This window comes from Psychrobacter sp. UBA3480 (genome assembly GCF_002377945.1).
In the GTDB taxonomy this organism is placed as follows: Bacteria; Pseudomonadota; Gammaproteobacteria; order Pseudomonadales; family Moraxellaceae; genus Psychrobacter.
Map to the genome: position 1 here is coordinate 7486 of NZ_DFQV01000028.1, position 57671 is coordinate 65156.

Genomic DNA, 57671 nt, shown 5'->3' on the forward strand with positions numbered 1-57671 from the left:
CTATCGACACGAGCATTAACAGCCTTGTCATTGGCAGCAACCGTATTGCTCAGCGCAGTATCACGCTCAATTGAAGACTGGTTGTTTGCAGCAATAACCGTATCTTGACGAGCCTGGTCAGTAGCAACTGCAGCATCTTGCGCTTGATTGGCGGCATCCAAACGACCCACTTCGGTAGTTATGGTTTCGTTGGTGCTATCGACACGAGCATTAACAGCCTTGTCATTGGCAGCAACCGTATTACTCAGCGCAGTATCACGCTCAATTGAAGACTGGTTGTTAGATGCCACAACTAAGTCTTGATTCGCATCTACGACAGATTGCTCAGCCTTGTTAGTAGCGATTACTTGGTTGGTATCATCAACACGCGCATTAACCGCTGTGTCATTGGCAGCAATAACCGCATCTTGACGAGCTTGATCAGTAGCCATTGCAGCATCTTGTGCTTGGTTAGTTGCATCCAAACGGCCCACTTCCGTAGCCATAGTTTCGTTGGCTTGGTTAATCTTGCTATCAGCATCTGCTTTATTTTGCGCAATAATCGTATCTTGATTCGCATCTACGACAGATTGCTCAGCCTTGTTAGTAGCGATTACTTGGTTGGTATCATCAACACGCGCATTAACCGCCGTGTCGTTGGCAGCAACCGTATTACTCAATGCATTATCACGGTCAATTGAAGACTGGTCATTTGCGGCGATAATCGCATCTTGGCGGGCTTGATCAGCAGCAACTGCCTGGTCTTGCGCAGTGTTGGCATCTTCAAGACGACTTACTTCTGCTGCAACATTTTGATTGGTTTGGTCAATCTTGCTATCAGCATCTGCTTTATTCTGCGCAATTACTGCATCTTGCGCAGTGTTAGCAGTATCTAAGCGACCCGTTTCAGTCGTGATACGGTCATTAGTCGCATCAAACTTAGCATCAGCGTCAGCTTTGTTTTCAGTAATAACCGTGTTTTGGTCTGCATCCGTTGCAGCTTGAGCTACTAGGTTGTCAGCAATGGCCTGATTGGTTGCATCAAGCGCACTTTGATCCGCTTTAGAGGCGATTACTGTGTTTTGTGCAGCGTTATCAGCATCTAAACGGGCAGTTTCATCCGTGATACGGTCGTTGGTTGCATCAAACTTAGCATCAGCATCTGCTTTATTGGCAGAAACTGTAGCATTGGTCTCATCTAAAGCGCTTTGGTCGGCTTTAGATGCAATGACTGCGTTCTGATTGGCATCGGTTTCCGCTTGAGCTACTAGGTTGTCAGCGATAGCCTGATTGGTTGCATCAAGCGCACTTTGGTCGGCTTTAGAGGCAATAACCGCATCCTGATTGGCATCAGTTGCCGCTTGAGCTACTAAGTTGTCAGCAATCGCCTGATTGGTTGCATCAAGCGCACTTTGATCCGCTTTAGAAGCAATAGCTGTGTTCTGATTGGCATCAATGGCCGCCTGTGTCGCCAAGCTTTCAGTAATAGCCTGATTGGTCGCATCAAGCGCACTCTGGTCTGCTTTAGAAGCAATGGCTGTGTTCTGATTGGCATCGGTTGCCGCTTGTGCTACTAAGTTGTCAGCAATGGCTTGGTCTGTATTATCAATACGAGTACCAAGCGCACTATCACGGTCAATTGAAGACTGGTCATTTGCAGCGATAATCGCATCTTGGCGGGCTTGATCGGCAGCAACTGCCTGGTCTTGCGCGGTGTTAGCAGCATCTAAACGGCCAGATTCATCTGTGATACGGTCATTAGTCGCCACGTTCTTAGCGTCAGCATCCGCTTTGTTCTGTGCAATCACATCATCTTGCGCAGTGTTAGCAGCATCTAAACGGCCAGTTTCAGTCGTGATACGGTCATTAGTCGCCACGTTCTTAGCATCAGCATCCGCTTTGTTAGCAGAAACCGTCGTATTGGTCTCATCTAAAGCGCTTTGGTCTGCTTTAGAAGCAATGGCTGCGTTCTGATTGGCATCAGTTTCCGCTTGAGCTACTAGATTATCAGCGATATCTTGATTGGTTTGATCAACACGGTCGTTAATGGCAGCGTCATTGGCGGCAATCACATCATCTTGCGCAGTATTAGCAGTATCTAAACGGCCAGTTTCAGTCGTGATACGGTCATTGGTTGCCACGTTCTTAGCATCAGCATCGGCTTTGTTGGTAGAAACCGTCGTATTGGTCTCATCTAAAGCGCTTTGGTCTGCTTTAGATGCAATGACTGCGTTCTGATTAGCATCAGTTTCCGCTTGAGCTACTAGGTTGTCAGCGATATCTTGATTGGTTTGGTCAACACGGTCATTAATAGCAGCGTCATTAGCGGCAATCACATCATCTTGCGCAGTATTAGCAGTATCTAAACGGCCAGCTTCATCTGTGATACGGTCATTAGTCGCCACGTTTTTAGCGTCAGCATCGGCTTTATTTTGAGCGGTTACAGTGTCTTGGTTAGCATCAGTTGTTGCTTGTTCAGATTTATTATTAGCAACCGTCTGATTGGTTGTATCTAAAGCGCTTTGGTCAGCTTTAGAGGCAATAACCGTGTCTTGATTTGCATCAGTTGTCGCTTGAGCTGTTTGGTTGTCAGCGACATCTTGATTGGTTTGGTCAACACGGTCATTAATAGCAGCATCATTGGCAGCAATCGTTGAATCTTGGTTAGAGTCAGTAGTGGCTTGAGCAGCTTTGTTAGTAGCAACTCTATCATTGGTTACATCTAAATCGCTTTGATTGGCTTTAGTAGCGATTTCAGCATCTTGATTCGCATCAATAGTGGCTTGTGCAGATTTATTATCAGAGACAGTCTGATTGGTTGTATCTAAAGCGCTTTGATCGGCTTTAGAGGCGATAACCGTGTCTTGGTCAGCGTCAGTCGCCGCTTGAGCTATTTGGTTGTCAACGATATTTTGATTGGTTGTATCTAAAGCAGTTTGGTCGGCTTTAGAAGCAATGGCGGTATCTTGATTAGAGTCAGTCGTCGCTTGTGCTGATACATTATCATTAATAACTTGGTTGGTATCGTCAATACGAGCATTCACAGCATCGTTATTGGTTGTAACGGTATTGCTTAAAGTGTTATCACGCGCAATAGAATTGGTGTTGGTTTGGCTGATAGCTGCGTCTTGACGGGCTTGGTCAGCATTAATAGCTTGGTTTTGCGCAATATTTGCATTGTCCAAACGCAAAACTTCACGGCTGATTGTCTCGTTTGTTGAGTCCAAATCAACTTGATTAGCCTTGGTGTTTAACTGTGATACGTTAACCGCGTCATAGTCCTGTACGCCATTGTCAACGTTAATGATTTGGCGTCGAAGGGTAGAGCTACCAATAGATACAGAATTACCTCTATCTGCAACAGAACCATTACCTATGGCGATACCGCCATCTACCACAGATCTGGCATTAGAGCCAAATACCAACGAATTTGGTGCGCTTGCAAATACTGTTGAGTTATTACCCATAACAAACGAGCCATCTGCACCAGCTTCGATAAGGTTGTCATTACCAAAGGCATAAGAATCGTTAGCATTAACAACATTAGGATCACCGAAAGTACCGCTGTTATCACCAGACACAGTATGACCTGCGCCAAACGCAATTGAGTTGGTGCCAGTGATTGTTACATCGCTACCAATAGCTACTGAGTCATCAGAAGTTACGCTGGTTCTACTACCCAACACCACTGCTTCTTTACCGCTTGCAGTGTTGCCAGTACCAAGGGTAACAGCGTTAACACCTGATGCGGTGCTATCAGCACCTAAAGCAATAGTATTCGTATTGGTTGCTTTGTTATTCTGACCGCCTGATATTGATGATGTACCTGATGAGCGGTTATCTATTCCACCAATAACGCTTGCATTTATACCCTGCTCATTGCCATCAGCATCCAATAAAGCATTGCCAGATGCATCGCGTATGCCGGCGTAGTTATTAGTACCGCCTGCAATAGTAGCGTTCTCACTGACAACTGTATTGCCAGTACCACCACCGATAACCGATCTAATACCAGTGGCTTTGTTGCCACTACCACCAGACACAACAGATATCTCACCCTCAGCAGTATTATTAGTACCACCAGAGACAACCGAAAATTTGGAAGCAGCCGTGTTGCTCAATCCACCTGTAACTACGGCACCTATAGACTCTGCTTTATTAGACTCCCCACCGCCGACAAAAGAATTCATACCATTAGCAGCGTTAAAAATACCACCGCCAATAGTAGAGCCTGAGCCAGTGGTTAAATTGTCAGATCCACCAGCGATGGTTGATATATTCCCAGTGGCCGTATTCCCAGTTAAACTATAACCAGATACACCACCACCACCACCGCCAATAGTAGAGCCTGTTCCAGTGGCGGTGTTGTAGTGACCACCACCGATAGTAGCCCCAACGCTCAAGTTTTGATCGTCAGGATTACCAACAATATTATTACTACCACCACCAATAGCAGAATCACCAGCATTAGCTTGGTTGCTTGACCCACCTGATACTGTAGAGTTTTGTCCTCTAGCGTAGTTGCTGCCACCACCAGATATAGTAGACGAGCCACCATATGCTCTATTACTTATACCGCCACCAACAGAACTATAATAACCACCACCAAAAGTAGTATTGGAATAACCACCAGAAATAGTTGAACCATCACCAGCGGCATTATTATATCTACCACCACCAACAGAAGCATCGGTACTAGTAGCGGTGTTTAAATAACCACCTAGTATATTAGCGTTTTCAGCGTTCGCGGTATTAGAGTAACCACCACCAATCGTTGAATATAATCCCGAAGCGGTATTATATTCACCACCAGATATTGTGCTATCACGAGCGGTAGCGTTGTTACCAGTACCGCCACCAACTGAGGCATTGGCGGTAGCAGGGTCGTTCAATGTGCCAGCAGTGTTGGATAGACCGCCATTAACTGTAGAATTTTTACTGTAAGCTCTATTAGAACCACCACCACCAACAGTAGATTGCTCTCCTATTGCGCTGTTGGTGTTGCCACCTGAGACGGTTGAACTATCTCCTGACGCAGTATTCATAGCATCTCTTGAGAAAGTCATGGAGGCATCTTGATATATTATACCGCCGCCACCTGCAACAACGGAGTTGGCACCTGATGCGACATTACCGTCACCACCACCCACAGTAGAGTTCAGACCTGATGCTAGTGCATCAATGCCGCCCGAAACTGTTGAGTTATCGCCTGATGCAGTATTTAGACTGCCACCTGAGACTGTCGATTTGCTCCCTGACGCTGTGTTTTGAGTGCCGCCTACAACAACAGAAAAGTCGCTTTCGGCTTTGTTATTGAATCCACCACCGACAAAAGCACCTTCGTTAGATGCCGTGTTTGCTGTACCACCATTAATAGAAGAGTAGTCTCCTGATGCGATATTATAAGAACCACCTGAAACCGTGGTTTCTACCCCTGATGCTTGGTTATAAGTACCACCACCAACCGTAGATAAGCTACCCGTTACCTTATTACGAATACCGCCACCAATAATAGAGCCGTAACCTTCTGCGCTGTTCTCAAATCCGCCTGCAACAGTGGCATATTTACCATCAGTAATAGGCACGCCGTTATTCAGCAAATCACCATTAACGTCACGGACCGCCTGACCTGTTGTATTGCCTTCACCACCACCAATTGTTGAACCAACTGAGTTGGCGTTATTTTTAACACCACCAGAGACAACAGTGCTTTCACCATTGGCGCGGTTTTTTTCTCCACCAGATACAACTGATGCTTCACCATAAGTACGGTTTTCTATGCCACCACCAATAGATGAGTCAGCACCTTCTGCTAAGTTAAATTGCCCGCCAAGTATAGATGTATGATCGCCAAGGGCGAAGCTCTGCTGTCCACCTGCAACAACAGAGTTACCACCGGCGGCGGTATTAGTATTGCCGCCACCAATAGTTGATCTAGAACCAGAGGCTGTATTGTCAGCTCCGCCAGAAACATTTGAGTATATACCAGTAGCATCGTTGTTGTTGCCGCCTGAGACGGTTGAATATATTGCGGTTGCAGTGTTTGAGTCCCCACTCAAAACTTCCCCAGCCTGAGCAGCTGTCACTCCCATTGCTGAGATCAATGATAGGGCGATTAGATTTTTGGTAAGACCTTTGCCTTTACCTTGAGATTTTCCGAGTTCTGATACGGCTTTAAAAACGCCCGTAGATTGACAGCGCACAACTTTATAGACTTGGTTCATTGTCTGACCTTTAGAATAAGTGGCTAAAATTATTGGGTACTGCATTTGTTGTGAAACAAACACAACTACTTTCTTAACATTAATCGTACATTATACACAGCTAATTATTTATTTATAGCAAATCTCTTAAATATCAAAATATATTTCATTTTATTTGTAATAGCATCTCCTAAAAGTCAGCTTTAGCAGGTAAGCAGGTAACTGGTTGAAATAAAAGAATTATGAAAACCTTAAGAACAAAGTCTAGCGCAGTCTTATCTTTTTTATTAAAATAAATAGCAAATAATCCTTGTAACTGTACGAATTATTAGTTAAAATAATCAATGTAGAAGACATCTACAGCCTACCTAGAGGCGACACTAGGCTGAGAAAGGAATTTATTATGAGAAAGTTAAGTATCGAAGATTTTAAATCGATAATGCTGGCGGGTGCATGGTCACATGAAGTAAATGTCGAAACAGTAGACACCCAGCATCGCGAAGAACATATCTATACAGCTGATGGTGAAATCGCAGAGACACGCCATAGTGAATACGTGCATGGTTACGCCAATGCCGTATCTAGCTGTGAAGATATTACTGTGACCTATGAAGAGCAATGGAGCTTCATTAAGTACGATGAAGACTCTTTTGATGCAGATGATGGTCACTGGTCACTTGATGGTGCAGTCATTATTGACGAAGACGGCGATGAAGTGGCTATTGACTGGGTGATAGAAGATATAGACGATCTTGATTCTGATTTTACCGAAATTGACTATAGCGGGCTTGAGCTCACAGAAACCAAAGATATTGATGTTCAAGCGTCGGACGTTGATCGCACCATGACAATCGAATGCAATAGCGGTCCAAACATTCGTTTTACTGGTGACAGAATCGCGGCAGCGGCTAGCTCAGACAACAATGCAAGTGGCTCAAGTTATAGTGGCAGTACTGGACTGTGGACTGAGCTTTCGTTATATAAAACAGACAAGGGCCATTACATCTGCCATAAAGTTGAATGCACTCGCTGGCAGGGCAGTGAAGATTACAGCTCATTAGAAACCTGTGACTCATTAGAGGCAGTAATGCAATTCTTTGGGCATGACTGGCTAGCAAAAGATTTGTATGAAAATGGCGAAATCGAAGCAATTACTTATGTTGATGATGAAGAGGTTACTATGAGCGATAACACGATTACTTTAAAAGTAGATAACCAACCTGACCTACGTTTTGATGGTGAGTGCATTGGCACCGCGTCAAGTTCAGACAACAACGCAAGTGGTTCAAGTTATAGTGGCAGTGCTGGACGATGGACCGAGCTTAAGCTTTATAAAACAAAAGGTGGTCGCTACGTCTGTCATCAAATTGGTTATACAAGATGGCAAGGTGAGCGCGATCTTTATAAGGCAAAGGTTTGCGAAACCACAGAAGAAGTTATTAAGTTCTTTGGTCATCGCTGGCTTGCCAAAGAGTTATATGAGAATGCGGGTATAGAAGACGTGACTCAGATCGACTAACAACAGGGTTTTTAAGTAAACAACAGGATGGGTTTGCAGGGGCTATAGAAGAGCTGGCAAGCCCATTTTTTCACCTAATAAATAAGAACATGGACAGGTTAATCCGTCTATATACAGTAACAACGTCGAAGGATATCAGCATGGCCACTAAAGCTAAAACAGCAAAACAATTAAATGCGGTTATTGATGAACAAGTAGAACTTATTAGCAACTACTCTCAGCATATTAAGAAGATGAATAAAGAAATGTTTTCTTATTACCTCTATCACTACATGGAAGAGATGAATATACCGCCATTATCGTTGGCTTTTATATTTAATGATCGATTTGGCACAGAAGTCACAGATTATAGAGAAATTGTTTCATATTCAAAGTCATACGATGCTCAGGTCAATGGGGATAGTAACGACAAAGAAGTTTATGCCGCGATACCGGTCGTCTTTTATATTTATATGGAAAATTTTTGGCGTGAAGCCATGTTAAAATTAAAGAGCGAATGGCAGGTTGATAACCTTGATCTGGCAGTTATGCTTGTTGAGTCACAGATTGCTAATGGTTATGCAAACGGTTGGGCTTACCATCTAATATCAGCCTTTTGTAAAGGCTCTATGGAACCAAAAGAGATTAAAACTATCATGTCGGATGCACGCTCGATTGTTGAGGACGGGGATAGTGTTAAGCAGCCTAAAGAATTTCATTGGTTATTGGCCATTAACATGGGCTCTTTTCTTAATACAAAACGTATGAGTAACATGCTAAACCAAAAGGTATTCAATGCATACGAAGGTTTGTACGACGTTCATAAGTCTAGCGCTAACAAGAAAATTAAAAAAGGGATCAAAGAATTGGACAGCAACAAAAACAAAGAAGACGTAATATCTATTGTTTTTACAGCAAATGAGCTTAAGGCATTACAGGCGACAAGCGCCTTTGAATATGCCACAGAAAATAGTAAAGCGACTATTGACAAAATAGGAGGGTAGCTATGAAAAAAAACTGCTCGAACACAATGCCAATACTTAACGACTATCTAGAGGCCACCTACGCTTTAGGATGGACTGAGCCATTAGTACTCGACGTGATAGAGCGGGCAGGCGGTTTTGAGCAAGTAGTTTGTGATGCTTTAGAGGTGCAGGAACTTATTTTTACCAACAGTCTAGCTTCACGGCCAGACCTTGAGGAAAACGAACCTACGACTATTGACGCCTCTTCCATACTAGAAAACACGCTATACATGAAAGAAATGCGGGCAAATGATCTTAATGCATTTATGGAAAAACATAAAAATGCGATTAAGACCGCATTAAAAACCCATCTTGCCACCATCAGCGACAACATTATTAATGAGTTTTTTCACCTCAATTACAATCTAGAGTATGAAGACATTAAGGTTTTTCTAAATGAAGATCGCGATATTGTTATTGATTCAGAATACGTGCTGGCAGGTGTTTACTACATGATTTTGATGATCATGTGCAGAATGAGCGGCGGTATGAGCGCGCTAAAGCTAAAGCATATTGATTTCTCTAAGGTTAAGGAAGTAGAGTGCCGCGACGTTAACATCTCAATCAATGGCAATGCTAAGAAAGGTCAGAACGGGATTTTTAATGAAGATCATTACTTACAAGGCATTCTTGAAAACAATTACATTGATATTATTTACGGTTCAGATTGGGCGATAAACAGAGCGCCTATCGCGGTAAGTTTTACAGCAAAGAAGCACTCTTATCACGCCACACCTATAAAGCTATCATGCGACACCATAAATATGCTGACCGTGACGGGTGATGCGGCGGTTACTGCTGATATTACTAATAAGAAGGATGAGGTTAGATTGTTTTGTGAAGATCATTCTAATGCCGATATTCGTATTGATGCACCAAGCGGGTTTTGGCTAGATGTTCAGAACTACGCCAGAGTGGTACTTAGCGGCACAGGTAACTGTTTAGACATGTCAACGAGCGATGAATCTATGTTGTTTGCCGCAAGATTTGTATCCGACAATATACCTGTCAGATGCGATGATAAGAGTTTTGTGATGGCCAACTCTGAAAACTTTTATGATACAGCTAATATCAATGATATGGAGGCTACGGTCATCAACACACAAGTTCGTAGCAATCCAAGCTATGAAGCCTGGCGTCAAAGACTGCGCGATGAAGGGGTTGATGATGGAAAGCCTGACTATGTATTCTATAGTAAGGAAACCAGAGCGGGCTAATGGCGCTATTGGTTACTGCAGGAACAGGCAATCAGACCGGCTATTTAGTCGGTTTTTTTGTGCGTGCAATACCGCGATGAAAACCACTAAAATCATTTAAAATAAATAGCAAATAATTTGAAATGTTACGGTAAATTATATATAATATAAGTTGTTTTTGCTGGTTATTTTCTTTGTAATTATAGTTATCATTTAGAATAAATGGACTGCTTATGAGCGTTGCAAGGCTAAGAAAAATACTGGCTAATATTGACGCTGGCAAGCCCATTAATTTGAGTTCTTTTTTGAATTCTATTGAGTCTTTGAACCTTAAAGAGAGAATCAAATCTGATGATGTAAAATTCTCTAAAGTAAAAGGCGACAAATATAGGGTGACTTACATCAAACCCTCTTTAATGAGCTCACTTAGAGCCTATACGGGTGATGAGCAGGCAAGTAGAATTACTGCAGCGGCGCAAAACCAAAGTCATAGCCAAAAGGTCATCGGCTCGTACCTAAATATTTTACTCTCAGCACATAATAGCGACAAATCCTATCCAGTATTTATTAGTTTCGACACCGATGGGCGTGTCACTTACCCGCCAAACACACCACTCACAAAAACCGGCTCTTGCGATCTACTGATTATTGAGAATGTGCAGTTGTTTCTCTTCTGGCACCGGACTGTCTCATTTTTAAGAGCGCGCTGCGGATTTGATAGCACTAGCTTCGATATTGCTTTAGGGCGGGGCAATGAAATCAGCAACACCTATCACAAGAAATTCTTATCGAAGTACCAAACCATCTACCTGTGCTTAGACATCGATTTGGGCGGTTTGATGATTGCTAAAAACCTGATTAATCTGGTCCCCGGTACTCCGTATCAATTCTTAATGCCTGACAATATCGATAACTACTTGAGTAGAGTAGTCGAACAAATAGACCTAAAAACCCTTAATGATATCCGCGCTATTGGCCTGCAGCATCCAGGGTTATTTAATGCGTCACGCGCCATTAGCAAACATATTAAAACTATAGAACAGGAGAGTTTTTTGCATGACTAATACACTAGAGGGATTTACCCTAGACTACCAATTAAAACGGGTGGCATTTGTTAATTCCGCCAGCCATTATTACTCAGAGATTATGCTGGACAATCACTTAGCGCTATTTGGTGATAATAACGCGGGTAAAACCGCCTCTTTGGCGGCACTCAAGCTAATGCTTTACCCTGAAACAGATTTCACTGAGTGCTTTAAAAAGTTTAAGTTTCAAGGCAAAACAGGCAAGTACAGCACTGAGGACTCTTACAACTTTTACTTTCCTTGTGATAAATCATTTCTGATCATGGAGATTGAGAGTAACAACGAGGCGTCATGTATCGTCTTATATCGAGCTAAGGGCTACAAGTACAACAGATGGTTCATACCAGCAGGCTATGACGAGGTTCGCCCTTTGTTCTTTGACGAGCAAAGTAAAGAGCTGTCAGAGGACTTAAGCGTGGCCAAACTGAGTGCTTTTGCCAAGCAATACAAGCAAAGCATTGAGGTGACAGAATCTAAGAAATTGGTTGAGCTTATGTACGGCAACGTGGGCCGTGAAGACAGCCGCTACTGTATTGTGCCACTGATGGAAAACAATAAGAATGCGGTCAATGCATTTCGAAATATCTTCCAGATGGCTTTTGACTCAGGTAGCGAGGCGGGCGAATCATTAGCCGAGGCGATTGCAACACTCGTTGAGATGAAGCATAGTCGCCGCGAAGAAAAGCTTAGTGCCGATCTACCTCAACTGGCACAAGAATATCAAGAACTGGTTCAGCGCGGGGAAGAGCTGGTTGTGCTCTCCAACAACCATGACGCTTACAATAACTTGTCGAAATCAATGGCAGCACTTGACGAGCTTGAAACAGCGATCAGTAATGAATACGCAGTTTTAAACAAGCACTTTATCACTCAGAGCGAGAGCTATAGCGGTAATTATGCTCAAATCAATCAAGAATGGTTAATGGCTAACAAGCAGGTTAAAGACCATCAAGAAAAGTCGCGAGTTCTAGATAGTGAGCGAAGCGTAATTTTAGGTGCCATCTCAACAATTCAGGCGGGCATTGAGGACAACCAGCGATTCATCAATATCGCAGAACAGGTGATGTCAGAGCATGACAAGACAGATGCTCACAGCCTTCAAATAGAGTTATCTAAGAAGCTAGCAGCTCTTAAAGAAGAACTAACAGCGCTGGACAACGAGCAAGCAACGGCAGGAATGCTAGAGAGTCTGATTAAAGAACAAAACATCAAAAAGAACGACTTACGGCGCGCTAGTGGTAAATCTGACAACATAGACAGCCTGACGCTTGGTCAATTCTCACAGAATACCTCTGCAGTGCTGGCGAGTATCAACAAAGATTTTACCGACCTTAGTGCCGAATTATCTGACGATGAGATGCAAGTACTGATGGATTTTGCCGATTTGTTTGAGACAAAGGACGGTATGTTAGCCATTGGCGGGGAAGTGCTTGCCAATACCCCATCGCTTAGCTACAGCTTGAGTGAGCAAAAAGCCAAAATTGACGGGGATATTAAAAATCTTACTGAGCAGCTGACAGCATTAGATGCTCGTATTAAAGCCATTAACGTCACTCTACGAGACACCAGTGGAGAATCTAGACGTGAGCGCATCATTGAGGTCAGCAATCAAATAGAGACCCTAAAAACGCAGATTGAAGCGCTTAAGCGCCACGATATTGCGCTTATGGACATCAAATCAAGCACTGTTAAGCTTGAGGAAAAACAAGCCATAGCACAAGAACGTTCAGACAGCATTGAAGCCATCAAGCATGACTTGGTTGCATTGGAGCAATCGGCGCGTGCGATTGGCGCAAAAAGAAATGAGATCCAAAACCAAAATGAGCAGTTTGAGTACTACGAAACTGAGCTTAAGCGTATAAGAAACACGCTTGAGGTGAAAGAGGTGGATGTGGACGCACTCATTGAGTCCGGGTTTAATCCAACCTTAAATGCCGCCACACTCAGAGCACTTGGCGGGAAACTAAACAAGCTTATTGAGGTCAAAGCAGAGTTCATACCTCGCGCAAGATTGTTTATTGAAGCGGTTCCTAATGAGCGTATTGATAGGTTTAAAGAGTTGCACCGCTTATCAGAGGTTAAGGCCGCTATCAGCTCTTACAGCACCAGTTTTAGCACACTGCAGCTGCAGAAGAACAGACAAGCCATCGACATATCTAGCCATAACAGAATCGTTGGTAGCCAGTTAAAAGAGATCTCTGACGCGCATCGTATTTTAGAAACCAGCGTACGAGATATTAATAATGAGCTGAATGGTCACAAGATATCAAACCTTGAGAAAGTCAGCTTGCGCTTACATCTTCACTCTGACTTTGAGCACGTCTACAAACTGAGTCAAAACTACGACCTAAGCCAAGACAAGCTAATGGGTAGTGATTTCTATCAGTCATTGCTTAGCTATGTCCAAAAGCATGGCAACAAACGCACCGGCCTACTCAAAATGAAGGATATTATTAAAAACATTACTTTTGAGTACTTAGATGCTACCGGTGCCGTCACAGACAAGCCACAATCAGGCGGGACAACCAGTACCATCACGGCATCAATCATATCGATACTGCTTAAGCGCATCTTTATGGTCAATACCACGTTCAAAATGCCGATTGTTATTGATGAGGTGGCTGCGCTAGATGGCACCAATACCTCTATGATTGTAGATTGCATCAACGAGCATGGTTTCTCAGCCTTTTGTGCAACGCCGCTCAGAAGTGCGGTTGTCTGTGAGGCAGTTGGGCGTTGGGTAACAGTCGATTATAACTATGTTGATACTGGTGTGACATTAACGTGGCCTGGATGCGTGCTAAACATATTGCCAAGCTCAATCAGTGTGTGGGGCGTTAAACCAGACGATGCTAGTGACTACTCTAATGAAGAGTCACAAAAAATAAATGAGGATGAGGAAAGAGACGGTCTAATAAACCTAGCAAATCGTCTTAACGCTCTCCGAGAAGAAGAGTATAAGTACAAGCCAACGCCCAATCGCTATGTAAGCCTTCTCCCACAGGACCTTGTAGAAGAGCATTATTCTTCTCATACAAATAATTCAGAGGAATAAGACATGCTATATAGCCGTGTTGAGCTGATAGAGAGCGTACTAAAATACAAAAAGCATTTCTTGTTATTTGTTGATCAGATTAACGAGCAAAAAAATGGTCTTGGCTTTCCTGCGATTAACTATGCCATTTTTCATAGAGAGATCAGTAAAGACAAGGATATGAGTTGGTATATCAAACGGCTTGAATTACCCTCTATGATAGATGGTGGTTTATTCCTAGATCCTGATAAATCAGATGGTACTTTGATTATGACCGCAGTGTTGTATGAGCTGCTGGTCTTTATTGATACATCGAGGAATAAGCAACTCAGTCTTGCCAAGTTTGAGTCGTTACGCTCACAAACCGTCCAAGTTAAAAACAATATTGTGATAAGCGAGGCAGGTTCCGATGATAGAACAGAGCATCTGCAGGTGTTTTGGGAGCTTATCAACGAGATATTAACCACGTTTAAAGAGAATATCTTGGTGCTTAATATCAAGGTGGACGAAATCGCAAGCCTCTACAAGCAGCTTGATGTAGGAGAGGTGTCTGTAAATATAGATGAGTTGTACCAGGTCACTCAAAAGCTTTATGAGCGTCACATGCAGCCAAGCTTAGAATTTATTGATGAGCGCACACTGATCATTGGTAGTGAGAATTTTGTGCAGGCGATTGATGCCCTTTATCAGTTCTTTATCAATGAAGATGATGTGCCAACGGCAATGGCTATTCTCTATAAATCGAAATCAATCAGCTCTTACTACAAAGATATCAAAGCGGTGTCTGACAGACTGGTAACTTATTTACACAACCTATCTGAGCACAGAGCTTTATTCATGGCGGTTGAGCACAACTACAAGAAGATGATGGATGCGCTTAATGAGGTCAGAGAAGGCAAAGGGCGTGCTTTGTATATCAAAGAAGATGCAGAGTCGATTGACCACCTAAGAAGTCTCGATGGCTTAAGCGCTCACAGTCAAGGTTATAGCGCAAAACTTGAGCGTGAGCCTGTTGGGTTTATGGCGCAATTTAAGAGTCATTACGAATTAACCCTCAATAAGCCTATCAAGAGTAAAGGCAGTATCAGTAAGAAGCGCTTACAGCGCGACAATTCAACGAAAAAGCGTGGCGAGTACATTATGTACCTAATGTTCGAATTAAGCCGTGACGAGGCGATTACCGACATTCACGCCTATGTAAATGACCACCTCACCAATAATCTTGCAAATTTCACTCTAATAGACACGCTTTATGGATTAGATTCGTTTTTGCCGTTACTGGATAAGAAGCGCGTCAGACAGCAACATCATCGAGCACGATTAGAAGACGACACCCATTATTTTGAATACATAACACTGAATTACATCAAAGGAGATCAGCTGTGATTGATTACCATAAGAGTGCAGAGATATTTAACCATCTAATGAATGGTCGGGTTATTAACCGGGAGGTAATGGGCAGTCATGGCGCGTTTGAAAACAACCATCTATTCTCCGAGATTATGGATCATCGAGAAGATTACAGTCATCAGTACAAGATGTCAGGGTTCCATTTGGTAGAGAATGTTGATTATTTTTATATCATCAAAGGCCAAGAGTTCGATATTGCAAAAACACAGATCGCAATGAAGGCGTATTTCCTATTAACCATCCTAAGTAAGTACGCAACCAGTAACAACATCTCAATAAGTAAGTTATGGTCTGCAGATGGCGGTATTAGCCAAGCAGAGCTTGTGAAGATTGAAGAACTTAGGGATACCAAAGAAATTCTTGAGAGATGCAATTTGGATGATAGCTTATTCAAAAACATCAAGGTGATCATGGTAGATAGAGACATCGCATACATCCATCCAGTGTCTCAAAATATTGTATTGGCCAATGCTGGCAGGCAATTTTTTGAGGACATAAAGAATGATTTTGAGTTCCATAATCAACAAGAACAAGATGAGCTGAAAACTTAATATAAAGAAACAGGCGATGTAATGAGCAATAAGTATATTAGTAAGTTTTTTGAAGTAACTGGATACCTAAACCCTTATCGGAACAAAAACGGGCATATAGAGTACTCCAGATTTGTAGCCGTTATCATGTTGGAGGCTGTGGCCGCCGTTCTATACTTATTCAAAGTAATGCCTGATTTCCTAACAATGGGGAAACCATACAACTTAGTGGCTTATTTTTATAAATACGCGCTGGTCTGGCCACTAGAGCAAGCAAAGGTTGTATGGGGTGCGTTAAAGGAGATAACACTAACTGGCAATGGTCAGGTAGACCAAATAATCTCTATTGGTGGCATGGCAGGGTATATCGTATTGCTTATGTCAGCATATATGGCGGTTTACACTGTAATTTTACGATGGACTGATGATGATTTTTCAATAGGTGACTTTCTAGGGGCGTGGTGTGTGCCATTATTCTTAGGTGGTTTGTGGTATTTCGGAGTAATGGCTATTGAGTATGTAGTAGCATTGAAGGCGTCTCTACAGTAGACGCCTTCAATGGTTTTAGTGGCGGTTAACGGCTTTCAAAGTAGTTTTTATTTGCCATCAGATTTGTCATGGTCATTTCTTTTTGCTTAGTCTTAACCCCAAGTTCAATATCGCTATAAATACTTTTTATCTCAAGAAACACGTTGTTAAGCGCAGCATCAGGATCTTGACTTGAGCGTTGATCTGTTATTAACAGCGCCTCATTTGGTGCTGGCGCGTAATACTTGAGCTTTGCAGCAGTGTAATCACGCCAAACCTGGTCAAGCCTTTCATTGACAATCTTATCCAAACGAAACTTATCTTCTGAGATGTCAAAACTGGCATCATTCTTTATCTTATCGAGTAGAAGTAGGCCTTCTTTACGAAGATGCTCCAACTCATCTTGCTGCTGAAACGTATCAGAGATTTTAATCTTATCAAACTCTACATTCATAGCATCTTGATAGCTTTCAATGATTTCTGACAGCGCTTTAATTGCATCAGATAGCTTACCAGATGCATTAGAGATACTGTTTTCAGCGACAGGGGCCACTTTATGAATAGAGCGAAGTGTATCTATCGTTTTCTCAGCAGTGGCTTTCAAACCATCGGCGCGATGCTTTAGCATTAAACTCATATCTGAATTCTTGATACGAGAGTGCAAGTTTACAACTCGTGAATAAGAAAGCTTGATATCCGGGTACTCAATTAAGAAAGCATATTTACTTGGAAAAGCAGTACTTCGATCTGTTGAGGCTACAGCATTACCAACTTCATCTTCGACTTCTTCCTCAACTCGCATTGGCGGCGGCGCTAGTTTTGATGCGCGGCTTTGATTTTTATCGAATGCTCTTTGATTTATGGATGTAGCTACAGGCATGCTTTCAGAGGCAGAAGCGAGAGTTTTTGCAGGTTTTCCTTTATAAACATAATGGACGATATGTATAAGTGCGAGGGCAATAAACAATGGAGCAAGGGCAATAGCAACGTGCAGAACTACGTTTAAGAAGCCCATAAAACCCATGAGATCAGTGGCGTAAACAGTGCTCAAACTAGACGCTATTGGTGATGCCGATAGCGCTGATAGCATCACTGCAGCCTTTATTGTGTTGTTTTTCATTAGCACTCACCAAACATTAATATATATTATATTTTATAGCAATAAGCCATTTTTATCAATATTAATTTTAAAATGAATAGTGAATAAAGAGTTATTATCCTTAGTAATCTACACTATCTACACTTAGTAGAAATTGATTAGGTCGTTAGACGCACTAATATGAATGAGGGAACCACTATGGTATCTACACTTAGTAGAAATTGATTAGGTCGTTAGACGCAAGAGTCCTCGAAGAGCGCAGTTACGAATCTACACTTAGTAGAAATTGATTAGGTCGTTAGACCGCAGATAAAGCACGCGTGAACGCATGGATCTACACTTAGTAGAAATTGATTAGGTCGTTAGACAGTTTCTAAAACGCAAAAAACCCGCTTAATCTACACTTAGTAGAAATTGATTAGGTCGTTAGACCACGTATGGACGTATCTGAGTAAGACATCTACACTTAGTAGAAAATAATTAGGTCGTTAGACACAATTTTAAATCAACTTAAAGTATTTATCTACACTTAGTAGAAATTGATTAGGTTGTTAGACCTAATCGACTTGATAGTGAGCTTGACAGATCTACACTTAGTAGAAATTGATTAGGTCGTTAGACCCCAGGAATATCGATAACGAATTCACCCTATCTACACTTAGTAGAAGTTGGTCAGGCCGTTAGACTCCGCCTGTATTGCTATAATAGACTCATATCTACGCTTAGTAGAAATTGGTTAGGTCGTCAGACTTATTCGGATCTATCTCGCAATAATTATCATCTACACTTAGTAGAAATTGATTAGGTCGTTAGACCCTCATGGCTGTCATGCAACGGCTCGTATCTACACTTAGTAGAAATTGATTAGGTCGTTAGACCTGCTATCTGCATCTGAGCGTTCATTTCATATCTACACTTAGTAGAAATCGATTAGGTCGTTAGACATGATAATGACGCATGGTTCGACGAGTTATCTACACTTAGTAGAAATTGATTAGGTCGTTAGACCCCAACAGCTAATCATCGCACTAGGACGATCTACACTTAGTAGAAATTGATTAGGTCGTTAGACTTGCTTTAATCGCCTTCTCATCTTTCACATCTACACTTAGTAGAAATTGATTAGGTCATTAGACGTGCAGATAATACATAATCGCTTTAATATCTACACTTAGTAGAAATTGATTAGGTCATTAGACCATGGGGTGAGACCGGCAACAGACACATATCTACACTTAGTAGAAATTGATTAGGTCATTAGACCTATTTGTAGTCCAAAATCGCTCTTAATATCTACACTTAGTAGAAATTGATTAGGTCATTAGACCGAGTTTAGCAGCTTAGATGGGCTCAAATCTACACTTAGTAGAAATTGATTAGGTCGTTAGACCGACAGAAAAGCCGTCGCCCATGAACTATCTACACTTAGTAGAAATTGATTAGGTCGTTAGACCTGCTTTATGCTGTGCTGTCGCAGTCTATCTACACTTAGTAGAAATTGATTAGGTCGTTAGACCCAGTGATGGGCTTTTTGTCGTCTAATATCTACACTTAGTAGAAATTGATTAGGTCGTTAGACTGCATCAGTGATTGCTGAATCACCAAATCTACACTTAGTAGAAATTGATTAGGTCGTTAGACCGTCAAGTCAGTGCCAATGATTTTCATCTACACTTAGTAGAAATTGATTAGGTCGTTAGACTACTCAATATCATAACTAACGGTCGGATATCTACACTTAGTAGAAATTGATTAGGTCGTTAGACTGAGCCGCTTACTGACCCCGACGCGCATCTACACTTAGTAGAAATTGATTAGGTCGTTAGACACAAGTATAAGGATTACAAAAATGGCTGAAATCTACACTTAGCAGAAGTTGATCAGGCCGTTAGACGTGACACCGTGTATAACATACAACTAGATCTACACTTAGTAGAAATTGATTAGGTCGTTAGACCTTCCGATTGCTGCTTGGCAAATTCTTATCTACACTTAGTAGAAATTTATTAGGTCGTTAGACTTAAAAATCAACGTCTGGTAAACAGACAATCTACACTTAGTAGAAATTGATTAGGTCGTTAGACCCATACAGACTGTTCCGCAAGGTATTATCATCTACACTTAGTAGAAATTGATTAGGTCGTTAGACGAAAGAGCCGACGAGATCAGCAAAGCTGAATCTACACTTAGTAGAAATTGATTAGGTCATTAGACAATACTACTATTAATAATAATAGTAAGAAATCTACACTTAGTAAAAATTGATTAGGTCGTTAGACCGCCAAATTCACCCCTATTTGTAGTCTATCTACACTTAGTAGAAATTGATTAGGTCGTTAGACTCAACAAGCCGCCTTGTTGATCTCACAATCTACACTTAGTAGAAATTGATTAGGTCGTTAGACACTATATGATGGCGATGAATTCAACACATCTACACTTAGTAGAAATTAATTAGGTCGTTAGACACAATGCGGTGCTTAAAGGCGCTAACGCATCTACACTTAGTAGAAATTGATTAGGTCGTTAGACCAAATAATCGGCCATCAAAACCTCGTTATCTACGCTTAGTAGAAATTGATTAGGTCTTTAGAATAATACAGATATGATATTATATCTATATATCTACACTTAGTAGAAATTGATTAGGTCGTTAGACCTAGCGCATTGAGCGCCATTTTCGTTTGTCATCTACACTTAGTAGAAATTGATTAGGTCGTTAGACCAATCAAAGGAATTATATCATGATTATATCTACACTTAGTAGAAATTGATTAGGTCGTTAGACCAAATAATCGGCCATCAAAACCTCATTATCTACACTTAGTAGAAATTGATTAGGTCGTTAGACAAATTGTTATAATGATTACATCAGGTCAGATCTACGCTTAGTAGAAATTGGTTAGGTCGTTAGACGCAGTGCTATGCGTCAAGAAATGTTCGAATCTACACTTAGTAGAAATTGATTAGGTCGTTAGACCCGTTTTGCGAAATATTGATTAAAAAACGAACAAAAAAAAGAGGTTTTTTGCATAATAATTGAACAAATTTCGATAAAATAGAGCAAATTTCGACAGGAAGACAGGGGTTTGCATTCTTTATGCTCCGCTTAATCACCTAGTATCAATAAATCTTTTTCTCTGTGTTGAGCGTTACCAAAACGTAAAACCTCGCGTTCAATGAACTACCCACTACCTTAGAGGTAGGGTTTCTTAGGTAATGCCCATACTTGATACGATGTTTTGTATCAGCGGTTAGACAAATTTACTAAGCTAACCCTGTCGCACCGACAGTTTTTGATTGTTTAGCCAGTAGCAATCCTTGATTTAAGATATTGATACTAGCGTTAAGGTCGCGGTCATTTTCTTGCAAACAACTTGGACAATTCCAAGATCGCACCGACAACGGCCATTCAGCTTTCGTCAGCAAGTGACCGCACCCTGAGCAGGTTTTAGATGATGGAAACCATCGGTCTATTTTGACAAGTGTTTTACCATACCATTCCGATTTATAGGCCAGCATAGTGGTGAATGACGACCATGAGCTGTCACTGATTGCCTTTGCAAGTTTGCGGTTCTTAACCATGCCTTTGACATTCAAGTCCTCAATCGCAATAACATCGTGGTTTTTGATGAGACTGAATGAGAGTTTGTGCAGAAAGTCTTTGCGAGCATTGGTTATTTTTTCATAGACCTTGGCAACCTTAAGTTTTTGCTTTTGGTAGTTTTTACTGTCGCTTAATTTGCGTTGATCAGTTTTGGCAACCTCTCTGCGCTTGGCTAAAATCTTTTGTTCTCGCGACAGTTTGTCTTGCAGCTTTGAGAGAAACTTAGGATTGGCAACTCTGGTGCCGTCTGATAAGACGATAAAGTCTGTCAATCCTAAATCAATGCCGATATTAGAATGAGTCTTTGATAGAGGCTCAATTACTGTTTCAACCAATAGACTGACGTAGTATCTACCTGATGGTTTACGGCTGATGGTGGCGCTCTTAATCAAGCCATTTATTTTATCGGGGAGCTTGGCATTGATGTGGCCTATTTTTGGCAGTTTAACGGTGTTTTTAGTGATCGCCACAGTGCCCTTTTGATTGTTGGTGGTATAGCTGTCGCGTTGGCCTTTTTTCTTGAACTTGGGGAAGCCTGAGCCTTGCTTAAAAAACTTACTATAAGCTGCTCTTAGGTTTTGCTGCACATTAGCCAGTGCCAGGCTATCCACTTCTTTTAGCCATTCAAACTCTTTTTTGTACTGAGCCGGGGTGTTGTTTAGGGTGGTCTTTGTGGCCTTGTAGTGGTCTATTTTATCGGCAAGCATCTTATTCCAAATAAAACGACTGCAACCAAACGACTTAGCAAAGAATACTTGCTGTTCAGCGTTCGGGTATAGTCTAATTTTATAGGCTTTAAGAATTTGCGTGGGCATACAGAAGGTGCTTATATTTCGTGGTGTATTTATTATTAATTATACCACAATCGCTAAGAGTGGTGACTAATAACGCATTCATCCCACTACTTTAGAAGTAGGGGACTTCTGCGCTAAGGTGTTAAATATTTTAAGTTTGTACTTAACGATAGCAGACATAAGCACAGCATTGTAATCACTAATATGCTTTGCTTTCAATGAATAACGGGCGTTTGATAATGTGAAATACTTAACATCAAACTGCGCGAGTCTAAAGGATTTGACGACTTGTTTATCCACAATACAGCGAAAAGGCTCCACAAAATCACATATTAGCGACTTACGGCGAAACCAGAGTTGATGCAACACACCAACGTAAACATCAAAACCGAAAAGCCTAACAATACATTCTACAAAATTAAATAGTAGTGTATAGCCAATGCCTAGAGTCACATTAATAGGATCAATCTTTAGCCGTGGCTTTCGGCCTTTCCACGTAGCAGACTTCATGTCCACAAAGTATTGCTGAAAATACAGCTTTGCAGCATTGCCTTCCACCCCCATTAGATAGTCTAGTGCAGGGCTTTTCATTTGCGGTACGTCGTGATATTGATGATCATCAATAGCATCATAAATATTGTGCAAATAAATAGAGTAGGGGCAGAACAAGAAATCATTTAGGTGACTTATCCTAATAGCATTATCCATTGCTAAACCTCAGACATAAAAAAACACCCTAATATAATATCAGGGTGTCTTCTTACACGGCGATCACTTTTGATAAGGCTTTGTTTGCACAAACTCCAACCAGTTTTTGTTCGTGATTTTTAAATCAAGACCTTTGTAATCATCTCCAGTATGGCTTTGGATCTGACGCATAACCCATAAACCTTTTAGAGCGATATGATAAGCGCCATTAGCGTCAGCATCCTTTGGCAACACAGTTGATGTTTCAGACGAGCTATCTGCGTCCATACCATCATAATCTCTTGTGTCAAAGAACACGCCAGCATCATTACTAACAGGCGATAGAATAAAATCCTCGACCTTAGAGCCGTTGGTTTTACTGTATCGCATCGCTAGCAAAGTTTTTAATAAAAAGATGATACTGCTATACATGGACTTATCACCTTTGGACTTAATCATGGGACGTAGATCACGACCAGCCAGCTCTCCGTGATAGTCGATATCATAAGAAGAGAACAAAGCCTTTAGCTCGGTATTTACATCAATCTGCTTTTGGCCGCCTTTATTATTGTTGGCGTTTTTATCATAAACATAACGCTTAGTACCATGAGAGCAGATAGTCCAGTCTGTACGGGTATCTTGCGCCCGAGTACCAAAATTACTGTAATCAAACTCGAACTCAAAAAAATCTTTTTCTTTGTTGTACCGAATGCTATCGAAGCGATCAATAAAGTCTTTGGCTTGCTCGACGTTCTCATATTTAGGTTTTAGCAGATCAACAAATCCTGTTACGGGATCTATTTTACTTGTATTCCATGCTGGCACATAGAACAAGAACCCTGTTTGTTTACCCAAGTCCTTAAACGCGGTAAAAGCACTTGTTAACTGCAGAGCCTTACGCGCGCCGCCGAGTGCATCTGACTCAAACTCCTTAAAGACTAAATAGTTCAACTTGTCGATTAAAGCCTTCTCAAATGCTTGATACACCTGCTTCTCGACCTTAAAACGCCCGCGCTTAAATCCAAAGTTCAAGTCCTCAAGAACAACCACCGCATTGTACTCATAAATAAGTTTAGCAAGCTTATGTACGACTTGGCTTAAGTAACCCTTCTTTAGATCCTTAATGTTCTCAATCACACCCCAATTTTTTCTAGCGTCATCCCGTTCTTTTTCACGGGTATCAAGCAGCGTATGATATGGGGTTACGGTCTTATTGCTTGATACAACATCATTCAGACTCTCTTGATGAATAATGAGGCCATCCTGATTGATAACTGTGAGGTAGAGTAGGTGCCTCTCGCCGCGATCAATACCGATTAGGTGCATATCTTTGTTCTGATCATCACGAATAGTGTCCTTAACCAAGTTGTTAAACTGACCAGGACCAATACCATCGGCTTTAAAGTTCATCGTTACTGGCAAATGCAATAAGAACTTATCGGCAGTATATCGCTTGTCTTTAACAATCTCATAATCAAGTACTCGACTAGCATCAGGCGTGAGTGGGTTTTTCGAATATACACGCTCACCTTTTTTGTGCTTAATGGTATTTTCGGGATCTATCGACGCTTTTCTGTAGAATAGCTCTCCCTCGCCGTTAAGTTTGTAAACGGCGTCTTTAAGGTTTTCATCATCAAACAACGCTTTAAAGTAGATTGTATGCAAGTTAGGCTTGCCCCGTGAGTTTACAGAGAAGTCTTTGTTATAAATCTCAAACAAATACAACTGACCGTTTTCAACAAGGGTGTCGATATAATCAGCATCTACGTCCTCAAACGTAACCTTATAGCCCTGCTTACTCACCTCGTTATAGAACTCACTGATATCTTTATATGTACTGGTGTCAGAGAATTTAAAGCCAAACTCATGCCAATCTTTGTGCTTGGCCACGCTTTGCTTAAAGAAGTCAATCAACTGATGGCAATGCTCAATATTGAAATCATCCCCTTTTTTATGAGTGCCTTTTTCATAATTCTCAAGCAACTGTTGTGAAGGGGCAAAATAATCGATGTTACCTTTAGCAAAGAACACTTTAGGGAACATCTTATTCGGCCCAGGTAGCAGCTTATAGCGCATTTTTTGATAAGGGCTATTACTGTTTTCTGATCCAGGTGTAATCTCAGGGGCCTGCTCAAACACCTTCTTATGAGACTTATCCATAAGCGCTAAGTAGTAACGACCGTCTCTTTGAAGCAAGACACTTAAGCGAGACTTTTCTTTATTGACATCCCAACCTTCCAACAAGTTAGCATTTTCAAAGTTTAGTTTGAATTGCTCGTTGCTATACGGTTTTTGGCTAATGTAGTTACGTACTTTATTATAAAGCGGGAAGAACAGCTTTAGCTCTTCATACAAGGGTAAGAAGTCATTATAGAAACGCGCATCGATATCAAGAAGGCTGTCTTCTTCAATAACAGAACCTAGAGGCTTCACAAAATGTATTAGGTTCATGACGGCATCTAAAAAATGCTTGATATTTGCAACCTCTGCACCTTTTTGCAGCAGCTGGCGTGTACCTTCTTCGATTTCAGAATTCAGCACGCCTTTGATAGTGGTGTACTTGTTATCAATATCCCGTAGTAAGTCCACAGCAGCCTTACCGTCCTCTTTAGGCTCATTGACAAAGTACCTTGTAAAGTAATCTTGCACAGGGTTTATGATGCCAGACTTGCGTAAGCCGTTGTCTGAGTCAGTGCTGGCAAGATAAGCCTGATAAGCCGCCTCTATTGTGGCCACACTATGATAACCCTTAGTAAAGGCGTCTTTCTTTTTGTAAAGATCACTGGTTTTTTTCTGTGATTTGGCAGCGGCGAGTTGGTCAAGATGGTCTGGATTGATATGGTGATCATAATAATAACCAAGCGCTATAGGTAGTACCGAATAATCACCAAACAGACGATTTGATATTGAAGAAATCGCCTTATCGTTTTTGAGGTAAATCTTTGTTAGATCGAAAGAGGGTAGGGACGCAACAAGGTGTTTTAATGAATCAAGTAGGGTGTGCTCACTACTGTCGTTTGGCACCATAAGCAAATGCGATAGGTAGTAGTCATTAATGGCATCATACAGCTCACGATCATCGGCAAACTTCTCAGGCAGGAATGACAAAGAGCCTCTATCACTTAGTATTTGCTTGTATAACGGTCTTATTTTAGGTGCTTTACGGTTGCCACTACTTCTTGGTGATTGTTGGTTATATTCGTTGATAAGCTCGTTTAACCCTTGCGTTTTTTTGGCACCACTTTGAGTAGACACGCCGCCTATAAGCTGATTAAACCGGTCAATACCTTGCTGGCTTAGCAGCTCGTTATAAAATGAAATATTTAATACATCATCAAGAACAAAGCCTGCAGAGAATATCGATGATAGCTCAGTGGAAACCTGATTCTGGAGCGACTCATACAAAGCAGGGTAGTCATCTTTAATGAGTTGTAGGCTATTCATATTCTCAATGAATTTAGGCAGGTTCTCATGGATGATACGGAAGGCTAAAGCAGTATGCTTAGCATCAGCGCTATAAATATTTTTGCGGTTTTCATGAAACCCTATGAAGTAGGTCGCAAAATTCTTAAAGTCATCTACAAAGAACAAGTCGGCATCATTCTTCTTATTGTATTCCAATACGAATGACTCTAGGTTCTTAGTAAGCAATTCCTTCTTAAAAAGCTCACTAAACTCAGTCTTGAATTCAGCGGCTGTAAATGCGCTGGTAATCTGTTTGCGTAGATTATCTTGAATACGAACCAATTGCTTTTTTGTCTTATCGTCAGGATTTTTCTTATTATCTTCATAGGAGGCAAGAAACTCATCCAAATTGCTTATAGATAACTGGCTAAGCGCTCTGGATATGAAGTCCTTATGATACACATCGATGGTCTTTTTTATGCGCTTGTAATTAGTAGCAAGCTTCTCATCAGTTTCTACAAAGCCTTTTTTCTGAACATGCTCTAAGGTTTTACCCATAGGCCTCAATTCAAACTTCAAGGTTTTAGTGACGCTGTACTGGTTGGTAAATCTGTCTAACATAACGACCTCTTGTTGGTTGGGTGGTGTAAAAAATAGTGGCTGATTGCCTACTTATTGCGAATGAAGTAAATATCAGCTCACAAGGGAGCTGATATGCGTAGGGAAACGGCGGCCTGGTATTTTAGATCTGATAAATACTTACAGCTTAGGCATGACTTTTTATCAATTCATGCGCTTCATCTAATCGCACAAGGTTTTTAACGAACGTGGACAACTGTGATTCCAGCACTAAAGCGTCATCAGTTTTGTTCTCAATGACGTGTAATGGCTTTGATGTTGCAGGCGGGTTGTAACCTGTCACTTCATTATGAGCATCCCAATTGGCCAATTTCCAATTATCTCGCGCCTCATTTCGGGAAACCAGACGAGTTTTTGCCAAATCGGCATCAGTGCTCATCCACACGAGTACTAAAATAGCGTCAAATGGCTTAATTATCTCTTCTAGACGATCCAACCAGGCGTCATCTAAAAACTGCTCCATAAACGGGGCGTTGCAAATCACATCTGTTGTACGCAAAGATATGTTATCGACTGCAAGCGCCTCTAGTGTTGCATATTCAAGCGGAGCCACCTTGTCTTGATAGACATCACTCTCGCGATCGGTACTAGCTTGACCTAAAATCGATAAGATTTTTGGGCTAAAAGCATGGCTCATCGTGTCCTTATCTAAAAAGACTGCACCTAGCGATTCTGCTAAATCTTCACTGAAACGGGATTTGCCACTACCGGCGGGGCCGCCAACCAATATCAACTTTCTCATAAACATTCCTATAATTTAAGTAAGTGCTCTAACCAAGTGTATCTATTAATCGTTAACCACAACACCTAGATTTGCATCAAAAACAGTTTTGCCTCGACGGATAGAAGGGGCGAGGGGTCCTGTATCGTGTAATAAAGAATAAGCAGGCTCTCTTCTAACACCTTCATGGTATGACTTAAAGTATCCTGCCCGATACAAGCTATATAAATACGATTGAGCATAAGTATAACTAACATCTATGTCGTAATGCTCTTTTATATACTCTAACACCGTCTCAATTTCGAACACTATATCGTTACTAGTATTTATAACTCTAATAGCTTCCCAAACGTAGTTTCTATGCTCGGATTCTTGATATATTCCCTTTAGATCAATCTGAGGTGGCATTTTAGATGCTTTAATAACGCTAAAGACAAATCGTTTACCACCAGTAGGACTTTTACCTAGCGGCTCTTTGGCGATATATCCAGCTTTCGCCCAAGCATCAAGCCATGACTTTACTTGTTCATAGCTGAGTTTAGTAAGCTCGACTAACTCAAGGGTTTGCACAGGTTCTGACAAACCAACAAGAGCATTCCATAGGGTTATTTTCGTGAAGTCACCACGAACAAACACTGGATTCCCCGGCATTTTCCCTTCAAGCACAGGGTTAGGATGGGCATTTTCCATACGAGACCTTTAGCGATAATTTGAATAAATTGTAATAATTATTTATTGTAACCATAATTTATACTAAAATACACTATATTTCCCTCTAACAATATATTCAATACGTTCGACTACCTCTTAAGCAGTATTATTGAGGTTTGATCTCTGCTTGACCCAAAATAATTTTAGCAAAAGGCATGAAACATGAATAACCTATTAGCCGGTATGGTTCTAGTAGTAGGTCTTATCTGGTCGGTGAGCTGTCTATTTTTTCAAGATACAGAATCGGAAATTAAGACTAAAACCGAGATAGTGGAAACAGGGCAGAAGAGCAGCAATGCCTTTGCTCAACATCAAGCCATAGCAGCACAAAAAGATTTGATGGAGATCCAGCAAGACCAAGCAGAAGAAGGTTTGGATCAGACGAGTGAGTCGTTAGGGGAGTCTGTTAGGTAATAATTACGGGTTATAATCGTACAAGGCCGCCGACTAAGGCGGTTTTTTTGTGGGCAAAATTAGCATGATTAGAATATACCGCAGCACCACCAGAACCTTTAATTTACTTTATATTGTTTTAATTTTCTTTAAATGCCTTTAATTATTATATAAAATCTTGCAATAGTACGAATTATTGGTTATAATTACAAGCAAGAGATAGGCAGTCAGCCACCTCAAAATTCAATAAGGACACAACATGCAAACTGTACTAGATAAAACCGAAGCACAAACTATTGAAACGCTGTTCAAAGACATCTTTAAAGTGACGGATGCTGAGTCAGCAACCTTTGAATTACAAAGTATCTTAGGCTGCACTAACTACCACACCAATATCTCCAATGGCGTAAAAACCATCGGCAAGTCAGTATTCGTTGAAAATAACGTGAAAGTACGCTTATCTACGAGTCTCGCAGAAGTTGATATGTTGGTATGTTTGGTTCTAGGGACCAATGAAGAAGTTAATAAACCAGAAGATATCTATACGCTAGACGATAGCCTTGTTTTTAGCTCGATCAAAACGGTGTCACCTGCAATCTATCATGAATACATCTATAACGAAGACCCTAAAATCCGAATTGAGCCGCCATTAGCTTTTGATATGTCGTTTAGTTTGATGTATGCAATAGATTTGGTAGAGGAATTGATAATAGATAAGGCGGATGGTTTTATTCCAATGTTAGATATCGCCACCACCCTACTTAATGAAAATCCCATACAAAACGTTGTTGATGAAAATGTCATTAGCAAATTGATTGAAGATGTTAAAGCACAAGCGTTATCATTCATCAGCTAGCTCAAAAACAGCCAATCAGAAACCAATAAAAAAGCCGATTGTCATCAATCGGCTTTTTTATTAAAATAAATAGCGACCAATAATTGATAGTGTACGAAATAATGGCTATAATATATTAATGATTAGGCAATAGTGCCACTCTATGACAGAATAAAAACAGAGGTTAGAATATGGAGCAGGTTATCGACATTAGCAATGTGTCCAAAACGGATCTTTTACAAATGACAGAAACAGAGGTTTTTGATTTTATTATCGATACTGCAGAGGGTGATGCAGGTGACGAGCTACTGGCTCAGCTCGACACATTAACAGAGACTCAAGCCACGCGCTTAAGATACAACACGGTTAAAAGATTTCAAGAGTGCCATAAAAAACCTACTAAACGCCACGGTATCTACACCTTAAGAGATTACTTTTCAGATTTCGATGGCATGGTTTTTGGTCTAAACACTCCGGTAGCCAGTAGCTTATCTATCGTTGATATGTACTTATTTAAAGGGACCAGCACAAAGGTATTTGAGTCAGAGTGGGCAAATGAAGGCAGTGCTAAAAACCACGTTGTTAAAAAATGGTCGAGCTTAATTAGAAACAAGATCGCGCAAGACGCGCTGGCCAATAAAAATCGTCGGGAAGAAGAGGCTGAAATGCTGCAATGGGTAAGCGTAGGCTCTATTTTTGCTGTGTTGACGGTGATGGCGGATCAAACACCTGGATCGGCCCACGCACCGCGTGAGTTCTATCAGGTAGTAGAAATCAAGAGTATCTACACGGTCATTATTAAGAAGCTAGAAACCATCGTGCCAATTGGCGATGTGGCTAAACCTGTACTTGACTCATTCGTCGGCAAGCCAATAGAAAAGCGCCTAGCAACAGGTACATTCTTTGGAGTGGGCGGTATGGATGGCTATCGATATCTACGCTTTGAAGCAGGGCACCGCGACACTCATGCATACTTGGTGAAAAAGTCTACAACAGATGATCAGTACCGCCCAATTAAGAAGTTGATTGAGTCACAACCTACACATTAACCAGTATTGCGCTCAATGTTTAGTACGAAACATCTACAACCATGATGAATAATAATACGAACTGCCTACTACATTAGAAGTAGAGACAGTTCGTTTTTTTTGGCTAAAAACTACCAATATCGTATTTTTCGCTTACAGCATCCGCCTTTCTGTTCGTATCCCTTCTATCAGCCCATTTCAACATGGTTCCCGGTCTGCGATCTTCACTTGAGTCTTCATTAGACACCTCTTCCAAATCAGGACTGGCAGACTCCATCTCGCCAGCATCTACAGACTTTTCATCCAACTTAACCTCACCTGAATTACCAACGCCTTGTAGAGCCATCTGATAGATAGATGCAAGGTTGCCTTCGTGGTAGTAAAGCCATTTAGCGACTGGTTTATATTCAGAGTTTTTGAATGCAGCATACTCATCACCACCCTTAACAAGTGGCCAGAAGATAAACCAAACCAATGCCACCGCTAAAAAAGCTTTGTCTGCGAGAGGATGCCAACCGAACCTATCGCCCAATCGGGCAACAATTGACGTTAGTGCTAACACAAGGTTTAGTATCAAAAAGAACGCTGATAGCCCTAATGCGATGATCGGCATCATGATTGACTTGTATGCTTGAACGCCAATCTCTATTCTTTGATATTTTGTAATCCCTTCATACTTGCCAGCAGCGACACGGGCTTTTTTCATATAGCTTGGCGTAGGATCTTTGTAGCCCGCATCATTCATGTATGACCCACCTAAAACCAAACCAGGCAAGCCTTTCTCAATAAGTGCGCGGCCATCCTCTCTAAAGTCATCATCTCCAGGATACGCTTCTGTAATACCTGTTTTCTCAGCATACAAACGTCTTGTATCCGCATGATCAAGAAAATAAGATTGAGTGTTCGGCTTAATGCTTGTTTTAAAGCCATAGACTCTATTCATCACCTCACGCCACTCTTTGTTAGCATTGCTAGGCTTTCGAATGCTGTACTTTTGATGATGGATAACGTTTGGCAGATAATACTTATCAAAAAGCTCATCAAGCTTTTCTATTTGGTTGATGTTCCCTTTACTACGTGAATCAAAGTACTGGTCATCGTTATACGCGCACACATAATGATCCTTAATAGCCTGTTTATACAAATCCTCATCAAACCCCGTTAACAAAGCTTTGTAGGGGAAGAAGGCTTTTTCTAAACGACTCTCAAAACCCAGCTGCTTTGCTGACTTATCTGCACACCAGCCTCTTACTGCCACTTCAAGTTTCCGGTTCTGCTGGTACTTAGTACGGTAGTCTGTACTAAACCGACTAAATGGGTATACAAGCTTACCAAAGGCACCAGGTTCGTAAGTTTCTTTGAGGCCTTCAAATCTATATACAGGTACTAAGGTGTTATGTGCGGCATTAATCAAGACGGCTTTATTAAAGTCTTGCGTATCAGCGTTTTTTAAAACGTGAACAATCAACTTGTCTTGTATAACAAAGCTCAACGGGATAGAGACCACACTGGCCCAAAAGAAGGCTAAATAAGTATCCTTGTTGCTACTCCAGTAACCATCTGCAAAACGAGTTGATATCCATACTCGCGTAGCGATTAAGGCCAAACCTAGTCCTGCAATGACTTTACCCCAAAGTTCCATACTTGAGGTGACAAGCGCATCATTTGAGTAGCTAAGCATGCCATAGACAGTCGTGTTTAGTATCAGCTCGATAGCAAAATAACTTAGTGTCAAGACAATCAATGCCGAACCAAGCTTGGTTTTATTTGCTGCCATTTAAAATATTCCTTTTTACTTTGTTACCCAAGCAGCGGTAGGGAGCACCGGCACCATTCAATAACCAATATAGTAAGATATATTAAAATAAATAGCAATTAGAATTGACTAGGTACGAAATATTGGTTATTATATATTGGTGATTTGGAGAGATTAAATTGTAATAGACATTATGATGCGACTGTACCTTTACGAGCTTTTAGCCTCTTAATAACAAATTCACAAACCTGATCGGTTGATAGATGTTCTTGAATCAACTCCCTTAATACACGTTTGGTCATAGAGGTTTTGACCATAATGTCATGCAGCCTGGAAAGCTCGATTAACTCTTCTTTCCAAAGCATCGTTGCAAGATCATAAGTGTTTTGGGCGGGGTTGGGGCTACTTGTTCGCACTATGGCAATAGAGCCTAAGTCATCAATCAACAATATACCGATATGTTTTGGTGTGGTACTCAAAGCGCCAACAAGGTGTTTACTATGCGTGCATAGCCAAACTTTATTAAATACGTTGGAGTAGGCGATGGACTGAGAAGGCCATCTTTTCAAACTGTCTTTCTCAGACTTCACCTCAAAACCAATAAGTTTATCGGAGGCTAAGACAACATCAGCACGAAAAGCCTTATTAACTTGTGACTCAGGATCTTTGTTGTAGAATCCCAGTTCATTTATTAAGGCGGTATCATCTTTGAACAGGTAGTTGGTTTCAATCCAAGCATGTAGCAACTGGTTAATGTGCTGCACGCTAAGAGGGTCTTGATTAGGCAATGCCATAATTTTCCCTTTTTAGTCGTACTAATATAAATAACTGTTTTAACAAAATTATTTTACAGCAATCAGATTGATAAGGCTTGGTTTTTAAAGGCGCAAGCGAGATATCGCTATATCTAGAGCATATTTCCGCAGATTCGGCAATCTAGTATTTCACACTAATAACGGCTATATTGTGCTTAGTTTCAAGTAATGGCGCTATATATAGTTATTGGTTCTTTATCCAAAAGCGGCTTTTTTCCTACATTCGTTCTCTAGGTAGTTTAGCTGCTGCTATTTATTGTTCTATTTTTGGAACGATACTTGTCTGGCGCAAGCCAGCATGATAATCCTAGCGAATGACAACGAGGTCAACATGACACATATTGATAATATCAAAGTAACCAAAAGAGACGGACGGCTTGAGCCAATCAATCTTGATAAGATTCACAAGGTAATTGCTTGGGCAGCAGAGGGATTAGAAAACGTTTCTGTCTCGGAAGTAGAGCTCAAATCTCACATTCAGTTTTATGACGAAATCAAAACACGCGATATCCATGAAACGATCATCAAGGCCGCAGCTGACCTCATTACAGAACATACGCCTGACTACCAATATCTTGCCGCACGTTTGGCTGTATTTCATTTGCGTAAAATCGCATACGGTCGTTTCACCCCGCCTCATTTGTTAAAACAAGTACAGACTCAAACTGCCGCTAAGCGTTATGACGCTCATATCCTAGAAGATTATAGTGAAGCTGAATTTGATGAGCTTAATGACTATATCAACCATTGGCGCGATATGAATCTTGCTTATGCGGCTGTTGAGCAGATGATGGGTAAGTACTTGGTCCAAGACCGTGTGACCAAAACTGTTTATGAAAGCCCTCAATTCTTATATATGTTAGTTGGTATGTGCTTATTTGCATCTTACAAGAAAGATGAGCGCATGGACTATGTTAAACGCTTCTATGACACCGTATCTCAATTCAAAATCTCTTTACCGACGCCTATCATGGCAGGTGTGCGTACGCCATCACGTCAGTTCAGCTCATGTGTTCTGATTGAGTGTGACGACAGCCTGGACTCTATCAACGCAACAACGAGCGGTATTGTACGTTACGTCTCTCAACGTGCAGGTATCGGCGTGAACGCTGGCCGTATTCGTGGTCTTGGTAGCCCTATTCGCGGTGGCGAAGCGCAGCATACTGGTTGTATCCCGTTCTATAAGCTATTCCAAACAGCGGTTAAATGCTGCTCACAGGGCGGGGTTCGTGGCGGTGCCGCAACTTTATTCTATCCTTTATGGCATTTAGAAGCTGAGTCGTTATTGGTGCTTAAGAACAACCGCGGCGTCGAAGACAACCGTGTTCGTCACATGGATTATGGTATCCAGATCAACAAAACCTTATATACGCGTCTGATCAAAGGCCAAAATATCACCTTGTTCTCTCCAAGCGACGTACCAGGTCTTTATGACGCGTTCTTTGAAGACCAAGATGAGTTCGAACGACTCTACACCATGTATGAGCAAGATGAATCAATCATGCATCATACCGTGGCGGCGCAGGACTTGTTCAGCACGCTAATGCAAGAACGTGCCAGCACAGGTCGTATCTATATTCAAAATGTCGATCATTGCAACACACACAGCCCGTTTGATCCAACGGTGGCACCTATCCGCCAGTCAAACCTATGTATGGAAATTGCATTACCGACTAAGCCGCTTGATAACATCAATGATGAAGAAGGCGAGATTGCGCTTTGTACGCTATCTGCAGTTAACTTGGGTATGATTAGCGATGTGAAAGACATCGAAGAGCCAGCTGAATTGATTGTACGTGCGCTTGATGCATTGCTTGATTATCAAGACTACCCTGTAGCAGCTGCTAAGAACGCAAGTATGCGTCGTCGTACGCTAGGTGTAGGCGTTATTAACTATGCCTACTATCTTGCTAAGAACGGGGTTAAGTACTCAGATGGTAGTGGTAACGCACTGACGCACCAGACCTTTGAAGCACTGCAGTACTATCTTTTGAAGGCCTCTAACAAACTGGCTAATGAGTTTGGTGCTTGCCCTGCATTCAATGAGACCACGTACTCTCAAGGTATCCTACCTATCGATACTTATAAGAAAGACCTTGATAACGTGTGCAATGAGCCTTTGGCGTTTGATTGGGAAACGCTGCGCGCAGATATCGTTGCAAGCGGTCTTAGAAACTCAACATTGACAGCGCTTATGCCATCTGAGACATCAAGCCAGATAGCAAATGCTACCAATGGTATTGAGCCGCCGCGTGGACTGGTTTCTGTTAAGTCATCAAAAGACGGTATCTTAAAGCAAGTTGTACCTGAAATTGAGCGCTTACGTGGTAACTACGAGCTATTATGGTCCATGCCTAACAACGATGGTTATCTGAACCTGGTGGCGATCATGCAGAAGTTTGTGGATCAAAGCATCTCTGCTAATACCAACTACGACCCATCGCTGTACGAAGGCGGGCGAGTACCGATGAAAACGCTCCTTAAAGACCTTCTGAAAGCTTACAAGCTTGGCGTTAAGACTTTGTACTACCATAACACTCGTGACGGTGCTAACGACGCTCAGGACGACATGGAAGACGATTGTGCAGGCGGTGCTTGCAAGATCTAATAACAGTGGTAATTAATACAGAAAAGGGCGGGCTTTAATTATAAAGCCCGCCCTTTTCTTGTAAAGGTGATCTAAAAAATAATTGGAAAGCGCAACCCTCTATTTTTTAAACAGACTAGTTTAAGCATACTTAGTATGCTATAATAAGTCGTACAAGAAGCAGGCATAATGTTTGCTGACTGCCAAGCTAAGCAGCGACCAATTAGCTTAACGGAGTAAAACCATGAAATACATTGAAACTAAGCTATCTTATGATGAGTTTATCACCCTCTTAAAGTCTCATACTGATTATTCAGAAGGGTATGATTCTGTGGGCGAGTTTGCAGACCGCTCAGAAACACTTGATGCAGGCATGGAAGATTACCCAACCTTTTATTACTTCCCCGATCTTGCTGGCAAGAAATACGTTCTAGAGGAAAACGAAGGTAATGGCGGCTCAGTTGTATATGAAGTAATCGAATGTGATGAAGAAAGTGAATATCCTTGTCAAATTATCTTGCGTGACACAGTGGGCGCGTGGGATGGTGATGCAAATGAAAACATTGCTCTGTATGAGATCAGTGTTAAGCCTTATGAAGCTGATGAGTTTGACACGGATGTAAGGGTTTGGATTGAGTTTTATTACTCAGACTCTACAAATGGCGCTCCGCTTGATAGATACGTGAAAAACAATGACATAAATAAAGAGGATTCAAGCTTTGAGGCTTATAAAGCTCACGAATTTGATACTTACGCAGATGCTCAGGCTTGGATTGATAAGCAAGAAAATAGTGCATACTATTTAAGTAACGGTGAGGTAGATAGACCTAAGTACATAATTACAGGTTAGCAAATAACAAGCCCCTCAAAAACAGCGAGGGGATTTTGAGGGGATTTATAAAATGTCAAAACAAGTGAAAATAGAGATACCACCTGAGATCAGCTTCTTGGATTTGGGCTTACATAAAGATGATGATAGTGCAATCACTTACAAATTGAGCGTACTTAATTCAATGCTTGCGTATAACAACATCAAACTTAGTCAACTTACCCAAGACGATGTAGAGTCTTTACTGGTAATGTGGTATATCAGTCATCGCAAAAACGGTGGCGACCCAGATATGACTGCTGAGCGCCTATTTAATGCTGTAGCTGATACACCTAAATTTGATGTAAAAATCCATTGGGATGCGATTATAGAGCCGCCAACACCTGAGCAAATTAAAGATCTTAGACAGCATACTGGCATGACGCAGCCACAAGTTGCAAACTTGCTAGGCTTATCAAATAGGCAGCTTATAAGTGATTACGAGCGGGGCAATAAGTCACCAAACCTTCAAACATGGACCTTATGGCTATTACTAACCGGGCAACACCCCACATTGACGCTGAGCGATAAGCGATCTTAAGCACTTATAAGAAAAATATAATCAAAAATAGTATGTTTCGGTTGTCACTCAGTCAACTAGAGGATTATTAAGATGACGAATAAAATTAAACCCGAATGGTCGGTTGATATAGAAGAAGAAAAAGAAAAAGCAAATATAGCTAAGAAGGAGAGGCTTGCTAACCAGTTAAAACAAAAGGAATGGGAGCTAGAGAGGCTTTCGAAAACTGCAAAAGGATGGGGGCTTTTAGAACTTGAAGGAACAGAGAGACAGGTTATGTGGGCCAATCAAATTCGAGATGATTTTCTGAATAGGCAAGAAGATGAAATTGACGAGGTTTGTTTTGAATGCCTAATGTCCGATCCAACAGCGCAAACTGCACAGTTTTGGATAGAGTATGGAAAAAAAGACGATGATAAAATATTTGATTTTCTTTTAGGCCATTTTACTGAGGATGAGCTGGCTAGAGAGTCGGCCATGAATAAGCTCAAACCCCTCGAAGGATACTCTGAAAATCAGATTTCATTTGGAGAATCTATTAGAAGAAAGTTTCTATATTCTACAGACGATGTTGATGAAAATCTAATATCAAAAGTTAATGAAAATCCAGAAGCCAACCATGCTAATTTTTGGATATTACTTCGAAAACGTGCCAGCAAGAATATTCTGCCATTTGCAATAGGTGAAAAATCCATTCAGATCATCGCTGATGAAAAAGAAGAAAAACGGCTCAAAAAGAAAAAAAGTGGTGCCAGAGACAGGCTTGGCAGGTTAATGTGATTAACGCTACGCGCACTATAAAGGATTTGATGACGTAGTTTGGTGTATGTACTGCCATAACACTCGCGACGGTGCTAACGACGCTCAGGACGACATGGAAGACGATTGCGCAGGCGGTGCTTGCAAGATCTAATAACAACAGTAATTGATACAGAAAAGGGCGGGCTTTATTTATAAAGCCCGCCCTTTTTTTCATAATGGTAATCTAAATGCAATTAAATCTTATCAGCTGCTACGGCAAAAAGGGATTTTTGATCAAACATATAAAAAGCCTCTCGAATGGCTGGCTTTACTTCATGAAAATTTGAATCACTTTGTAGCGACAATACAGATTCTATCAACTCATTAACAAGAAGATGGTCATACTCACTAATGTAGATAGACTCCATGGCACCGCCGACACTTACTACTAATATTTTTTTATCATCGCTGGTTTCAAATAAACAGTATTCTGTTATTTGGGTAGGATCGTCATTTTGTTTTGCTAGTGAGACAGACGCAAGCAAGTTGCCAGCATAAACATCAAGATAAGCCTCTTCCTCTGTTCTCAAAGGGAACAGTCTTTTTATGCTGTATATACGATCAGCAATTAAGGTTACACGCATGTCCGTATTATAGGGTTTAGGCTTACCTACAGGAAGCTCTTTAAAAAACAACATACCAATAAAGTCTGATAAATATGTCTTTACGCTATAGCTATCATAGTGTTTGCCGCTATTGTCAGATATGAATGCTAGCGCCAATCCAAGCTGATCAAATGAAAACAAATTCGCATCATACATATATGCTTTTTCACGCTGATCATCTTCACAAGTTATTATCTTTACCAGAGTGCCATTCGTGAGCTCTGATGTTTTTTGGATAGATATTTTTGGCTGCAAATCAGAAAAATCCCCAAAGAACGCTTGCCAGAAAATAGAGCTTTCCATAAAACCAAAGTAACCATTGCGATAAGCATTCAGGTCTTTAGCTTGCCAACCCGCGAAAAAGACCTTGAGATCAGAACAGGCTTTCAAGTAAGCGGGGTGTTTTGTATTGCCGCCAGAGCCCACAGTATTCTCTGCTGCTTCACGGATCTGTAAGGAGTCAAATACCTTAGAAAAACTAACTGGTGGTAGATACGCGCCAACAAGCACTCTCAATCGGCCAAATAAATTTGTCTCAGCATAATCGCTTACTTCAAAAAGGCTAGAATCATTGCTTGCGTAATTTTTTATAGCAAAATTACGTGGTAGGCCAGGTTTTTTTGTTCTATTAACCACAGATATATCTGCTATAAACACTTTCGGCTCTAATGCCGCATCAATATCTCCTAATGCTTTATCTCTTAGAATTAGACCTGCGACAAACTCTTTAAAGTCGTTAAATAAAGAAGCATCGCAATATTCCTTCATATCAAGATAAAGCGTAACGCGATTTTGATCTTTATATTGGTCAGAGCAAGATTTTCCTGCAATGCCAAAATCATCGTTTGACACACTATTAATAGTAATGTGTTTGCTAAATACTGGCTCCCATACAATATTGCCATCTAGAAGTATGGAGGTCGTTACCACTATCACCCCCGAATCTTTAAATATCTCCCATCTGGCATCGCTAATTCCTTTTGATTTTAAAAATCCATCAAACACCTTTTGAAATTCACCCTCTTTAAATCCAATCTCGGGTTTACCATCAATGATTGTTGCAATCACTAATTGGTCGTGTTTGTTATACATATTCATAGCATTGTCCTTTTTGTGGGTTGTTTGCTCGCATCATAGGAGCTAATTTCTTACATCCACTTTCAACTAGAAAGAGGTTGTTGAGGTGGTTTTACTGCGCTTATTAATATTTTTAGCATTGGGTTTGAAATAATAGGTAGCTCAAAAGGTATTAAAATTAGTACCAGAGATCGAGTAATTAGTGCGCTGCGCATCACCCAAAGTGGCGTAACTTGTCTTCTGGACTACTGCTTTATGGCGGTACGGCTCAAACAACTCATCTAATGTAGAATGAAAACCACAATCCTCTTCTCTAAACACATAGTCAAAACACATTCTAGATATCGCAGATTGCGGCTCAGATGCGTTACGGAATGCTTTAGTGCCACGCCAAGCACCACTATTAATCTTGTCAAAAATACGTTCTATGCCGCTCACGATAGAGTTCGAGGCGTGTGCATGGGTAATATTTGGCTTTTGCCTATACGCCGCAGCGTTCTCAACAGCTTTATAGATAATGTAGTGCATATCAGAGACCGGCAGATCTTCTAAGCAGGCGAGTAGCATGCCATTGGTTTTAGCACCAAAAGTGGGTGATAAGCTATTCAAATCTGCCCGGTTGGATAGCTGACTTAAGCACTCTGTCAGCTGGATATTTTTGCACAGCAATTCAAACTCAGGGTTTGTTACCAGGGCATGAATGTCTTTTTGAGACTTGGCATAAATCATTATTTCAGTGAGCTCAGATTGAGTGTAAGCAAACTCAAAGGTTGACTGGTAATAGTCAACATCCAGTTTTCCATCTTCAAGGATGGTAACTGTATCGAAACTCTCTTCTGGAACCAATAACAGAGCGTGTAGCTCAAATAGGCGAGAGAGAATCATTTTATCCAATACCATCAATGGAGACAGGGGTAGTGAGAAATTGTGCCGTAAAGAAATGGTCCTTTCTAAGTCCTCTTCACCCAAAATCTCTATCACCGCCGCAATCATCAACTTATGGACGCCAGATAGCTCTGATACAGGCGTGATACAGGCTAACTGGTCCTCTCTATAACCATTGATATAATCAGAAAACGCCTGCACTTGCGCTTGTCTTATGCGTACTGCCTCATCTTGCTGTTGTTGACGGATTAGCTGCTGTTTTTGCCATTCAGCCTCGCGGCAGTCTTTACACTCCCAGTTTTCATAAGCTTTAAAACTAATAAAGTCAGTGCGAGTGCGACAAACATCAGGCTCACCGCAACTTACACATTGGCAATCCACCATAACAAGGCGGCTATTCTCTTTGATAATGATAGGCACATCATAAGGAGTGAGACCAAATTCCTGAGCAATGGTTTTGGTGTTATGTACGAACTTGGGTTTTTTACTGCTTTCTCGGAGCCAATATTGATTGCAAATGCGTTTATTGGTTTCTGTAATACCTGGTCGATAGTGGATCTCTGTTCTCATGGTTGCCTCTGAAAATTTCTCTACATTTAATATGGGTTCTTATCAATTACTGTGTAATTCTACACATAATTCATAACATTACTGTCTATTATAAAGGATTTTATCGTAATAATTATGGTAATATATATTATATTAAATAGCGATTAACTACTATAAAATAATTAGTGTTTTATTCGTGTTAGCCGATAAGTATGACGGTTATGCACTAGAACGCAAACCAATTATAAAAGGGAGTAAAGATGTTGAAAAATATTGTTGTGAATTCACTAAAACTCATAAGCGGCCTACTGCTTTTTATTGCAGTGCTGTTTTTCGCGGCATTTGTTTCAGGTGGCGTGATGGATTACTGCCTTGATAAAGGCATGGGTGCGGGCTATGCTTATCTCTTTGCTATGAGCGCATTAGTTTTTGTGGTTGGCTTATTAGGTGGAGTAGGATGCATTGTGTATGCGGAGCTACATAATCGGAAGTATGATATTAAAAACTAACTTTGCTAGCAGTAGGTGTGAAAAGCACTGCGTTAACCGCACTACCTACCAAGAACCATATTTGATACAATAAAAACCATCCTTCTTAAGAGGGGTGTCGCCGCTCATAAAGCGCTGGCATGACAGTAAAACTCCCTTTTTTGGGATAGCTGAATCGAATGGGTAGGGCTGTCAGAGCGTCATCCAATCCCATCTTGGGATGCCGTCGAGTATAAATACTTACTCATGTTACAATTGATTTTACTTTCCTTCTTATAGGATGAATGAGTGTCGCAGGCATTGCAGACGACATTATCGATATTCCCAGCTTCTTTTCATTAAGAGCAAAAAGGGATAAAAAAAACCACTTAGCTTTCGCTTAGTGGTTTTTTTGTGGGCAGTGATTGAACCAAAGTGGCAAGCATGCACTCAAGAGCCTCTAACGTTTTTTAGGTGAATTCGTTTAGTACGCCAGGTGTTTGGCATCCTTCTGGTTTCAATGTGCTTATAAGCAATGATAATATCAGCAGGTGACATAACCCTATCTTTATAACTCTTAATAAGGCGTATCGTGCCGTACACACTAGTAGCCATACAACTTGGTATAGCGCTATTTTTAAATGTCGCACGACCAACGAAACTTAGTACATTAATCATTGGATAGTCTTTTGACTTCAATAGATACCTCAATGCACCTAAATGTCCATTATTTTGCTTCAATGGATTGTAAAAATCGTAACTGGTGTGGCCAAACGATTGTGTCCAATAGGCCGAATTATCATTGATAGTAATGTTGCCACTGTAGTTTTTTACTTCAATGACAAAAATACCATAGGGCGACACGACAACGTGATCGATCTGGCTTGTGGCACCGTTATCAAATTTCACGGTTACGTTGGACAACACCTTGTACTGGCTGCCTAAAAGAAAAAACATAGCAAGCCTTAACTTCATCTCGCCTATAAAACCCTTCAAAGCACTCATCATTTCTTACTCAATATTTGATTTGTTTTCACCACCTACTACAACAATAGGCGGGATTGTTATGCAGCAAACTCTTCAATGCCGCCTTGACACTCAGTCAAGTTTGCAAAGTTAGACTTGTCATGCTTATCAAAAGCACCAGCCTCTTGAATGGCCACAATAACCGTGTAGCCTTTGCTGATTAGCTGATCAACTGCTTCAAATTCAGACTCATCACCTCTCACTTCATCCCATACCACAATATTCAAGCTATCTTTAACTTGAGGTAGGGCAGATGCAGACTCAACGGCAGATGCGATACCCGCTTGATAGTCAGCACCGGCTAAATTAAGGCTTGTAATAGTTTGAATGTTTTGAGCTTCGACATTAACTTGCTTTATGACAGCCTTAACCGCTTCGGTCTTACCAACACCAGGCTGGCCTGAGAACACCACAAGCTTTGGTGTGTCAGACAGGATGATGTTGGTAATTTCATCGATGAAGCCTGCAGGGAATGCAATTGCATCATTAGACTTTGATATAAGAAAATTTCGCATAATCGATCTCTTTAGTTAGTGGTTAACAATACGAATCAAGCAGATATACATGATATCTCATGTTACGCTAAATAGCATATTATATTTTCTATTAACAATGCTATTTTTGCAACTAAAAAATACAAAATCGAAGTAATAACAACTACTTTAAATAAACGTTAATGAAATAACATTAAATGTTAATATAAATAAATTTAGACATCCTCATGGAATGTATTTTTAAATATTTAGTGAGAACAGGGGTTTTTATGACGCATGTGGTAGGGGTTTTGGCTGAAAGTATGATTAGTTCTAGCAAGGTCGAGGATATAAGCCTGATTCTGTCAGACTCAAACATCATGCTGGATTTTATCAATGAGATATGCAATGTGGCAGAATCCATCGCGATAGATGAGCATGGCGTGTTAAAGAACATGGTTTGGTCATGGCTTAAAGTAAATGGCGATCCCGGTATGGTTTACACGCCAGAATATGATGCAGGTCAAACCATTGTAGTAAAAACTCCATTTAAGACGATATTGACAGACGATGAATATAAAAACCCTATCGTCACACCCAAAACCTTTGGCTTGATATGCACCATGATCGCCACAGTAAGTATTCTGGCGCAGCTAAAGGAAAAGCGCGAAAGAGATTCAGGCTCTGATAAAAAAATGCTTGGACTGATCAAACGTCGCTTAGAAGCTAATATTGATTTTTTTGTTGAATTTTACGCAAACCTAGATGCAAGCCTTAACAAAACACGGGACTTGATCAACAGTAAAGAACCTAGTGAAAATATACATAGAACACCAGTGGTCGCTGACTTTAATTCAATCTCTGCACTGGTTGATTCTTACTCCACCTTAAGAGTATTGGAAACCCGCGCTTAATAAATTACATATAAAATCAAGCCGCTATCTTATGTATAGCGGTTTTTTAATGATTTATCTTTTAAATTAAATAGTGAATATAAATTGCATTGTTACTATTATTTATATAAAATGTTATTTTAACTATCAAATTAAAGGACTTGAAATGGCGTCTAAATCACTGGCATTCGAAGTAGACAATAACGGTGTTGTTGTTGTGTCTGACAGCAAGTTATTTGAGCTGTTAATCATCGCTCGTGCCGCTGCGACATTTTCGCAAAAGATGGCTGATGTCAATACAAAAGGCGTTGATGGAATCAGCGGGTTTGTGGGTTACTACAAGCACACTATCAACAGCACAGCAGGTTTTACGGGCGATAACGACGTTAGTATTATTAGTGGCGATATTCAGACATCGCTTGCTAGAGTTGAAACTAATATTGAAAAGGCTTATTCAAACATCCAAAAGAGCACAAGCAAGTTACGAGTGAGCAACTACCAAAAAGAGACATGGGATTTCTTTGCAGAGTTGGTCGATCTGACGGTTGATTCAGTGCGGGTTATCTCAGATCGCCACAAGTTAATTAAAGGTTTTGATGGTATGTATGACCATAACACTCGGATCAAGTTTAACCAGGGAGACCATGAGTGGGTTTATAACGTCAGAACTAAAGGCGAGGAAGAATCTGTTATCAAGGGTTTTGCTGATGGAGTTGAAATCAAAGACATCAATGGGCCGAATGCCTTGGTATTTTTCCTGCTATACAAGGTTTCTTGGGTGATAGGAATGGACTGTGGTTATGACTTTATGGTTCAACAGCTATCCCGAAATCAAGAGCTTGTTAGAATCGCCAACAAAGTATCAAACATCATCGGTGGTGACGCGGCGCGCTATATCTCTATTGCTTTTAATTTAAAGCATTTGCAAGCAGAGACAAACATCAGTGAAAGTGATGCGTTGTCGCAAGTGATTACTGACCAAGTACGATGCGATCATGATGAATTAAAACGACTTAAATCAGCATTTGCGTAGCATGGAGAGGTGGCGGCAATGATAAAACGATTTGCAGACGAGTATAGATGGGCGAGTAATTTTGCAGCATGTGATGTTGTACTTGATGATGTCGTATATCCTAGCGTCGAACACGCTTATGTCGCCGCCAAGACCATTAACACACAACAAAGACTAGATTTGCTGGACATGACAGCGGGTGAAGCCAAAAGAGTAGGGCGTGCTTTCGATATCAGAGAAGATTGGCTGGACATCAAAATAGCTGTTATGACCGATCTGCTCAATCAGAAGTTCTCACAGCAACCATTCAAAGAGCTGTTATTAGCAACGGGTGATGAAATCATCATAGAAGGTAACTGGTGGGGCGATTTGTTTTGGGGAATGAATTTGGAATGCACCGAGGGTGAGAATAATTTAGGAAAGCTGCTAATGAGTATCCGTAGCAGACTTCAAAATTCCACTGGCATATAATACATAGATGGGCTAGACACAGCTTAACTAAAAACACTTAAGGATTTTTATGCACTACAGCAAAGAGCATTCACCGTCAGCATTAAGTATTGAGAAAATCAATGCTGTGGGTAGAGTTCTAAGTATTCAACAAGAGACGGATATCCCTATTTTAAGCAAAGATAAGTTCTTTGTAGCTTTTGGCGACCATTACCCAATGGGTAAGCGCGATATGAAAATGAATATGAATGATCTGCGGGTAAAAATAAAAGATACTGTCGAACGGTTTTGTCAGATGAACCATTTGCCCTTATTTGCAGCATCATGGTGGCCAGTTTACTCAAAGCTTGGTGCCGATAGCAGCCTTTTTACCACCTCGCTCGTTGGCCTTGATGAGAAAACCGCTAAAGAATGCAAGCTTATTGGGTTTGTTATTGTAGAGTCGCTGACACTAAACCTCTACTACGATATAGAGAGCTATAATTACGATGAGATTGAAAAAGCGGAGCGCGAACTACTAGAGTCTGAGCTGTATCTAATGGCACGCTGGAAAGATGGGGATCTCTATACTGTATGCCTGGATGATGGCAAAGGTGAACGGCTGGAAGAGTATGTTATGCGCTGGAAAGGCGACAGTATAGACGCGGTTATTGAGGACTTGCTATCTGAAATAGCGGAGGCATGATAATTAGAGCCAAAGGCCATCAAAAAACCTTATATATTCACAATATATAAGGTTTTTCACTATAGATTGATGAAAATAAGATACTTATTAGCAGTCAAATCCTTTGACATTGTACGACTTATTGTTTATGATGATTCGTGTGTAGTTAGGCATTTAGCCAACTTTTAGTCACTAAATAAAGGATTTCATTATGAATAACGCAAGGCTTAAAGCCCGTCTAACGAACTTAAACCGACAACCACCTAGCCTTATTTTGACGCTAAAACATTGAATACCAAACAAAAATAATTATTACTGCCAACAACGCGTGGCAAGACCCAAGATAGAAAAATAGTTTATTCTTATTTTGCAAACTATGAAACAATGACGTAATATTGCACTTCTTAAGTTACTTTTTGTAAACAAACTTAAGTTAAGCGCATAAAAAAACACTCTTCGGGCAAGAAGAGTGTTTTTGGGTATAACTCAAAATTAGCACCAACCTATTCAAATTAATGTCCAATTCTGCATGTGCATTGTAGCATATCTAGCAGACTTGGCAAGGAAGCGATTTTAGCCATGAATGAACAAATTTTAGCCATGAATGAACAAAAAAACATAAATGTCACACAGATGCTTGAGATGCATAGCGAATTAACTGATGCACAGAAAACAGCTATGAAGCAGGTTCTAAGTGATGAAGAGTATGCCGCAAGCATAGGCGATGACAACATTGCATCTTATAGCTTTTTTGGCTTCGATGATGAAGCGAGAATTGGCTTAGAAGAAATCCAAGAGCACAATAGCGATCAAAGAAAGTTTATTTTAACTAGACGACAAAAGAAGTTAATAGAAGCTGCATCTGTTATCCAAGATGTCAGTGCTAACGACGCCAAAACTATCGTTTACTATCCCCCTTATTTATCAAAGACGACCCTACCTTTTAGAAAAACAGATGAAATGACCTTTAAGCGTACAAATGGCAGCATTGAGATGTCAATTGTCGCTCACCCTGACTATGGGCTGCCTTATGGTATTGTAGCAAGACGATTGCTGGTTTACTTAGTGAGCTACGCTATAAAAAATAAGGCCAATGCTATACCGGTTGTATCTATCAGGGATTTACTCAGAGAACTAGGAATGGATACGGGTGGACATAACAGCTCTTTAGTATATGACATGCTAAAACGACTTGCCGGATCGACTTTATTTATAACTGGTAACGACAAAGAAGGCGAAGAGATCAACATTAATAGATGCGGCATTATCGAGACTGTGAGTATTAATAAATCCCGAAAACTTAACTCTGGCAACCATGTAACGCTTGATCCTAAATTTTATGAATTATGCTGCATTTCAGCAAGCCCAATCGATAATAGAGTAATAGAGCAATTAACAGCACCGCTTGAGTTCGATCTTTATGTTTTCTTACTAGTGAGATTAATATCGGTTAAGAAGTTAACTCGAATCAAATGGGAAGACTTTATTGGCCAGTTCGGAAGCAGCAATAAGACTGCTAAATCTGCCAAGCAAGAAATCAAAGCTGCTATAGAGCACGTTAAAATCGTCCAGCCCAAAATGAAAGTTAGTTATGATAATGATATTGTCATATTAAAACCCTCTGTTTCAGCAATTAAAACACGAAAAGGAAGATATGCCACTAGAGTCAAAGTAGAGAGCTAATCGTGATTTATATAAAAAAGCCGCTAAAATTAGCGGCTTTTTTTGTGGGTATTTGTCTGTGGATAAGCCTATTAATAAGGCAAGTTATCCACGGTAAAATTCCTACCGAACTGCGGTAAATTTCCTACCAAGCTGCGGTAAATTTCCTACCAAGCTGCGGTAAACTTCCTACCAAGCTGCGGTAAATTTCCTACCAAGCTGCGGTAAATTTCCTACCGAACTGCGGTAAATTTCCTACCACATTCCTTTGTATCGCTTTCGGCTTATGGGATGTAGCGGTCGCCCTATAGTATCTTTCCTGTAGTTCCCCTGTAGTTCCCTGTAGTTCCCCTTTAGCTAACCTATATAAATTTTCCTGTAGTTTATTTTTTATTTCTGTGGATAAATAAGATGTTTGAAAAACCTCTTTAAAGCATGCTAATCGAATCAAATTAAACCATCCTAGCTCGGGTATATTATATTTACAGGTTAAGCTAACGCAGATTGACTCTGTACGACTTATTATACAAAATAAAATGATTAGGTTAGACACTTAGTCAATCTGTAGTTAATAAATAATTTGCTTTATTTGATATAGTTTAGTAAATTGATTTATGAATTTACTAAACTAGGTGTTAATGATGAATGAGAGCGCTGAATTGGTTGTTCTGGCCTTAAAATTATTGAAATGCAATCAAAAAACCTTAGCTGAGAAACTTAGTGTGTCAGCGACTCAGATTACAAAATGGAAGGCTGGCGATTATATATCTATTGATATGAGAGAGAAAATTGAGAACATGCTTGATCTAAAGGGTATGCCTACTAATATGGTACTTATGTCAGGATCGGTTGAGAATGCAATTCAATGGACATCTTTGATTGATACCATAGCAAGCATAGTTGGTGGTATGTCAGAAACGGGTTATGAGACAAAACCTTTGGTTTATCAGGAAGAACTTGGTGAGTTAGGTTGGAGTACATTTTTGACTTTAGATGAGATGGGTGTCGTTTTACCTGATACCTTTCCTAATGAACTCAAAGAGGCTAATCAAGCCTATAACGATGATAGTGATGAATATGATAATGAAGAAGCTTTTGACGTTATTATCAACAACCCTTACTCTGCACTAATTTATAAAATATACAAAAACCTAAATGATGTTTATGGGTTTTATGCCGCTTACGTCCATAAAATAATGTTTAATGACGAGCTCGATCTATTTTGTACTGATGCTGACAATATTGAACCTAGTTTAATGGACTTAGCTGCCAGTAAGCTTAATGAAGAAGATACACAGTTGGCGACCAACTTTCTAAGCTTTAGACTTAAGACAAAAACCAATTTTGAAGAATGGTTGAATATTGTTAAGCTGGCCGCTATTGAGCGCAATGTTCCATTAGGTGCTGAGCTATTAGATATGATTCATCAGTCGTCAGACGCATTGTGTCATAATGCTGAGAGACAGGCATTAGGTCTCAATAAAGAACGTTTGCATCCTGATATCTACATGAATGAGTTATTAGTAGGTATGCGTACCATGCATGCTGTATTACCCCATATTCTTAAAAAGCTGGATATTCAGGTTGATGTTCTTGGTAGCCAGCTTTAGTGCAAACCACTTAAGTAGCTTCTTTTTGTTAGGGTTAAAAACCACCAGCCTATGTAAGTTGGTGGTTTTTCGTTTTCATAGTCGTTTACCCTATGCTAGAACACTCTTAGATACTCTCCTTGCTCTCAAAGACGCCTTATGCCGCCAAAGTACCTCTATGACATCAATGAAGGTTCTGTGCGCTCAGTGACACGCTCTACGATGCCAATAGCGATAAGCTGACAATAAAAAAGGCCACTCTTACCACATCCTTTCAAGTGTAGGTATTACCCAAGAAACCCATGCTAAGCACTAACGGGCATCAGAATTTTTTCTGAATATATATCAATAAGAAGATACTTATCGATGGTCCTTACAACTTGACTATGTACGACTTATTGTATAGTATATAGATATTAGGTTAGGCATTTAGCCAACCTGCAGTTATTAAATCAAGGATCTCTTTATGAATATCGCAGAGCTTGCAGCCCATCAAAAAAACCTAGCACAACAAATACCCGGCTTTATTGAGAAGCGGGACAGAATGATCCAGACCGCAGTAAACAGAGCCAATAATTATCTTAATATCCTCAATAGCGGCGGTACTGATGTTGCAGAACGATTTATCGCTCAACAGCGTAAAATCGTCAAAGCTCAGCCAATACCTATGGCTAAGAAAATAGAAGGGATTGACTACTTGCCAGCAGTACGCCATGCCTTTAAGGGCGTTAGCATGCCTGAATCACAAGTCGTTAATAGCATTGAGAAAGAAAAACAAAGAAACATGGGGTACATTCTAGCGGGACTGCTACCTATCGCTGTAGATGAATCAGTCGTTATGACAATCATCAATGCCTCTCCAGTACCTAACGGCCTTACCGACGTTGCCACGATCAAAAAATACCTGTCAGATAGGCTAATGAGTTTTTTATCATTTGCTCATTACCAGACAGCACTAAATAAGCTTAGCGCCGCACTTACAACAGGCAAAGAAATTACCTTTTCAAATTATTCGATACGTGATACCAATGAGATTGCATACCTTGTTGGGTATCTGTATGTATTCGACTTCCTTTACGCTACAAAAAACAATCTTACTTATCCAGAAGTAGTGGCTCAGGCTGGCGGCTTTATCAGCAACGTCATGACAATACATACTGGAAAAAATTTGGAAAAAATGACAGGGATTGATCTAGGATTGCCCTTAAAAGAGGCGCTTAGACTTACTTTGAAAGCAACTACTGTATCGGCAATAACCCAACCTACCCAAAATATTCGAGCAAGTTAAGGACTACAATGCAAATAACCGAACTAAAACACTTAACCACATGCATTGATTTAAATAACGGCAATCAATGCATAGACGGAAAGCATCATCTTTTCGTGTTCTCTTTAAAAACTGGCAATGCAGGGTTTGAGGTGTTTTATAAGAACGAAGACATGCCCTATAAAGTCAAACAGGTATCTGGTGTTAGCAGACGGGTGACAGATGAAGAGTTCTCTCGGCTTAACGCCCTATGCAGAATCAGACTAAACCAAGAAGTAAATAACAACCTTGTTTTGATACCTGAGTATGTGCATATAGCGAAAATTATTGCCATTGAACTACAAGCCACAGGATTTGAAGATTTCCTTGAAGTCGCGGCAAAGCTACACGCTAGCACCAACGAGAACGACGCTCACTTCCAACTATCAGAGATGCTTTTGTGGGAGATGGAGCTAGTAGAGATGGACGACGACGAGACTGATGTACTCATTGATAGTATTATTCATAAGCTGCGCGGTTCAGACCAACCATCTGAATGGAATAAGTATCTTAGGCAGTAGATCTAGCGGCAGTTATCCTTGTATATGAAGTAAGCTTTTTTCATCGAAACAACTTTGGTTGTAAATCAAAATACCACTTAAGGAAATCAGTAATGCAAAAGAACAAAAGCATCAAAATGGCAGTAAGCTTGGCACCTGCAGGATGGGCGCAAACATTTATTAAAAAAGTACCAACCATTCAAAAAGATCTTGTAGATGCAGCTGATCACTTTCAAAAGAATGTCAGTAAAAAACGTTGGAGCGAATGGTCGTTAATGCCAATGATAGGCTGGTACTCTATCGCTGCTGGTTTGTTTGATTTCAAAGATAATGAAGGACAAATGACGGCAGAGGAATACAAAGACCTTTGCATGTTTGTTGCTGCGATGGCTTGGTCTTACGAGCAAAGAACCTATGTTATCAATAACAAGGTTGAGGATAGCAATAGCAGCAACCTATCAGTATTAAAGATGCCGTCACGCGCACTACTGAACCTGACTCAAGGTCATAAGTATGGTTTCTACATCTCACTTGATAACGAAATTGTAGAAGAAGGGGAGTTTAGTAATCGACCTTCACCAAAAGGCCCAATACAAAAAGAAGGGATCTTGAAGGTTGATGGCATGATGGTCGTGATGATAGATGAGATGTCACCACCTACGTTTGAGACTAAAGCTGAGTTTATGCTGGTACTGATCAGTGGAGACGCTATCAACACTATTTTCATAAAAGTTGGCGATTGGACGATTGAGGAAGCGATCATTCAACACCTTAATTTAGATTTGGAAATGACAGAAACTCAAGCTAAAGAGCATATTGTTTCATACGCATCTGTCTTAAACGTGCTGATGTTTTTCTGCACCAATCAAACGGAATTCCTTGTACCTAAAGATGTTGCTAGTAGAGAAAAGAGTATCGATCCTGGTGTAATCAATCCAGACGTGCGCTTCTTAAAGTTTGATACTGTTTTAGGTGATGGTAATAGAGACTGGCTGGCGGTTGAGACTGATGGTTGGGTTGATGTTGAATTAGCGGCAATAAACTAATAGCGAAACAGGTGACAGCATGGCTTCAAAATACGGACAGATAGCGAGTGAAAACTTAATTGATATCATCACTCGAAAGAAAATACTTGAGGCGCGAGGGCTAAGCTTTGGGGCAGCCACTGATGCAGGCCTTAACCCGAGTGTTTATGAGTATCGGAACTTATCAGTAGGGGAGGTTGAAGCCCGGCTTGATTTCAAGATCTGGAATAAAGGTTCGGCGCTATCACTTCATTTCACAGACCTTAGAAGTAATAGAACCTTCAAAGTCGGAGTTTTTAAAAATAAAGACGCCGATATTTATTCGGACAGAGCAGGTAATATCGACTTCTCAGCTGCAGGCATCAATGGTTCAGTATATAAAATTGAAATAGTGACCAGTGGTGCAAGCAATTTTGCTATAAAAACTGCTAAACTATCATTTAGTAACGAATACTTACTAAAATAATTCTAGCAAACAGGCCATTAACCATGAAACTAACTACTAGCAAGCTAACTAGTGCTTTACTGAAACTGGCGGGCAAACAGTACCGCCCTGATGCAAGCATCGACTATTCAAAGCGTGATTTAACAGATGAAAATTTCTTAGACAACAACGTCAAAGGATTAAGTTTTTACCAGTCAGACCTAACGGGTGTGGATTTTACACATGCCACCGCCACGCAATGCTTGTTTGATGAGGCAATTATGGTTGGTGCTGTATTAGACAATGCTGACTGCACAGGCTCTAGTTTTGAGAAGATTAAAGCTAAGAACCTAACACTCAAAAATACAAACTTAACGGACACGGCTTTTTATCAAGTAAGGTTGATGTGTATTGATTTTGGAGCGGCGGTCATGCATAAGACTGCGTTTAGAGCAAGCGACTTGTCTCATAGTGATTTGTCAAAAATCGACATAGCTAAATGTGATTTCTCTATAACGCGATTGAACGGATGCAACCTAACAGGCTTAGACCTAAGTGACTGTAGTTTCAACGTAGTCAAATTTATCGCTGCCAACATGGATGACGTTACCCTTAGCGGCGCATATTTCAATACAGTTAATTTTGATAATGCCTTACTTACCAATACCGACTGCCAAAATACTACCTTTGATCATTGCAGCCTAGAACACACTATTGCAAGCAACAGTAATTTTGAAGGCTCGAAGTTCATAAAAAGCAACCTTGAATGGGTAGATTTTACGAACAGCAACCTACGTGGCGTTGATTTTAGCGGCTCAAGCGTCGATGGCGCAGATTTTGAAGGTGCTGACCTTACTGGCGCAAACTTCACTGGTGTTTTTGCTGAAAGTCTAAAATTGAGCGACGAACAAAAAAGCGTCGTTATCGGGCTACATCCATGTTGGCAAGCGGGTTAATACCTCTACTCAAACCTTTCAAGCTAGCAAAATAACGTTAGGAATGCCGGCACCATGCCGACGTTTTCAAAAAAAAGTACAGAATAAATAGAACTCACGATAAGCGTTCAAATGATTGTCTTATGGCTATTTATTATCTAGGCGGCTTTTCATTAATAGTGGAGGGTACGCCATAACTGACTTATACGATGAAATCACTATGAGTAATAACAAAAACGACGACCGGTATGACGAGTTTACTCAATTCGACACGCTTCAACAGTATGGCGAAAGAAGACTTAGAAACGAGATTAAGATTGCCAGACCAAAACCTATCAGCGAAAAACCCTTAAATACGAAGCCACCTGCTAAAAAGTCGTCAAGCATCCTATCTGGCTTCAAAGAGTTCTTTATGAATGCGGCCACATCCACCAATGTTGTTGACGATCATGTTAGCAGCGAGGGCGTATGGGTAGGCTGGCAAGAAAAAGCCACCGTACATGACCGCAGCATTGATGGCGGGTTCTTCTACTTAGCAGAAAGCCATAGTGGAGCGTTTGGACAAGATAACCCATCAGAGGTCGTCTTAGACAAAGATGCAGCCATTAGCCAAAGCCTACCGTACGCCCTAGATTGTTATAAAGACGATAGCCTCAGTTACTGGCCCAGTTATTCAAAACTGTCTGTTCGTTGCCGTGGGGTTTACTTAGACTGGCTTGCATCGTCCCGAAATAATACTCAAATACCTCTAGGCTATGTTTTTATCTATTTTAGCGGGCTTGAATATCGCGTCATCAATGAGCATAAGTCGATCAACGATGATGAGTTCATCACTATCTACAAAGAAGTGGTACGCCTGTATAACACCTATGGCAGTAATTACTCATTCGCCAATTTCAGCGCTAATTTTGCAAGCTACATGAGAGCGTTGCGCCCAGAGCTTATCAAGAGCTATGACAGCAACAGAATCCAAGAGACCAGCGGCATCATTAACAAGGCTGAGTCTGGTGTAGAGCTGCAGATATCTAAGAAAATCAGGGATGATGAGCCAATCACTCCAAGCCTTGCTTTGGCATGGGTTAAAAGAAGCACTCAATTTAGTACCACAACAGTCCATAAAAGAATGGAAAGTGAGTTTGAGTTTTTATTCACAGACTCTTTTAATAAAGAGTTTCCAAATGGGTTGATACTGAAAAATAATGGCAGCTCACTCAGCCGAGTTTACGATCCTAGTAACTACGCCATCACAAAAACATCATTTCCCTTTAGCGCGCTACCAAACCCTCAGACCTACACCATACCTTTTAGAAAGCTAATAGGGATAGCTGAGAGATCTAGTGCGGCATTGGCTGCTGCAAGTCGCTACTTAGGGAAAAACGACAACAACCATAAGAGTTTGGATTTCATTGCCTTATTGCCGCAGCCGCTTATTGCACACAAGGCTGCAAACAACGACACAATGATGGATGGCCTGAAAGATTGGGCTTATCGTGTGGTTGCTCGTGATGGCGGCCTGACGACGACCACAGAGCTATGGGCTAAGATAAAGAGCCCTCTCATCAATAATAGCGAAACCGCAGCAGCTGACGATAAGAGTTTTCAAAAAGACAGCCGCGCGATGTCAGTGTTATTAGAAGCGCTTGGCTACGGTGTTGCGCCTGATAAGCGCTACCATGATGAGGATATGAACCGGTTTGAGTCTATCGTATTATTCAAAAGCTGGCATGAGGACGATATTTTTGTTGGTCCCTCATATTATGATGCCAAATCAATCATTGCTTTAGCTTGTGTGATCGCTAAAACCAATGACGATACACCTAATGAGACCGACAACCTCACACAAATTGATGTTTTTGGTACGGCCGCGGCTATCATGGCATGTATCGATAAACACCTAGATATTACTGAATATGAGATGTCGTCACTAAGTGCTTATGCCTTGTGGCGTTTAACCAACAACAATAGCAAAGTTCAGCTCAAGCCTAAGAAAGACCACTTTAGAAGTGTCACCAGCCTGGAGGCGGCCAATTTGATTATTGAGGCGGCTTTCTCTGATACCAACTTTAATAAGCATCGAATCAACAAGGCTCAAAAGGTTTTTGTGTACTTAGGTGGCAGTAAAGGCGGCTTACCAAGCATCATCCATCGTCTGCAGACATCAGGCAGTATCGCAGGGGAAGAGCCGTCTGGCGGCGCGGCATTAGATTTCGATAAGCTCAAGCAGTACGAAAACGAGACTAAAAATTCAGCTCAAATGCTCAACACCGTTTTTTCAGACGACTCTGAGACTTCGATCGAGCCTGTAGTCAATTCCGATAAGGCAGCAACAATGACGCCTATCGAGACTCCAAAGCAAACCGATACCGCTGTTTTGAATGAAGCACAAGATGATGGTTTGGACAGCGCTCACAGACAGCTATATCAAACCTTAATACAAAAAGAGGTTTGGAGTCGTGATGAGGTTGCTGAGATGTGCAAAGCCTTAAATCTGATGCTAAGCGGCGCAATAGAGACTATCAACGACTGGTCTTTTGACCGTATCGATGAGGCGGTCATTGAAGAAGATAGTGAAATCACTGTTGATATTGAGTCAGTCGAAGAACTCAACAAACTAAACTAAATTAAACCAGATAGGAATAGACCATGGCTACCGGCAGAATTAAAACCAAAGATAGAAACGCGATCATTCAATCACTAAAATCAGGGGTAACACCCAGAACGGGCATTCAACATATCCAGGTTGGACGTTTCAATGAGCTTCAAGCGTTAATTAAAGACATTGATGATATCGCAGATGGCGGTGCCGCATTCAGACTGGTCATTGGTGATTACGGTTCAGGTAAAACATTCTTCTTGAGTGTTGTACGATCCATCGCGCTTGAGAAAAAGCTTGTGACCATCAATGCTGACTTATCACCTGATAGACGTATTCACGCCAGCGGCGGGCAAGCCAAGGCATTGTATTCAGAGTTGATGCGCAATATGTCTACTCGAAACAAACCCGATGGTAATGCTTTATCTAGCGTGGTTGAGGGTTTTATCAGTATTAGCAGACAAGAGGCTGATGAATTAGGCGTACCTACTACTGACGTAATCCGTGGCAAGCTATCAAAGCTGACCGAGCTTGTCGGTGGCTACGACTTTGCCAAGGTTATCGAAAACTATTGGACAGGGTATGAAAACGGCGACGATACCTTGAAGTCAAACGCTATACGCTGGCTTCGCGGCGAGTATGAGACCAAGACAGATGCCAGACGTGACTTGGGCGTTAGAAGCATTATTGACGACGCCGCGTTCTACGACTCACTAAAGCTATTAAGCTTGTTTGTTCAACAGACTGGCTATAAGGGGTTATTGGTTAACCTCGATGAGCTGGTGAACCTATACAAATTAAATAGCTCAGCTGCACGCAAATCTAACTACGAGCAGGTATTGCGCATCCTAAATGACTGCAGACAAGGTAGTGCTGAAAATATTGGCTTCTTGTTAGGCGGTACACCTGAATTCTTGCTTGATACCCGTAAAGGGCTATACAGCTATGATGCACTGCAGACCCGCCTAGCTGGTAACAGTTTTGCTGAAAAAGCAGGGGTTATTGATTATTCAGCACCGGCGTTACATCTTGCAAACCTAACACCAGAAGAGCTATACATCCTACTTAAGAACCTAAGACATGTTTACGCGGGCGGGGATGAAGAGAAGTACCTGGTGCCAGACGAATCGCTACAGTCATTCCTGCAGCATTGCAGTAAGACTATTGGTGAGAGTTACTTTAGAACACCGCGAAATACCATTAAAGCCTTCTTGGACATGCTGACGGTCATCGATCAACAACCCGACATCTCTTGGGATGATTTGATAGAAAGCACCACCATTGCCGCTGAGATTGCATCTGATGCCGACATAGAGGTATCAGAAAGCGATAGCCGTAATGATGAGTTCACAAACTTCACCCTATAAAGCCGACTGTTTGACGACTGACCACTACTATCAAGGTAGTGGTTTTTCGGAACATTACTAAGAAGGTTTGGTTATGCAGCATAATGCAAATGAGCAATACCACAGGCTCGATGGCCGTATACGCAAATGGATGTTTAAACAGGGCTGGAGTGGGCTCAGAGACGTTCAAGTGGATGCCATACCGCCCATACTGAGTGGTAACATGGATGTTGTGATCAGCGCCTCAACAGCTGCTGGCAAGACAGAGGCTTTCTTCCTACCCGCCATTAGTGCCGTTCTTGATTCTAGAGAAGCCAACAAGAATGGTGATAGCGATGGTATCGATATCATCTATATCAGCCCCCTAAAAGCATTAATCAATGATCAGTATCGTAGGCTTGAGAGCTTATCTGAGTTAACAGACATACAGATCACT

Annotated in this window: 43 protein-coding genes and 1 CRISPR repeat array (1 of these 44 running past the window's edge); of the genes, 30 read left to right on the forward strand and 13 right to left on the reverse strand. The window is 41.0% G+C overall.

Annotated features, from left to right (window positions below; all coding sequences use genetic code 11):
• The coding region (locus B2863_RS11515; RefSeq protein ID WP_296210703.1) for an ESPR-type extended signal peptide-containing protein at positions 1–6203 on the reverse strand (6203 nt) is incomplete at its 3' end.
• 382 nt (positions 6204–6585) lie between these two features.
• On the opposite strand from B2863_RS11515, the gene B2863_RS11520 reads away from it, so the two are divergent.
• The 8 genes from B2863_RS11520 (at position 6586) to B2863_RS11555 (ending at position 16509) form a co-directional block, all read left to right on the forward strand.
• Positions 6586–7701 (forward strand): hypothetical protein, encoded by a 1116-nt coding sequence (locus B2863_RS11520; RefSeq protein WP_296210706.1) that lies wholly within the window; start codon positions 6586–6588, stop codon positions 7699–7701.
• Between the two features lie 140 nt (positions 7702–7841).
• Positions 7842–8684: a hypothetical protein gene (locus tag B2863_RS11525; RefSeq protein WP_296210709.1), complete on the forward strand. Its 843-nt coding sequence runs from the start codon at positions 7842–7844 to the stop codon at positions 8682–8684.
• A gap of 2 nt (positions 8685–8686) precedes the next feature.
• Positions 8687–9922: a hypothetical protein gene (locus tag B2863_RS11530; RefSeq protein WP_296210712.1), complete on the forward strand. Its 1236-nt coding sequence runs from the start codon at positions 8687–8689 to the stop codon at positions 9920–9922.
• A 212-nt stretch (positions 9923–10134) separates the two neighbouring features.
• Entirely contained in the window at positions 10135–10965 is an 831-nt protein-coding gene (locus B2863_RS11535; RefSeq protein ID WP_296210715.1) for a hypothetical protein, read from the forward strand.
• Complete coding sequence (locus tag B2863_RS11540) at positions 10958–14041, forward strand: hypothetical protein (protein WP_296210720.1); 3084 nt, start codon at positions 10958–10960, stop codon at positions 14039–14041. The genes B2863_RS11535 and B2863_RS11540 overlap by 8 nt, the downstream gene beginning before the upstream one ends.
• A 3-nt stretch (positions 14042–14044) precedes the next feature.
• Entirely contained in the window at positions 14045–15406 is a 1362-nt protein-coding gene (locus B2863_RS11545; RefSeq protein ID WP_296210723.1) for a hypothetical protein, read from the forward strand.
• The gene (locus B2863_RS11550) at positions 15403–15981 is read left to right on the forward strand and encodes a condensin complex protein MksE (RefSeq protein ID WP_296210726.1); all 579 of its coding nucleotides are present in this window, start codon (positions 15403–15405) and stop codon (positions 15979–15981) included. Before B2863_RS11545 ends, B2863_RS11550 begins: the two co-directional genes overlap by 4 nt.
• Before the next feature lie 21 nt (positions 15982–16002).
• Complete coding sequence (locus B2863_RS11555; protein ID WP_296210728.1) at positions 16003–16509, forward strand: hypothetical protein; 507 nt, start codon at positions 16003–16005, stop codon at positions 16507–16509.
• Positions 16510–16534: 25 nt separating this feature from the next.
• Here the strand turns inward: B2863_RS11555 and B2863_RS11560 are convergent, their stop codons facing one another.
• The 6 genes from B2863_RS11560 to B2863_RS11585 all read right to left on the reverse strand — a co-directional run bounded on the left by B2863_RS11560 (position 16535) and on the right by B2863_RS11585 (position 28130).
• A complete protein-coding gene (locus B2863_RS11560) occupies positions 16535–17608 on the reverse strand; it encodes a hypothetical protein (RefSeq protein WP_296210732.1) in 1074 nt (357 codons plus the stop codon).
• Between the two features lie 115 nt (positions 17609–17723).
• A CRISPR array of direct repeats spans positions 17724–20567; the repeat unit is 36 nt; unit sequence ATCTACACTTAGTAGAAATTGATTAGGTCGTTAGAC.
• A 287-nt stretch (positions 20568–20854) separates the two neighbouring features.
• Positions 20855–22009, reverse strand: coding sequence for an IS200/IS605 family element RNA-guided endonuclease TnpB (gene tnpB, locus B2863_RS11565; protein ID WP_296210735.1), 1155 nt, complete (start codon positions 22007–22009; stop codon positions 20855–20857).
• Between the two features lie 78 nt (positions 22010–22087).
• Entirely contained in the window at positions 22088–22696 is a 609-nt protein-coding gene (cas1, locus tag B2863_RS11570) for a CRISPR-associated endonuclease Cas1 (RefSeq protein WP_296210738.1), read from the reverse strand.
• 63 nt (positions 22697–22759) lie between these two features.
• Positions 22760–26701, reverse strand: a complete 3942-nt coding sequence (gene cas12a, locus B2863_RS11575; RefSeq protein WP_296210741.1) for a type V CRISPR-associated protein Cas12a/Cpf1 — start codon at positions 26699–26701, stop codon at positions 22760–22762.
• 145 nt (positions 26702–26846) lie between these two features.
• Positions 26847–27461, reverse strand: coding sequence for an AAA family ATPase (locus B2863_RS11580; RefSeq protein WP_296210743.1), 615 nt, complete (start codon positions 27459–27461; stop codon positions 26847–26849).
• Positions 27462–27506: 45 nt separating this feature from the next.
• Positions 27507–28130 (reverse strand): hypothetical protein, encoded by a 624-nt coding sequence (locus B2863_RS11585; protein ID WP_296210746.1) that lies wholly within the window; start codon positions 28128–28130, stop codon positions 27507–27509.
• A gap of 183 nt (positions 28131–28313) precedes the next feature.
• On the opposite strand from B2863_RS11585, the gene B2863_RS11590 reads away from it, so the two are divergent.
• The 3 genes from B2863_RS11590 to B2863_RS11600 all read left to right on the forward strand — a co-directional run bounded on the left by B2863_RS11590 (position 28314) and on the right by B2863_RS11600 (position 30428).
• Positions 28314–28565, forward strand: coding sequence for a hypothetical protein (locus tag B2863_RS11590; RefSeq protein ID WP_296210749.1), 252 nt, complete (start codon positions 28314–28316; stop codon positions 28563–28565).
• A 238-nt stretch (positions 28566–28803) separates the two neighbouring features.
• Positions 28804–29400, forward strand: a complete 597-nt coding sequence (locus tag B2863_RS11595; RefSeq protein ID WP_296210752.1) for a hypothetical protein — start codon at positions 28804–28806, stop codon at positions 29398–29400.
• A gap of 170 nt (positions 29401–29570) precedes the next feature.
• The gene (locus B2863_RS11600; RefSeq protein ID WP_296210755.1) at positions 29571–30428 is read left to right on the forward strand and encodes a hypothetical protein; all 858 of its coding nucleotides are present in this window, start codon (positions 29571–29573) and stop codon (positions 30426–30428) included.
• Between the two features lie 103 nt (positions 30429–30531).
• Here the strand turns inward: B2863_RS11600 and B2863_RS11605 are convergent, their stop codons facing one another.
• Both B2863_RS11605 and B2863_RS11610 read right to left on the reverse strand, forming a co-directional pair.
• Positions 30532–32184 carry a hypothetical protein gene (locus B2863_RS11605; protein WP_296210758.1) on the reverse strand — a complete coding sequence of 551 codons (1653 nt, stop codon included), beginning with the start codon at positions 32182–32184 and terminating at the stop codon, positions 30532–30534.
• A gap of 170 nt (positions 32185–32354) precedes the next feature.
• The gene (locus tag B2863_RS11610) at positions 32355–32957 is read right to left on the reverse strand and encodes a sce7726 family protein (protein WP_296210759.1); all 603 of its coding nucleotides are present in this window, start codon (positions 32955–32957) and stop codon (positions 32355–32357) included.
• 352 nt (positions 32958–33309) lie between these two features.
• On the opposite strand from B2863_RS11610, the gene nrdA reads away from it, so the two are divergent.
• The 4 genes from nrdA (at position 33310) to B2863_RS11630 (ending at position 37733) form a co-directional block, all read left to right on the forward strand.
• Positions 33310–35586: a class 1a ribonucleoside-diphosphate reductase subunit alpha gene (nrdA, locus tag B2863_RS11615; RefSeq protein WP_296210762.1), complete on the forward strand. Its 2277-nt coding sequence runs from the start codon at positions 33310–33312 to the stop codon at positions 35584–35586.
• 223 nt (positions 35587–35809) lie between these two features.
• Positions 35810–36415 (forward strand): hypothetical protein, encoded by a 606-nt coding sequence (locus tag B2863_RS11620; RefSeq protein WP_296210764.1) that lies wholly within the window; start codon positions 35810–35812, stop codon positions 36413–36415.
• 52 nt (positions 36416–36467) lie between these two features.
• Positions 36468–36974: a helix-turn-helix domain-containing protein gene (locus B2863_RS11625; protein WP_296210766.1), complete on the forward strand. Its 507-nt coding sequence runs from the start codon at positions 36468–36470 to the stop codon at positions 36972–36974.
• Between the two features lie 72 nt (positions 36975–37046).
• On the forward strand, positions 37047–37733 hold the full coding sequence (locus B2863_RS11630; RefSeq protein ID WP_296210768.1) for a hypothetical protein: 687 nt from the start codon (positions 37047–37049) through the stop codon (positions 37731–37733).
• Between the two features lie 215 nt (positions 37734–37948).
• Here B2863_RS11630 and B2863_RS11635 read toward each other — a convergent pair whose 3' ends face one another.
• Both B2863_RS11635 and B2863_RS11640 read right to left on the reverse strand, forming a co-directional pair.
• Entirely contained in the window at positions 37949–39457 is a 1509-nt protein-coding gene (locus B2863_RS11635) for a hypothetical protein (protein ID WP_296210771.1), read from the reverse strand.
• Between the two features lie 141 nt (positions 39458–39598).
• Positions 39599–40891, reverse strand: coding sequence for a hypothetical protein (locus B2863_RS11640; RefSeq protein WP_296210774.1), 1293 nt, complete (start codon positions 40889–40891; stop codon positions 39599–39601).
• A 239-nt stretch (positions 40892–41130) separates the two neighbouring features.
• Here B2863_RS11640 and B2863_RS11645 point away from each other — a divergent pair, with 239 nt between their 5' ends.
• Positions 41131–41379 carry a hypothetical protein gene (locus B2863_RS11645; protein ID WP_296210777.1) on the forward strand — a complete coding sequence of 83 codons (249 nt, stop codon included), beginning with the start codon at positions 41131–41133 and terminating at the stop codon, positions 41377–41379.
• 408 nt (positions 41380–41787) lie between these two features.
• Here B2863_RS11645 and B2863_RS11650 read toward each other — a convergent pair whose 3' ends face one another.
• Both B2863_RS11650 and B2863_RS11655 read right to left on the reverse strand, forming a co-directional pair.
• Positions 41788–42345 (reverse strand): nuclease-related domain-containing protein, encoded by a 558-nt coding sequence (locus B2863_RS11650; protein ID WP_339343210.1) that lies wholly within the window; start codon positions 42343–42345, stop codon positions 41788–41790.
• Positions 42346–42401: 56 nt separating this feature from the next.
• Positions 42402–42878, reverse strand: a complete 477-nt coding sequence (locus B2863_RS11655) for an AAA family ATPase (RefSeq protein WP_296210780.1) — start codon at positions 42876–42878, stop codon at positions 42402–42404.
• 248 nt (positions 42879–43126) lie between these two features.
• On the opposite strand from B2863_RS11655, the gene B2863_RS11660 reads away from it, so the two are divergent.
• The 14 genes from B2863_RS11660 to B2863_RS11725 all read left to right on the forward strand — a co-directional run.
• Positions 43127–43750, forward strand: a complete 624-nt coding sequence (locus B2863_RS11660) for a hypothetical protein (protein ID WP_296210784.1) — start codon at positions 43127–43129, stop codon at positions 43748–43750.
• A 145-nt stretch (positions 43751–43895) separates the two neighbouring features.
• Positions 43896–44762, forward strand: a complete 867-nt coding sequence (locus B2863_RS11665) for a hypothetical protein (RefSeq protein WP_296210787.1) — start codon at positions 43896–43898, stop codon at positions 44760–44762.
• An 18-nt stretch (positions 44763–44780) separates the two neighbouring features.
• Complete coding sequence (locus B2863_RS11670; RefSeq protein ID WP_296210790.1) at positions 44781–45212, forward strand: NADAR family protein; 432 nt, start codon at positions 44781–44783, stop codon at positions 45210–45212.
• 49 nt (positions 45213–45261) lie between these two features.
• The gene (locus B2863_RS11675) at positions 45262–45876 is read left to right on the forward strand and encodes a hypothetical protein (RefSeq protein ID WP_296210793.1); all 615 of its coding nucleotides are present in this window, start codon (positions 45262–45264) and stop codon (positions 45874–45876) included.
• A gap of 558 nt (positions 45877–46434) precedes the next feature.
• Complete coding sequence (locus B2863_RS11680; RefSeq protein ID WP_296210796.1) at positions 46435–47538, forward strand: replication protein RepA; 1104 nt, start codon at positions 46435–46437, stop codon at positions 47536–47538.
• Positions 47539–48158: 620 nt separating this feature from the next.
• Entirely contained in the window at positions 48159–49127 is a 969-nt protein-coding gene (locus B2863_RS11685; protein WP_296210798.1) for an XRE family transcriptional regulator, read from the forward strand.
• Between the two features lie 445 nt (positions 49128–49572).
• Entirely contained in the window at positions 49573–50394 is an 822-nt protein-coding gene (locus tag B2863_RS11690) for a hypothetical protein (RefSeq protein WP_296210802.1), read from the forward strand.
• Between the two features lie 8 nt (positions 50395–50402).
• Positions 50403–50933, forward strand: a complete 531-nt coding sequence (locus B2863_RS11695) for a hypothetical protein (RefSeq protein WP_296210805.1) — start codon at positions 50403–50405, stop codon at positions 50931–50933.
• Positions 50934–51025: 92 nt separating this feature from the next.
• Positions 51026–51958: a hypothetical protein gene (locus tag B2863_RS11700; RefSeq protein ID WP_296210808.1), complete on the forward strand. Its 933-nt coding sequence runs from the start codon at positions 51026–51028 to the stop codon at positions 51956–51958.
• Positions 51959–51977: 19 nt separating this feature from the next.
• Positions 51978–52403, forward strand: coding sequence for a hypothetical protein (locus B2863_RS11705; protein ID WP_296210811.1), 426 nt, complete (start codon positions 51978–51980; stop codon positions 52401–52403).
• A 23-nt stretch (positions 52404–52426) separates the two neighbouring features.
• Positions 52427–53317, forward strand: coding sequence for a pentapeptide repeat-containing protein (locus tag B2863_RS11710; protein WP_296210814.1), 891 nt, complete (start codon positions 52427–52429; stop codon positions 53315–53317).
• Between the two features lie 199 nt (positions 53318–53516).
• Positions 53517–55916, forward strand: a complete 2400-nt coding sequence (locus B2863_RS11715; RefSeq protein WP_296210815.1) for a TerB N-terminal domain-containing protein — start codon at positions 53517–53519, stop codon at positions 55914–55916.
• Between the two features lie 23 nt (positions 55917–55939).
• Positions 55940–57256, forward strand: a complete 1317-nt coding sequence (locus B2863_RS11720; protein WP_296210820.1) for an ATP-binding protein — start codon at positions 55940–55942, stop codon at positions 57254–57256.
• 73 nt (positions 57257–57329) lie between these two features.
• A protein-coding gene (locus tag B2863_RS11725; protein ID WP_296210822.1) for a DEAD/DEAH box helicase crosses the window boundary here: on the forward strand, positions 57330–57671 show its beginning. Its footprint extends 1908 nt past the window's final position; only the first 342 of its 2250 coding nucleotides appear in the window; its start codon is at positions 57330–57332; its stop codon lies off the right edge, out of view.

Excerpts from the sequence above, each read along its gene's own strand:
- B2863_RS11520 (WP_296210706.1), top strand. The coding sequence starts at position 6,586 with ATGAGAAAGTTAAGTATCGAAGATTTTAAATCGATAATGCTGGCGGGT.
- B2863_RS11525 (WP_296210709.1), top strand. The coding sequence starts at position 7,842 with ATGGCCACTAAAGCTAAAACAGCAAAACAATTAAATGCGGTTATTGAT.
- B2863_RS11530 (WP_296210712.1), top strand. The coding sequence starts at position 8,687 with ATGAAAAAAAACTGCTCGAACACAATGCCAATACTTAACGACTATCTA.
- B2863_RS11535 (WP_296210715.1), top strand. The coding sequence starts at position 10,135 with ATGAGCGTTGCAAGGCTAAGAAAAATACTGGCTAATATTGACGCTGGC.
- B2863_RS11540 (WP_296210720.1), top strand. The coding sequence starts at position 10,958 with ATGACTAATACACTAGAGGGATTTACCCTAGACTACCAATTAAAACGG.
- B2863_RS11545 (WP_296210723.1), top strand. The coding sequence starts at position 14,045 with ATGCTATATAGCCGTGTTGAGCTGATAGAGAGCGTACTAAAATACAAA.
- B2863_RS11555 (WP_296210728.1), top strand. The coding sequence starts at position 16,003 with ATGAGCAATAAGTATATTAGTAAGTTTTTTGAAGTAACTGGATACCTA.
- B2863_RS11560 (WP_296210732.1), bottom strand. The coding sequence starts at position 17,608 with ATGAAAAACAACACAATAAAGGCTGCAGTGATGCTATCAGCGCTATCG.
- tnpB (WP_296210735.1), bottom strand. The coding sequence starts at position 22,009 with ATGCCCACGCAAATTCTTAAAGCCTATAAAATTAGACTATACCCGAAC.
- cas1 (WP_296210738.1), bottom strand. The coding sequence starts at position 22,696 with ATGGATAATGCTATTAGGATAAGTCACCTAAATGATTTCTTGTTCTGC.
- cas12a (WP_296210741.1), bottom strand. The coding sequence starts at position 26,701 with ATGTTAGACAGATTTACCAACCAGTACAGCGTCACTAAAACCTTGAAG.
- B2863_RS11580 (WP_296210743.1), bottom strand. The coding sequence starts at position 27,461 with ATGAGAAAGTTGATATTGGTTGGCGGCCCCGCCGGTAGTGGCAAATCC.
- B2863_RS11585 (WP_296210746.1), bottom strand. The coding sequence starts at position 28,130 with ATGGAAAATGCCCATCCTAACCCTGTGCTTGAAGGGAAAATGCCGGGG.
- B2863_RS11590 (WP_296210749.1), top strand. The coding sequence starts at position 28,314 with ATGAATAACCTATTAGCCGGTATGGTTCTAGTAGTAGGTCTTATCTGG.
- B2863_RS11595 (WP_296210752.1), top strand. The coding sequence starts at position 28,804 with ATGCAAACTGTACTAGATAAAACCGAAGCACAAACTATTGAAACGCTG.
- B2863_RS11600 (WP_296210755.1), top strand. The coding sequence starts at position 29,571 with ATGGAGCAGGTTATCGACATTAGCAATGTGTCCAAAACGGATCTTTTA.
- B2863_RS11605 (WP_296210758.1), bottom strand. The coding sequence starts at position 32,184 with ATGGCAGCAAATAAAACCAAGCTTGGTTCGGCATTGATTGTCTTGACA.
- B2863_RS11610 (WP_296210759.1), bottom strand. The coding sequence starts at position 32,957 with ATGGCATTGCCTAATCAAGACCCTCTTAGCGTGCAGCACATTAACCAG.
- nrdA (WP_296210762.1), top strand. The coding sequence starts at position 33,310 with ATGACACATATTGATAATATCAAAGTAACCAAAAGAGACGGACGGCTT.
- B2863_RS11620 (WP_296210764.1), top strand. The coding sequence starts at position 35,810 with ATGAAATACATTGAAACTAAGCTATCTTATGATGAGTTTATCACCCTC.
- B2863_RS11625 (WP_296210766.1), top strand. The coding sequence starts at position 36,468 with ATGTCAAAACAAGTGAAAATAGAGATACCACCTGAGATCAGCTTCTTG.
- B2863_RS11630 (WP_296210768.1), top strand. The coding sequence starts at position 37,047 with ATGACGAATAAAATTAAACCCGAATGGTCGGTTGATATAGAAGAAGAA.
- B2863_RS11635 (WP_296210771.1), bottom strand. The coding sequence starts at position 39,457 with ATGAATATGTATAACAAACACGACCAATTAGTGATTGCAACAATCATT.
- B2863_RS11640 (WP_296210774.1), bottom strand. The coding sequence starts at position 40,891 with ATGAGAACAGAGATCCACTATCGACCAGGTATTACAGAAACCAATAAA.
- B2863_RS11645 (WP_296210777.1), top strand. The coding sequence starts at position 41,131 with ATGTTGAAAAATATTGTTGTGAATTCACTAAAACTCATAAGCGGCCTA.
- B2863_RS11650 (WP_339343210.1), bottom strand. The coding sequence starts at position 42,345 with ATGATGAGTGCTTTGAAGGGTTTTATAGGCGAGATGAAGTTAAGGCTT.
- B2863_RS11655 (WP_296210780.1), bottom strand. The coding sequence starts at position 42,878 with ATGCGAAATTTTCTTATATCAAAGTCTAATGATGCAATTGCATTCCCT.
- B2863_RS11660 (WP_296210784.1), top strand. The coding sequence starts at position 43,127 with ATGACGCATGTGGTAGGGGTTTTGGCTGAAAGTATGATTAGTTCTAGC.
- B2863_RS11665 (WP_296210787.1), top strand. The coding sequence starts at position 43,896 with ATGGCGTCTAAATCACTGGCATTCGAAGTAGACAATAACGGTGTTGTT.
- B2863_RS11670 (WP_296210790.1), top strand. The coding sequence starts at position 44,781 with ATGATAAAACGATTTGCAGACGAGTATAGATGGGCGAGTAATTTTGCA.
- B2863_RS11675 (WP_296210793.1), top strand. The coding sequence starts at position 45,262 with ATGCACTACAGCAAAGAGCATTCACCGTCAGCATTAAGTATTGAGAAA.
- B2863_RS11680 (WP_296210796.1), top strand. The coding sequence starts at position 46,435 with ATGAATGAACAAATTTTAGCCATGAATGAACAAAAAAACATAAATGTC.
- B2863_RS11685 (WP_296210798.1), top strand. The coding sequence starts at position 48,159 with ATGAATGAGAGCGCTGAATTGGTTGTTCTGGCCTTAAAATTATTGAAA.
- B2863_RS11690 (WP_296210802.1), top strand. The coding sequence starts at position 49,573 with ATGAATATCGCAGAGCTTGCAGCCCATCAAAAAAACCTAGCACAACAA.
- B2863_RS11695 (WP_296210805.1), top strand. The coding sequence starts at position 50,403 with ATGCAAATAACCGAACTAAAACACTTAACCACATGCATTGATTTAAAT.
- B2863_RS11700 (WP_296210808.1), top strand. The coding sequence starts at position 51,026 with ATGCAAAAGAACAAAAGCATCAAAATGGCAGTAAGCTTGGCACCTGCA.
- B2863_RS11705 (WP_296210811.1), top strand. The coding sequence starts at position 51,978 with ATGGCTTCAAAATACGGACAGATAGCGAGTGAAAACTTAATTGATATC.
- B2863_RS11710 (WP_296210814.1), top strand. The coding sequence starts at position 52,427 with ATGAAACTAACTACTAGCAAGCTAACTAGTGCTTTACTGAAACTGGCG.
- B2863_RS11715 (WP_296210815.1), top strand. The coding sequence starts at position 53,517 with ATGAGTAATAACAAAAACGACGACCGGTATGACGAGTTTACTCAATTC.
- B2863_RS11720 (WP_296210820.1), top strand. The coding sequence starts at position 55,940 with ATGGCTACCGGCAGAATTAAAACCAAAGATAGAAACGCGATCATTCAA.